This window comes from Aeromonas dhakensis, from assembly GCF_000820305.1.
GTDB classification, from domain to species: Bacteria; Pseudomonadota; Gammaproteobacteria; order Enterobacterales; family Aeromonadaceae; genus Aeromonas; species Aeromonas dhakensis.
Map to the genome: position 1 here is coordinate 1 of NZ_CDBH01000049.1, position 56488 is coordinate 56488.

The 56488-nt window shown below is 63.9% G+C and carries 53 protein-coding genes, 1 tRNA gene and 1 rRNA gene (1 of these 55 cut by a window edge); 34 read left to right on the plus strand and 21 right to left on the minus strand.

The genetic code is table 11. The features are described 5' to 3' along the window. Positions 1-22 precede the first annotated feature (22 nt). The 3 genes from rrf (at position 23) to BN1143_RS14440 (ending at position 1164) form a co-directional block, all read left to right on the plus strand. A 5S ribosomal RNA gene (gene rrf / locus BN1143_RS14430) occupies positions 23-137 on the plus strand. A gap of 95 nt (positions 138-232) precedes the next feature. Beyond that, positions 233-309 (plus strand) — tRNA-Asp (locus tag BN1143_RS14435). Positions 310-663: 354 nt separating this feature from the next. Next, entirely contained in the window at positions 664-1164 is a 501-nt protein-coding gene (locus BN1143_RS14440) for an NUDIX hydrolase (RefSeq protein ID WP_042051114.1), read from the plus strand. 29 nt (positions 1165-1193) lie between these two features. Here BN1143_RS14440 and BN1143_RS14445 read toward each other — a convergent pair whose 3' ends face one another. Together BN1143_RS14445 and BN1143_RS14450 are read right to left on the minus strand one after the other, a co-directional pair. After that, entirely contained in the window at positions 1194-2477 is a 1284-nt protein-coding gene (locus BN1143_RS14445; protein WP_042051115.1) for a HAMP domain-containing sensor histidine kinase, read from the minus strand. Continuing rightward, entirely contained in the window at positions 2474-3154 is a 681-nt protein-coding gene (locus BN1143_RS14450) for a response regulator transcription factor (RefSeq protein ID WP_010635066.1), read from the minus strand. Before BN1143_RS14450 ends, BN1143_RS14445 begins: the two co-directional genes overlap by 4 nt. 161 nt (positions 3155-3315) lie before the next feature. On the opposite strand from BN1143_RS14450, the gene BN1143_RS14455 reads away from it, so the two are divergent. Further along, positions 3316-4476, plus strand: coding sequence for an efflux RND transporter periplasmic adaptor subunit (locus BN1143_RS14455; RefSeq protein ID WP_042051117.1), 1161 nt, complete (start codon positions 3316-3318; stop codon positions 4474-4476). Positions 4477-4478: 2 nt separating this feature from the next. After that, positions 4479-6425 (plus strand): MacB family efflux pump subunit, encoded by a 1947-nt coding sequence (locus BN1143_RS14460; protein ID WP_082038565.1) that lies wholly within the window; start codon positions 4479-4481, stop codon positions 6423-6425. Between the two features lie 305 nt (positions 6426-6730). On the opposite strand, the gene BN1143_RS14465 is transcribed toward BN1143_RS14460, so the two are convergent. From BN1143_RS14465 to BN1143_RS14485, 5 genes are all read right to left on the minus strand, one after another. Beyond that, complete coding sequence (locus tag BN1143_RS14465) at positions 6731-7567, minus strand: transporter substrate-binding domain-containing protein (RefSeq protein WP_042051119.1); 837 nt, start codon at positions 7565-7567, stop codon at positions 6731-6733. After that, positions 7564-8325: an amino acid ABC transporter ATP-binding protein gene (locus tag BN1143_RS14470; RefSeq protein WP_042051120.1), complete on the minus strand. Its 762-nt coding sequence runs from the start codon at positions 8323-8325 to the stop codon at positions 7564-7566. Before BN1143_RS14470 ends, BN1143_RS14465 begins: the two co-directional genes overlap by 4 nt. Next, on the minus strand, positions 8322-8984 hold the full coding sequence (locus BN1143_RS14475) for an amino acid ABC transporter permease (protein WP_042051121.1): 663 nt from the start codon (positions 8982-8984) through the stop codon (positions 8322-8324). Before BN1143_RS14475 ends, BN1143_RS14470 begins: the two co-directional genes overlap by 4 nt. 174 nt (positions 8985-9158) lie before the next feature. Next, entirely contained in the window at positions 9159-9824 is a 666-nt protein-coding gene (locus tag BN1143_RS14480) for an amino acid ABC transporter permease (RefSeq protein WP_042051122.1), read from the minus strand. Continuing rightward, positions 9821-11032 carry a threonine synthase gene (locus BN1143_RS14485; protein WP_042051123.1) on the minus strand — a complete coding sequence of 404 codons (1212 nt, stop codon included), beginning with the start codon at positions 11030-11032 and terminating at the stop codon, positions 9821-9823. Before BN1143_RS14485 ends, BN1143_RS14480 begins: the two co-directional genes overlap by 4 nt. A gap of 235 nt (positions 11033-11267) precedes the next feature. Here BN1143_RS14485 and BN1143_RS14490 point away from each other — a divergent pair, with 235 nt between their 5' ends. From BN1143_RS14490 to BN1143_RS14505, 4 genes are all read left to right on the plus strand, one after another. Beyond that, positions 11268-13415, plus strand: coding sequence for a prolyl oligopeptidase family serine peptidase (locus tag BN1143_RS14490; protein ID WP_042051124.1), 2148 nt, complete (start codon positions 11268-11270; stop codon positions 13413-13415). Positions 13416-13604: 189 nt separating this feature from the next. After that, positions 13605-15761 carry an AsmA family protein gene (locus BN1143_RS14495; RefSeq protein WP_042051125.1) on the plus strand — a complete coding sequence of 719 codons (2157 nt, stop codon included), beginning with the start codon at positions 13605-13607 and terminating at the stop codon, positions 15759-15761. Positions 15762-15913: 152 nt separating this feature from the next. Beyond that, positions 15914-16450, plus strand: a complete 537-nt coding sequence (locus tag BN1143_RS14500) for a GNAT family N-acetyltransferase (RefSeq protein ID WP_024943199.1) — start codon at positions 15914-15916, stop codon at positions 16448-16450. Positions 16451-16505: 55 nt separating this feature from the next. Continuing rightward, positions 16506-17240: an SDR family oxidoreductase gene (locus tag BN1143_RS14505; protein WP_024943200.1), complete on the plus strand. Its 735-nt coding sequence runs from the start codon at positions 16506-16508 to the stop codon at positions 17238-17240. Between the two features lie 50 nt (positions 17241-17290). On the opposite strand, the gene glnE is transcribed toward BN1143_RS14505, so the two are convergent. From glnE to BN1143_RS14520, 3 genes are all read right to left on the minus strand, one after another. Next, the gene (gene glnE, locus BN1143_RS14510; protein ID WP_042051126.1) at positions 17291-20164 is read right to left on the minus strand and encodes a bifunctional [glutamate--ammonia ligase]-adenylyl-L-tyrosine phosphorylase/[glutamate--ammonia-ligase] adenylyltransferase; all 2874 of its coding nucleotides are present in this window, start codon (positions 20162-20164) and stop codon (positions 17291-17293) included. A 130-nt stretch (positions 20165-20294) separates the two neighbouring features. Then, complete coding sequence (locus BN1143_RS14515) at positions 20295-20735, minus strand: GNAT family N-acetyltransferase (protein WP_042051127.1); 441 nt, start codon at positions 20733-20735, stop codon at positions 20295-20297. A gap of 77 nt (positions 20736-20812) precedes the next feature. Then, positions 20813-22063 carry a methyl-accepting chemotaxis protein gene (locus tag BN1143_RS14520; protein WP_005309321.1) on the minus strand — a complete coding sequence of 417 codons (1251 nt, stop codon included), beginning with the start codon at positions 22061-22063 and terminating at the stop codon, positions 20813-20815. Positions 22064-22094: 31 nt separating this feature from the next. On the opposite strand from BN1143_RS14520, the gene BN1143_RS14525 reads away from it, so the two are divergent. The 11 genes from BN1143_RS14525 to BN1143_RS14575 all read left to right on the plus strand — a co-directional run bounded on the left by BN1143_RS14525 (position 22095) and on the right by BN1143_RS14575 (position 36132). Further along, on the plus strand, positions 22095-22916 hold the full coding sequence (locus BN1143_RS14525) for a potassium channel family protein (RefSeq protein WP_017764773.1): 822 nt from the start codon (positions 22095-22097) through the stop codon (positions 22914-22916). A gap of 152 nt (positions 22917-23068) precedes the next feature. Further along, positions 23069-23674: a TIGR04211 family SH3 domain-containing protein gene (locus tag BN1143_RS14530; protein WP_005309324.1), complete on the plus strand. Its 606-nt coding sequence runs from the start codon at positions 23069-23071 to the stop codon at positions 23672-23674. A 269-nt stretch (positions 23675-23943) separates the two neighbouring features. Beyond that, on the plus strand, positions 23944-27108 hold the full coding sequence (gene putA / locus BN1143_RS14535; protein ID WP_042051128.1) for a bifunctional proline dehydrogenase/L-glutamate gamma-semialdehyde dehydrogenase PutA: 3165 nt from the start codon (positions 23944-23946) through the stop codon (positions 27106-27108). Between the two features lie 200 nt (positions 27109-27308). Continuing rightward, on the plus strand, positions 27309-28088 hold the full coding sequence (nudC, locus tag BN1143_RS14540) for an NAD(+) diphosphatase (RefSeq protein WP_042051129.1): 780 nt from the start codon (positions 27309-27311) through the stop codon (positions 28086-28088). 155 nt (positions 28089-28243) lie between these two features. Beyond that, positions 28244-29311: a uroporphyrinogen decarboxylase gene (gene hemE / locus BN1143_RS14545; RefSeq protein WP_042051130.1), complete on the plus strand. Its 1068-nt coding sequence runs from the start codon at positions 28244-28246 to the stop codon at positions 29309-29311. A 179-nt stretch (positions 29312-29490) separates the two neighbouring features. Beyond that, the gene (locus tag BN1143_RS14550; protein WP_042051131.1) at positions 29491-30420 is read left to right on the plus strand and encodes an ROK family protein; all 930 of its coding nucleotides are present in this window, start codon (positions 29491-29493) and stop codon (positions 30418-30420) included. Positions 30421-30469: 49 nt separating this feature from the next. Continuing rightward, positions 30470-31480 (plus strand): erythrose-4-phosphate dehydrogenase, encoded by a 1011-nt coding sequence (gene epd / locus BN1143_RS14555; protein WP_010635047.1) that lies wholly within the window; start codon positions 30470-30472, stop codon positions 31478-31480. 62 nt (positions 31481-31542) lie between these two features. Further along, positions 31543-32706, plus strand: a complete 1164-nt coding sequence (locus BN1143_RS14560; protein ID WP_011704731.1) for a phosphoglycerate kinase — start codon at positions 31543-31545, stop codon at positions 32704-32706. Between the two features lie 115 nt (positions 32707-32821). Continuing rightward, positions 32822-33901: a class II fructose-bisphosphate aldolase gene (gene fbaA / locus BN1143_RS14565; protein WP_005309342.1), complete on the plus strand. Its 1080-nt coding sequence runs from the start codon at positions 32822-32824 to the stop codon at positions 33899-33901. A 159-nt stretch (positions 33902-34060) separates the two neighbouring features. Further along, the gene (locus tag BN1143_RS14570) at positions 34061-35362 is read left to right on the plus strand and encodes an NAD(P)/FAD-dependent oxidoreductase (protein WP_042051132.1); all 1302 of its coding nucleotides are present in this window, start codon (positions 34061-34063) and stop codon (positions 35360-35362) included. A gap of 320 nt (positions 35363-35682) precedes the next feature. Next, on the plus strand, positions 35683-36132 hold the full coding sequence (locus BN1143_RS14575) for a hypothetical protein (protein ID WP_042051133.1): 450 nt from the start codon (positions 35683-35685) through the stop codon (positions 36130-36132). Positions 36133-36162: 30 nt separating this feature from the next. Here BN1143_RS14575 and BN1143_RS14580 read toward each other — a convergent pair whose 3' ends face one another. From BN1143_RS14580 to cutA, 4 genes are all read right to left on the minus strand, one after another. After that, positions 36163-36576, minus strand: coding sequence for a hypothetical protein (locus BN1143_RS14580; protein ID WP_005309347.1), 414 nt, complete (start codon positions 36574-36576; stop codon positions 36163-36165). 82 nt (positions 36577-36658) lie between these two features. After that, positions 36659-37159, minus strand: a complete 501-nt coding sequence (locus BN1143_RS14585; RefSeq protein ID WP_042051134.1) for a GNAT family N-acetyltransferase — start codon at positions 37157-37159, stop codon at positions 36659-36661. After that, on the minus strand, positions 37149-38930 hold the full coding sequence (locus BN1143_RS14590) for a protein-disulfide reductase DsbD (protein WP_042051135.1): 1782 nt from the start codon (positions 38928-38930) through the stop codon (positions 37149-37151). The genes BN1143_RS14585 and BN1143_RS14590 overlap by 11 nt, the downstream gene beginning before the upstream one ends. Beyond that, a complete protein-coding gene (gene cutA, locus BN1143_RS14595) occupies positions 38927-39244 on the minus strand; it encodes a divalent-cation tolerance protein CutA (protein ID WP_019839857.1) in 318 nt (105 codons plus the stop codon). The genes BN1143_RS14590 and cutA overlap by 4 nt, the downstream gene beginning before the upstream one ends. 193 nt (positions 39245-39437) lie before the next feature. On the opposite strand from cutA, the gene BN1143_RS14600 reads away from it, so the two are divergent. Continuing rightward, positions 39438-39776 (plus strand): hypothetical protein, encoded by a 339-nt coding sequence (locus tag BN1143_RS14600; protein WP_019839856.1) that lies wholly within the window; start codon positions 39438-39440, stop codon positions 39774-39776. A gap of 95 nt (positions 39777-39871) precedes the next feature. Here BN1143_RS14600 and BN1143_RS14605 read toward each other — a convergent pair whose 3' ends face one another. Beyond that, positions 39872-40309, minus strand: coding sequence for a PACE efflux transporter (locus tag BN1143_RS14605; RefSeq protein WP_005309357.1), 438 nt, complete (start codon positions 40307-40309; stop codon positions 39872-39874). A gap of 124 nt (positions 40310-40433) precedes the next feature. Here BN1143_RS14605 and BN1143_RS14610 point away from each other — a divergent pair, with 124 nt between their 5' ends. Further along, entirely contained in the window at positions 40434-41312 is an 879-nt protein-coding gene (locus BN1143_RS14610) for a LysR family transcriptional regulator (protein WP_010635038.1), read from the plus strand. 18 nt (positions 41313-41330) lie between these two features. Here BN1143_RS14610 and ygfZ read toward each other — a convergent pair whose 3' ends face one another. Continuing rightward, positions 41331-42236, minus strand: a complete 906-nt coding sequence (ygfZ, locus tag BN1143_RS14615) for a tRNA-modifying protein YgfZ (protein ID WP_042051136.1) — start codon at positions 42234-42236, stop codon at positions 41331-41333. A gap of 113 nt (positions 42237-42349) precedes the next feature. Between ygfZ and BN1143_RS14620 the strand changes: the two genes are divergently transcribed. Both BN1143_RS14620 and BN1143_RS14625 read left to right on the plus strand, forming a co-directional pair. Then, positions 42350-42619 (plus strand): FAD assembly factor SdhE, encoded by a 270-nt coding sequence (locus BN1143_RS14620; protein ID WP_005309363.1) that lies wholly within the window; start codon positions 42350-42352, stop codon positions 42617-42619. Between the two features lie 19 nt (positions 42620-42638). Then, positions 42639-43016 carry a protein YgfX gene (locus tag BN1143_RS14625; protein WP_042051137.1) on the plus strand — a complete coding sequence of 126 codons (378 nt, stop codon included), beginning with the start codon at positions 42639-42641 and terminating at the stop codon, positions 43014-43016. Between the two features lie 193 nt (positions 43017-43209). On the opposite strand, the gene nadB is transcribed toward BN1143_RS14625, so the two are convergent. Further along, a complete protein-coding gene (gene nadB / locus BN1143_RS14630; RefSeq protein ID WP_042051138.1) occupies positions 43210-44817 on the minus strand; it encodes an L-aspartate oxidase in 1608 nt (535 codons plus the stop codon). A gap of 182 nt (positions 44818-44999) precedes the next feature. Here nadB and rpoE point away from each other — a divergent pair, with 182 nt between their 5' ends. The 10 genes from rpoE to pdxJ all read left to right on the plus strand — a co-directional run bounded on the left by rpoE (position 45000) and on the right by pdxJ (position 53772). Then, positions 45000-45581, plus strand: coding sequence for an RNA polymerase sigma factor RpoE (gene rpoE, locus BN1143_RS14635; RefSeq protein WP_005309371.1), 582 nt, complete (start codon positions 45000-45002; stop codon positions 45579-45581). A 22-nt stretch (positions 45582-45603) separates the two neighbouring features. Beyond that, positions 45604-46203 carry an RseA family anti-sigma factor gene (locus BN1143_RS14640; RefSeq protein WP_041203163.1) on the plus strand — a complete coding sequence of 200 codons (600 nt, stop codon included), beginning with the start codon at positions 45604-45606 and terminating at the stop codon, positions 46201-46203. An 18-nt stretch (positions 46204-46221) separates the two neighbouring features. Further along, positions 46222-47202, plus strand: coding sequence for a MucB/RseB C-terminal domain-containing protein (locus BN1143_RS14645; RefSeq protein ID WP_042051139.1), 981 nt, complete (start codon positions 46222-46224; stop codon positions 47200-47202). A 93-nt stretch (positions 47203-47295) separates the two neighbouring features. Further along, on the plus strand, positions 47296-47757 hold the full coding sequence (locus BN1143_RS14650; RefSeq protein WP_042051140.1) for a SoxR reducing system RseC family protein: 462 nt from the start codon (positions 47296-47298) through the stop codon (positions 47755-47757). A 118-nt stretch (positions 47758-47875) separates the two neighbouring features. After that, positions 47876-49669 (plus strand): translation elongation factor 4, encoded by a 1794-nt coding sequence (lepA, locus tag BN1143_RS14655; protein ID WP_005309379.1) that lies wholly within the window; start codon positions 47876-47878, stop codon positions 49667-49669. A 3-nt stretch (positions 49670-49672) separates the two neighbouring features. Next, positions 49673-50596, plus strand: coding sequence for a signal peptidase I (gene lepB / locus BN1143_RS14660; RefSeq protein ID WP_005309381.1), 924 nt, complete (start codon positions 49673-49675; stop codon positions 50594-50596). Then, positions 50597-51268, plus strand: a complete 672-nt coding sequence (gene rnc / locus BN1143_RS14665; protein WP_011704749.1) for a ribonuclease III — start codon at positions 50597-50599, stop codon at positions 51266-51268. Beyond that, on the plus strand, positions 51265-52164 hold the full coding sequence (gene era, locus BN1143_RS14670) for a GTPase Era (protein ID WP_005309385.1): 900 nt from the start codon (positions 51265-51267) through the stop codon (positions 52162-52164). Before rnc ends, era begins: the two co-directional genes overlap by 4 nt. Further along, a complete protein-coding gene (gene recO / locus BN1143_RS14675) occupies positions 52165-52872 on the plus strand; it encodes a DNA repair protein RecO (RefSeq protein ID WP_010635031.1) in 708 nt (235 codons plus the stop codon). 162 nt (positions 52873-53034) lie between these two features. Continuing rightward, positions 53035-53772: a pyridoxine 5'-phosphate synthase gene (gene pdxJ / locus BN1143_RS14680; RefSeq protein ID WP_042051141.1), complete on the plus strand. Its 738-nt coding sequence runs from the start codon at positions 53035-53037 to the stop codon at positions 53770-53772. Positions 53773-53897: 125 nt separating this feature from the next. Here pdxJ and BN1143_RS14685 read toward each other — a convergent pair whose 3' ends face one another. The 4 genes in view from BN1143_RS14685 to agaE are tightly spaced (at most 46 nt apart) and all read right to left on the minus strand, a layout consistent with a single transcriptional unit that may run on beyond the window. After that, positions 53898-54752, minus strand: coding sequence for a tagatose bisphosphate family class II aldolase (locus tag BN1143_RS14685; RefSeq protein WP_042051142.1), 855 nt, complete (start codon positions 54750-54752; stop codon positions 53898-53900). Continuing rightward, a complete protein-coding gene (nagA, locus tag BN1143_RS14690; RefSeq protein WP_042051143.1) occupies positions 54743-55942 on the minus strand; it encodes an N-acetylglucosamine-6-phosphate deacetylase in 1200 nt (399 codons plus the stop codon). Before nagA ends, BN1143_RS14685 begins: the two co-directional genes overlap by 10 nt. Beyond that, positions 55943-56377 carry a PTS galactosamine/N-acetylgalactosamine transporter subunit IIA gene (gene agaF, locus BN1143_RS14695; RefSeq protein ID WP_042051144.1) on the minus strand — a complete coding sequence of 145 codons (435 nt, stop codon included), beginning with the start codon at positions 56375-56377 and terminating at the stop codon, positions 55943-55945. A 46-nt stretch (positions 56378-56423) separates the two neighbouring features. After that, a protein-coding gene (gene agaE, locus BN1143_RS14700; RefSeq protein WP_082038568.1) for a PTS N-acetylgalactosamine transporter subunit IID crosses the window boundary here: on the minus strand, positions 56424-56488 show its final stretch. Its footprint extends 814 nt past the window's final position; only the last 65 of its 879 coding nucleotides appear in the window; its start codon lies beyond the right edge, outside the window; it ends in the stop codon at positions 56424-56426.

Sequence of the window (56488 nt, forward strand, 5' to 3'; positions counted from 1 at the left end):
TTTTTCAGATTGAAGATTTTTGCCTGGCGGCAATAGCGCAGTGGAACCACCTGACCCCATGCCGAACTCAGAAGTGAAACGCTGTAGCGCCGATGGTAGTGTGGCATTCGCCATGCGAGAGTAGGACACTGCCAGGCACCCAATTAAACAGCGCCGTGCACATCACGACGTTGGCCGAGAGGATGACACCTCGTTGAAGCGGCAGACAATTTAGCGAAAGCTAACCGAATGCGGAGCGGTAGTTCAGTCGGTTAGAATACCGGCCTGTCACGCCGGGGGTCGCGGGTTCGAGTCCCGTCCGCTCCGCCACTAAATTGAAAGGCCTTCCCTGACGGGAAGGCCTTTTTGCTATCTGGCTTTTGCAAACGGGATGAGGAAACAAGAGACAACCGCCAGGGCTGCGACTTGCCACTGGCAACTTGGTCCCTGTCTGTTGTCCTTTGTGCTTGAGCCGGACTCTGTCCGTCTCCCCGTCCGCTCCGCCACTAAAAGAAGCCCAGTCGAAAGACTGGGTTTCTTTGGTTTGCTTCCCTCTGTATTACCTCTCCTCCCTCTTTTATATCCTGCTGATTTATCACGTCATGGGCGTTGTGCCTCAAGGCTTTCCATCAGGGATGGGGTTCGTCATACAATGCGCCTTTGGTGTCAGATGAGAGTCCCCCTATGTTTTGTCCGCGTTGTGGTTCCGGAACGCTGCAACAACGCAGCGAGAAAGAGTTTGCCTGTGGCTGTGGTTTTCACTATTTCCAGAATGTGGCGTCGGCCGTGATGGTGGCACTGTGCTGGCAGGACGAGCTGCTGGTCGCGGTGCGGGCCCGGGATCCCGGTAAGGGGTTGCTGGATCTGCCGGGCGGCTTCGTCGATCCCGGCGAATCGCTGGAGGAAGCCTTGGTGAGGGAGCTCAAGGAGGAGCTGGGGCTGAACCTGACGGGGGAGAGGCCGCGTTATCTTGGCTCCTATGCCAACGTCTATCCCTATGACGATGTGGTCTATCACACCTGCGATACCGTTTTTCTGCTGGAGTTGGTGCACAAGCCTTTGGTGGTGGCGGCCGATGATGTGGCCGCCTGCGAGTGGCGCAAGCTGGCCGGCATTGCCCCTGCCGAGTTTGCCTTTCGCTCAACCGGCAATGCCATCAGTCAATTGCAGCGGCTGCGGGGCTAACCGATAGCTGTAATGACAGAGCGGGGTAGCTAGCCCGGCAAGTGGAGGGTGACGATCAGGCCGCCCTCTTCGCCGTTTCTGGCGTCGACCCGCCCGCCCTGGGCCTGGATGGCCTTGCGGGTGATGGCAAGGCCCAGCCCATAGCCCTTGCCTGCGGCGGGGGAGCCGATCCGCACGAAGGGATCGAAGATGCTGGAGAGCTTGCTCTCATCCACCCCCATCCCCTGATCCGCCACCTCGATGACGAACTCGCAGCCCTGGTGCATCAGGGTCAGGTGGATGCACTGGCCTGCTTGCGAGAAGCGCAGGGCATTGCGAAGCACGTTGTCGAGGGCCCGGCGGATCAGCTCCGCCTGTCCGCAGACCGTGTACTCCCGGGTTTCATCCACCCAGGTTTTTATCTCGACCCCAATGTGCTGCGCCTCGTAGCGGGCATCGCTCACCACGGCGTCGACCAGTCCCTGCAGATCGTAATACTCCTCGCCATCCCGCTCGCCATGGCCGGCACGGGTGAGGGTCAGCAGCTCGCCGATCATCTTGTCCATGCGCTGGGTCTCGAGCTGGATCCGCTCGAGGGATCCCTCGATCCTGGCCGGATCCTGCTGGGCAAGACCGATGGCCAGCTGCAACCTGGCAAGGGGGGATCGCAGCTCGTGGGAGACGTCGTGCAGCAGCTGCTCGCGGCTCTCCACCAGCAGTTGCAGCCGTTCGGCCATGGCATCGAAGTCGCGGGCCGCATCGCTGATCTCGTCGTGGCGCCGCCGCATGGCGGGGTAGAGGCGCACTGCCAGATCTCCCTGGGCGAGGCGTGCGAACCCCTGTCGGAAGCGGTTCATGGGACGGGTCAGGTGCCAGGCGAGCAGGGCACTGAAGAAGAGGCCGCCAAGCCCGCCGATCCACCACATGGGGGGCGGCATGTTGAGCCAGTTGCGATGGGGCTGGGGCGGGGCCAGCAACTGCTGCAGGCCGCCGCCGTCGTAGTCGAGCCGATAGCGCTGGCCATCGGCTCCCAGCAGGATGCGGCCGCTCAGCGTCGTGGCTGGCTCTGTTGCGACCGGTTCAAGCTGTAGCAGCCTTCGCTCCTGGGCCGGCCAGCTGGCCTGCAGGGCTGCGACTGCAGCCGGTCCCTGTCGCTGCAACAGGCTGGCGGCCGCCTCCAGCTGGCGTTCGGCCAGCTGGCTTGCCATCCGCTGCTCAGGCGGTCCCTCATGGCGATAGAGGCTGAAGGCCACCCACAGCAGCTGGCTCATCATGATGATGGTGAACCAGAAGCCGAACAGGATCTTCCAGAACAGGCGCCCCTTGAGGATCATGCCAGCCGGTATCCTATGCTGCGCACCGTCTCGATGCCGACGGCTTCCCCCGCCAGGGCCTGCAGCTTCTGGCGGATGTTGCAGATGTGCACGTCGACGCTGCGATCATAGGGCTCGCGTGGGCGGCCCAGTCCATGCAGGGAGAGCTCATCCTTGCTGACCACCCGCTCCGGCGAGCGCAGCAGCAGCTCCAGCAGGTTGAACTCGGTGGCGGTCAGCTCCAGCGGCTGCGTTTGCCAGTGGCACTGACGGCTGGCGGGGGAGAGCACCAGCTCGCCAAGGCGCAGGCCCTGCTCTTTGCCCGGATGGGCGGGGGCCGGCTCGACCCGGCGCAGCACGGCCCTCAGCCTGGCCACCAGCTCCCTCGGGTAGCAGGGCTTGGGCACATAGTCATCGGCCCCCATCTCGAGCCCGATCACCCGATCGATGTTGTCCCCCTTGGCGGTGAGCATGATGACGGGGATCCGGCTGTCGCGGCGGATCTGGCGCAGCACCTCGCTGCCGTTCAAGTCGGGCAGCATGATGTCGAGCACCACGGCGGCATAGTTGCCGGAGAGGGCGTGCTGCACGCCGCTCTTGCCGGTCAGCACATGGGTGGTGGCAAAGCCTTCGCCACCCAGGTATTCGCTCAGCATGGTGCCAAGTTCCAGATCATCGTCCACCAGCAGGATCTTCATCGCTCTTCTCCGTCTCGGGTTGGCGCCATTTTCCCGTGTCCGTCTCCGCCTGACAGCTGCTTTTACGCAATCCTTACACTGCCCTGCAAGAGGCTTAACCGGACATTGGAGTAGATTGCCCGGGTCTGCTTCACCCTCTGTTTTAGCCAAGGATATCCGCGATGCCCCCTATCCGTCTTCTCGTTGTTCGCCTGCTGCTGCCCGCCCTGGTGCTGGTCGGCGCCGGCTGGCTGTGGCTGCCCTCCACGGCGGCGCCGGCAGCCGCCTATATCACGGCTTCGGTCGAGCGGCGGGATCTGGAGCAGAGCGTGCTGGCCGACGGCACCCTGCAGGCCCAGAAGCTGGTGAGTGTGGGGGCCCAGGTGTCGGGGCAGATCAAGGCGCTGCACGTGGCACTGGGGGACGAGGTGAAGCAGGGCGATCTGCTGGTCGAGATCGACGATCTCACCCAGCAGAACGCCCTCAAGGATGCCGAAGCTGCTCTCGACAACGTGCAGGCCCAGCTGGCCTCGCGCCGGGCAACTTTGCGCAACAACCAGCTGGCCTTCGAGCGCCAGCGCAAGGTGCTGGCTCGAGGATTGGGCAGTCAGGCCGACTACGACAGCGCGGAGGCGACCCTGACGGCCACCCGTGCCGACATCCGGGCGTTGACGGCGCAGGCGGTGCAGGCCCGCATCGCGGTCGACACCGCCAAAGTGAATCTGGGTTACACCCGCATCGTCTCCCCCATGGCGGGCACCATAGTGGCGATCCCGGTGGAACAGGGGCAGACGGTCAACGCGGTGCAGAGTACCCCGACCATGGTCAAGGTGGCGCGACTCGACACCATGACGGTGGAGGCGCAGATCTCGGAGGCGGACGTGATCAGGGTGAAGGCCGGCCTGCCCAGCTATTTCACCGTGCTGGGAGCGCCCAAGCAGCGCTACCAGGCCAGCTTGCGTGCCATCGAGCCCGCCCCCGACACCATCAACGACGACACGACCAGCAGCAGTTCGACCAGTACGGCCGTCTACTACAACGGCCTGTTCGAGGTGGAAAATCCGCAGCGGGCCCTGCGCATCGGCATGACGGCCCAGGTGCACATTGTGCTGGCGACTGAACGCAACGCCCTGGTGATCCCGGCCATCGCTCTGAGCGAGGGGCGGGTACAGGTGGTGGATGAGGGCGGTCGCCCGCAATGGCGGCAGGTGAAGGTCGGCCTCAACAACAAGGTGGATGCCCAGATCCTGGACGGGCTGGCGGAGGGGGAGGCCGTGGTGGTGAGCCAGCTGACGGCCCAGCACCAGCAGAGCGGGCGGATGGGTCCGCCCATGGGGATGTGATGATGAGAGAACCACTGCTGCAACTGAGCGGCATCCGCCGCCATTTTGGCGACGGGGAGCGGCGCGTCGAGGTGCTCAAGGGCATCGACCTGACCATAACGCGGGGGGAGATGGTGGCCATCGTCGGCGCCTCCGGCTCCGGCAAGTCGACCCTGCTCAATATTCTGGGCTGCCTCGATCAGCCGAGCGAGGGTGACTACCGGGTGGCCGGACGGGAGACGAGCCGGCTGACCGCCGATGCGCTGGCGACCCTGCGCCGCGAGCACTTCGGCTTCATCTTTCAGCGCTACCACCTGCTGGGGGATCTCAGTGCCCGCGACAACGTGGCGCTGCCCGCCCTCTATGCCGGGTTGGCCGGCGATGCGCGCAAGGCGCGGGCCGAGAGCCTGCTGCAGCGACTCGGGCTAGGCAGCCGGCTCGACTACAAGCCGAGCCAGCTCTCCGGCGGTCAGCAGCAGCGGGTCAGCATTGCCCGCGCCCTCATCAACGGCGGTCAGGTGATCCTGGCGGACGAGCCGACCGGCGCCCTCGACAGCCAGAGCGGGGCCGAGGTGCTCGGCATATTGAATGGGCTGCACCGCGAGGGGCATACGCTGGTGATCGTGACCCACGACATGGCGATCGCCGAGCAGGCCGAGCGGATCATCGAGCTGAAAGATGGCGAGGTGGTGGCCGACCGTCGTCGCGAGCCGGCACAGCCGCTTCCCGCGCACATTGCGTCCCGGGTCGGCGAAGGGGCACGCGGCGGTCTGGCCGGGCGGCTCGGCGCCGCCTTCAAGATGGCGCTGCTGGCCATGCAGGCCCAGCGCATGCGCACCTTCCTCACCATGCTCGGCATCATCATCGGTATCGCCGCCGTGGTGTCTGTGGTGGCGCTCGGGCGCGGATCCCAGCAGCAGGTGCTGGCCAACATCAATGCCATGGGCACCAGCACTCTGGAGATCTTCCCCGGCAGCGGCTTCGGCGATCGGCGGGCCGAGGCGGTCCAGACCCTCAGGGTGGAGGACGCCGACGCTCTCGCCGGGCTCGGTTATGTGCACAGCGTGACCCCCAGCCTGGCCACCAGCGTCACCCTGCGCCGGGGCAGTCAGGCGGTACTAGGTTCGGTGAACGGGGTGGGGGAGCAGTTCTTCCAGGTGCGCGGCTATCGACTGCTGCAAGGCATGCTGTTCGATGCCACCAGCGTGGCCGACATGGCGCAGGAGGTGGTGATCGACGAAAACAGCCTGGCGCGCCTGTTTGCCGCGGGGGAGTCGCCGCTCGGTCAGGTGATCCTGCTGGGTAGCCTGCCGTGCCGGGTGATCGGGGTGGTGGCCCGCAACCAGAGCGGCTTTGGCAGCGACGAGAACCTCAACGTCTGGATCCCCCACACCACGGCCATGACGCGGATGCTGGGCCAGAGCCACCTGCGCAGCATCAGCGTGCGGGTGCAGGATGAGGTGGCGCTGGCCGCCGCCGAGGATGGTATCACCCGCCTGCTGCGTGAGCGGCACGGCAGTCAGGATTTCTTCGTGCTCAACACCGACAGCATCCGTCAGGCGATCACCAGCACCAATGCCACCCTGACCCTGCTGATCGCCATGATTGCGCTCATCTCCCTGGTGGTGGGCGGTATCGGGGTGATGAACATCATGCTGGTGTCGGTGAGTGAGCGCACCCGCGAGATCGGCGTGCGGATGGCGGTGGGGGCCAGAACCGGCGACATACTGCAGCAGTTCTTGATCGAGGCGGTGCTGGTCTGCCTGCTGGGCGGGGCGGCCGGGGTGCTGCTCTCCCTGCTGGTCGGCGTCTTGTTCGAGCACTTCAGCAGCCAGTTTACCCTGAGCTACTCCCTGGACGCCGTGCTGATGGCTTTCTTCTGCTCGAGCCTCATCGGCGTGCTGTTCGGCTTCTTCCCGGCGCGGCGGGCGGCGCGGATGGACCCCATCCACGCCCTGGAGCGGGAGTAGGCACCCTCTTCGGCGCCCGCTGCGCCACCCCATTCGCCGGCGTTGCCGAGGGCTCATCCCGCCCCCGGCGGTGCGGCGAATTGGCCGGACGGCATCCCGTGCCAGTCCGGCAGCCTGAACCGTGTCATCGACGTGACACAGCCTGCTCTGCGCGGGTTTTCAACCGGGCCTCTGGCCCGGTTCTTTTTCCCATGCGAAAAAAAGGCGCCACCCGAGGGGAGCGCCTGAAAGGTCAAACCTTGCGGTTTGCGGACCAACGGAACCAAGACTTCACACACATCACACTCTCAGCTCTTCTGGCAGGCTCAGCCCTGCCACTTGCCTCCTTCCACTATCACGTCGTTCGGGTCGGTATCGGCGCTTAAGTGATCGCGCACATACTGGTCGTAGAGTTTCAGCAGGTACTGCTCTTCCCCCAGCTTGGCGAGACGGTCGTTGACCCAGTCACGCAGCTCGATATTGCCCTTCTTCACCGCCGGCGCGATGGGGTCTTCCGAGCCCAGCTTCTCGGGCAGCACCCGATAGCCCGGGTTCTCCTTGGCCCAGCTGAAGAGCACTAGGTTGTCCTGGGCATAGGCGTCGCCACGGCCCTGGGCCAGCGCCTGCAGGGATTCGGTGTTCTTCTCGAACTTGAGCACCTTCCACTCCGGGTGGTTGCGGGTCAGCCAGATGTCGGCCGTGGTGCCGGTGGTGACGATCAGGGTCTTGTCCGCGAGATCGTCCAGCCCCTTGGCGGCGCTCTTCTCCGGCACCAGCACCTGTACCGCCACTCGCAGGTTCGGGTTGGTGAAGTCCACCACCTGCCGCCGCTCCGGCGTCACCGTCATGTTGGCGAGGATGAGATCCACCTTGTCGCTCTGTAGGAAGGGGATGCGGCTGGCGGGCTCCACCGCCACGAACTCGACCTTGTTCTCGTTCCCCAGCAGATCCTTGGCGAAACGGCGGCCGAGGTCGGTGTCAAAGCCGACGTAGTTGCCCTTCTCGTCCACATAGCCGAAGGGGGGCTTGTCGGTGAAGACGCCGACGATGAGCTTGTCACGGGCCTTGATCTTGTCGAGGGAACCGTCCGCCGCATGGGCGGCGCCGCTGGCGAGACCCAGTCCCAACAAGGCACTGAACAGAACCGAGGTAATTTTCTTCATGCTGACTCCTTTCGTTTGCTGACAGTTGTATAAGAAAACTTGGCGAGGAACTGGCGGGCACGCTGGCTGCGCGGGTGCTCGAAAAATTGATGGGGGGCGGCCTGCTCCAGGATGTGGCCGCCATCCATGAAGACGATGCGATCCGCCACCGCCTGGGCGAACGCCAGCTCGTGGGTGACGATGAGCAGGGTCATGCCGCTGCCGGCGAGATCGCGGATCACCTCCAGCACCTCCTGCACCATCTCGGGATCCAGCGCAGCGGTCACCTCGTCAAACAGCATCACCTGCGGGTTCATGCACAGGGCCCGCACGATGGCGATGCGCTGCTGCTGGCCGCCGGAGAGCTGGCGCGGATAGTCATGGCGCCGCTCCCACAGGCCGATGCGGGTCAGCAGCTGTTCCGCCTGCAGCAGGGCCTCCTGCCGCTCTCGTTTTTGCACTTGAAGGGGGCCGAGCAGCACGTTCTCCAGCACCGTCAGGTTGGGGAAGAGGTGATAGCTCTGGAACACCATGCCGATGCGCTGGCGCAGCCGCTGCCAGTCGGTGCTGGCATCCAGCAGCTCTCCGTCGAAGCGAATGTCGCCCCCCTGAATGGGTTCGAGCCCGTTGAGAGTGCGCAGCAAGGTGCTCTTGCCGCAGCCGCTCGGCCCCAGGATGACGATCACTTCCCCGGCGTGCACCGTGAGGCTGACCTCGTCCAGTACCCGGTTTTGGCCGAATTGTTTGCTGACAGCATTGAGCTCAAGCAGAGGTGTCATACCGCATTACCCCATTGTTGCTCCAGCCGGCGCGAGACGAGCGAGAGCGGATAGCAGACCAGAAAAAAGAACAGGAACAGCAGAGCGTAGATGAGCAGCGAGCCATAGGTGCGCTCGATGATCTGCTGGCCCACCTTGATCACCTCCACCACCCCGATCAGCACCGCCAGCGAGCTGGTCTTGATGATGCGGGTGTAGATGTTGATGGTCGGCGGCGTCAGCCGTTGCAGCGCCTGGGGCAGCAGCACGTGGCGATAGAGCTGCCAGCGGGAGAGCCCGAGCGCCAGGCCGGCCTCCTGCTGACCACGGGCGAGGGAGTTGAGGCCGCCGCGCACCACCTCTCCCACCTCGCTGGCGCCCCACAGGGCCAGCACCAGCACGGCGCACCAGAAGGCCGGGATATCCAGGCCAAAGAAGATCGGCAGCCCGAAGAAGAAGAGGTAGAGCCAGACCAGCACGGGCACCACCCGAAACAGCTCCAGATAGACTCGCAACACTACCCGCGTCAGCCTTCCCCCTTGCTGGGCCAGCACGCCGTAACCGACCCCGCCCAGGGTGGCGAACAGGATGGCGAGCAGCGATATGGCGAGGGTCTGGCCCGCGCCCACCGCCAGCAGTGGCAGCGCCTGCGTCAGCTGCTCAGTGACCGGACTGGCCATAGCGAGCCCTCCTTTTCTGTGCCTTGGTGACGAGTGACGGCGGCAGCAGGAAGATAAGTGCCCACATCGGGCTCCGCGATTCAATGACCGAACTGACCATATTGATCCCTCCTTTCCTCTGCATCGGTGGTGAGTGACCGCGGTAGCAGGACGATCGCTGCCTGCATCAGCGATTCAGTGACCAAACTGACCATGTTGCAGCCTCCTTTCAACGACGCGCAGGGCAAGGGACAGCGGCAGAAAGATCAGCACGCACATCAAGGTCAGCACCGCCAGCATCTCGTAGGTCTTGTAGTAGAGGGCGATGTAGTTCTTGGTGGTGTAGAGCAGCTCTGGCACCGCCACCGCCGAGGCCACGGTCGTCTCCTTGAGCAGAAAGATGAAGTTGGCGAACAGCGCCGGCAGGCTGGCGAGCCAGGCCTGGGGCAGCTGGACGTGGCGCAGCAGTTGCCAGCGGGAGAGGCCGATGGCTCGCCCCGCCTCCAGCTGGCTGGGGGGGACCGCCTGAATGCCCGCCCGCAGCGATTCGGTCAGGTAGCCGCCGCCGAGGAAGGTCATGGCGATCACCGCGGTGGCAAAGCCCGACAGCGACAGGCCGAGCGCCGGCAGCCCGAAGTAGAGAAAGAACAGCTGGATCAAGAGCGGCGTGTTGCGGGCCAGCTCCACATAGGCGCGGATCACCCCGTTCAGCCAAGGCTTGTGCAGGCTCAGCAGGGTCACATTGAGCAGCGCCACGGCGAGCGAGGTGAGGATCACGATGGCGCCGAGCTGCAAGGTGACCCAGACCGATTGGCCGAACGCCGGCAGGGTGGTGAGAACAAAGGACCAGTCGACGCTCATGCCGGGATCCTCCCGTCGCGGCGCAGCCGCTGGGGCACGACCGTGATGGCATCCGGGTACTTGATGCCGGCGCCGGTGTTGAGCACCACCACCCGCTCGCCCCCCTGGATCCAGCCTGCTTCCCGCAGCTGGCGGGCGGCGGCGAAGGCGGCCGCCCCTTCCGGGCAGACGAAGCAGCCCTCCTGAGAGGCGAGCTGACGCAGCTCGCGCTGGATGGCGGCATCTTCCACCGCGACGGCGCAACCCTCGGTGCGATAGAGGGCATCCAGCACCAGAAAATCCCCCAGCGCCTTGGGCACGTTGATGCCGAACGCCAGGGTCTGGGAGTCGGGCCAGAAGCGCGACTCGCGCTCTCCCTGCTGCCAGGCCTGGACGATGGGGGCGCAGCCGCTCGCCTGCACCGCCACCAGGCGCGGCAGCGGCCCCTGCACCCAGCCCAGCTCCTGCAATTCCCGCAGCGCCTTGTAGATGCCGATGAGGCCGACCCCGCCGCCGGTGGGGTAGAGGATGACGTCCGGCAGGGTCCAGCCGAGCTGCTCGGCGATTTCAAACCCCATGGTCTTCTTGCCCTCGATGCGATAGGGCTCCTTGAGGGTGGAGGCATCAAACAGCCCCTGCTCGGCCACCGCCTCGGCCACCTGGCGACCGGCGTCGCTGATGAGGCCGTCCACCAGATAGAGGCGGGCACCGGCCAGGGCGCTCTCCAGCCGGGTGATGGCGGGGGCCGCCTGCGGCTGGACTATGGTGCTGCGCAAGCCGGCGCGGGCGCCGTAGAGTGCCCAGGCCGCGCCGGCGTTGCCGTTGGTGGGCATGGCGAAGTGGGTGATGCCGAGTTCGCGGGCGCGGGAGACGCCAACTGCGGCGCCGCGGGCCTTGAAGGAGCCGGTGGGGGTGAGGCTCTCATCTTTCATCCAGAGATCCGGAATGCCGACCTGCTTGCCGAGGCGCGGCAGCGGCAACAGCGGGGTGAAGCCTTCCCCCAGGGTGACCACCTGGGCGGGGTCGCGTACCGGCAGCAGCTCGTGGTAGCGCCACAGGCTGGCGGGACGCCCCAGCAGGGCGGCCGGATGCCAGGCCTGTTTCAGGGCCTCGAGGTCGTAGCTGGCCAGCAAGGGGGCGCCGACCGGGCTCAGCTGCTGGGGCTGATCGGCATCCACCATCTCGCCGGTCTTGCTGCAACGCAGATGTGATAGGTAGCTGTACGGCATGCTTTATCCTGAATGAGTCGAGATGGTCAGTCGCTTATTCCATCCTGTGACCCAAGTGCCGGATAACAAACAAAATAAACTGGCAAACCTAAGCGAAAAAATTCATATGACTCCGATTGGTCAGGGTTGTGGCGGTTGCCCGCTCATGTCGCCTGGTCACCTGCTGGGGGGTTGGGCCGTTCGGCACTCTTTGCTAACCTGCCCGCTTCACCCGAAATCGCAGGGAGCCGCATCGATGCGAGCCATTGTCAGCCTGCTGACCCTGTCACTGCTCTGTGCGTGCAGCGGCCAGCCAACCAGAGAGGATGCCATGTCAGGGAAAGCGCGCCTTCACTACCCCGTCACCCGTGAGGGTGAGCAGGTGGATCACTACTTCGGCCAGGCCGTGGCCGACCCCTATCGCTGGCTGGAGGATGATCGCAGCCCCGAGACCGAGGCCTGGGTCAAGGCCCAGAACCGGGTGACTCAGGGTTATCTGGCACAGATCCCGTATCGCGCCGCCATCAAGGAGAAGCTGGCCGCTTCCTGGAACTACGCCAAGGAGGGGGCGCCGTTTCGCGAGGGGCGCTACCACTACTTCTTCAAGAACGACGGACTGCAGAACCAGAACGTGCTGTGGCGCCAGCAGGCGGGCAAGCCGGCCGAGGTGTTCCTCGATCCCAATACCCTCAGCCCCGACGGAACCACGGCACTGGATCAGCTGAGCTTCTCCCGTGATGGCCGCATCCTGGCCTACTCCTTGTCGCTGGCGGGCAGCGACTGGCGCGAGATCCACCTGATGGACGTGGAGAGCAAGCAGCCGCTGGAGGCGCCCCTCAAGGATGTGAAGTTCAGCGGCATCAGCTGGCTCGGCAACGAGGGCTTCTTCTACTCGAGCTACGACAAGCCCGACGGCAGCGAGCTGTCGGCCAGGACCGATCAGCACAAGGTCTATTTCCACCGGCTCGGCACGGCGCAGCAGGATGACCGGCTGGTGTTCGGCGCCATCCCGGCCCAGCACCACCGCTACGTGGGGGCGACCGTCACCGAGGATGACCGCTTCCTGCTCATCTCGGCGGCGAACTCCACCTCCGGCAACCGCCTCTATGTGAAGGATCTGAGCCAGGAGAACGCGCCGCTGCTGACGGTGCAGGGAGAGCTGGATGCGGACGTGAGCCTGGTGGACAACCAGGGCAGCACCCTTTACCTGCTGACCAACAGGGACGCCCCCAACCGCCGGCTGGTGACGGTGGATGCCGCCAACCCGGGGCCGGCCCGCTGGCGCGACCTTATCCCCGAGCGTCAGCAGGTGCTGACGGTGCACAGCGGCAGCGGCTATCTGTTTGCCGAGTACATGGTGGATGCCACCGCCCGGGTCGAGCAGTTCGACTACGAGGGCAAGCGGGTGCGCGAGGTGGCGCTGCCCGGCCTTGGCAGCGTCAGCGGCTTCAACGGCAAGCACGATGATCCTGCCCTCTACTTCGGTTTCGAGAACTATGCCCAGCCGCCCACACTCTACCGGTTCGAGCCCAAGAGCGGCGCCATCAGCCTCTATCGCGCCTCGGCGGCGCCGTTCAAGCCAGAGGATTACGTCTCCGAGCAGCGCTTCTACCAGAGCAAGGACGGCACCCGGGTGCCGCTCATCATCAGCTACCGCAAGGGGCTGAAACTCGATGGCAGCAATCCGACCATCCTCTACGGCTATGGCGGTTTTGACGTGAGCCTGACCCCGAGCTTCAGCGTGTCGGTGGCCAACTGGCTGGATCTGGGGGGCGTCTATGCGGTGGCCAACCTGCGTGGGGGCGGCGAGTACGGCCAGGCCTGGCACCTGGCGGGCACCCAGCAGAACAAACAGAACGTGTTCGACGACTTCATCGCGGCGGCCGAGTACCTCAAGGCCGAGGGCTACACCCGCACCGACCGGCTGGCGATCCGCGGTGGCTCCAACGGCGGTCTGCTGGTGGGGGCCGTGATGACCCAGCGGCCGGATCTGATGAGGGTCGCCCTGCCGGCGGTGGGGGTGCTCGACATGCTGCGCTACCACACCTTCACCGCCGGTGCGGGCTGGGCCTATGACTACGGCACCAGCGCCGACAGCGAGGCGATGTTCGACTACCTGAAGGGCTACTCGCCGCTGCACAATGTCCGACCCGGGGTCAGCTACCCCTCGACTATGGTGACCACGGCGGACCACGACGATCGGGTGGTGCCGGCCCACTCCTTCAAGTTTGCCGCCACCCTGCAGGCCGACGATGCCGGCCCCCATCCCCAGCTCATTCGCATCGAGACCAATGCCGGGCACGGGGCGGGTACGCCGGTGGCCAAGCTGATTGAGCAGAGTGCGGACATCTATGCCTTCACCCTGTACGAGATGGGCTACCGGGAGCTGCCGCGTCAACCTTGATCCGGGCGAGACGGGCGTCAGCCATCCACTATCATCAGGGCCCTGCGGGGCCCTTTTTATTGCCGCGCGTTTGAACACCGACCTGCGACCATCCCTGTCTCGCCGCTGGCTTGTTTTGGCAGACGGGCCCCATCTGTTATCCCCCCGGTGGTATAGTCAGTCACAAGATCCGCATTCAAGGAGTCCATCGTGAAGAAGATCATCTACATCCTGCTGGGGTTGGCGCTGGCGGCCGTGGTGGCCATCACCGCCCTGGTGTCCCTCATCGACCCCAATCAGTTCAAGCCTCAGCTGGTGGATCAGGTGCGCAAGAGCACCGGCCGCGAGCTGGTGATGGAGGGGGCGATCGGCTGGCGCTTCTGGCCAAGCCTTGGCCTCTCTCTCGAGAAGGTGGCGCTGCGCAACCCCGCCGGCTTTGCCGAGCCCGACCTGGTGCGCTTCGAGCGCGGGGAGGCCTCGGTGGGCCTGCTGCCGCTGCTCTCCCACAAGCTTGAGATAGGCAAGGTGACCCTGAGTGGCGCCCACCTGTTTATCCAGACCAAGGCTGACGGCAGCTCCAACCTGAGCGATCTCATCAAGACGACCAAACAGGGGGCTGATGCCTCGCCAGCGGGCGAGAGTCAGCCGGCTGCCCCGGCCGCCAGTGACAAGCAGCCCTGGCAGATCAGCCTGCAAGGGGTGGAGCTGCAACAGGCCAGCGCCCTGCTGCAGGACGATCGCAACGGCACCGTCTCCCGCCTCGAACAGCTGGACCTGAACCTGGGTCAGCTGGTGGTGGATCAGTGGGTGCCGGTGACCCTGGCCGCCAAGGGGGCCCAGGGGGAGCTGGCTTTTGATCTCAAGGGGCAGGCCCAGCTCAAGCTGGCCCAGGATGAGAGCCGCAGCGAGCTCAAGGAGCTCAGCCTGGAGGGGAGCCTGAAGGATCCGGTGCAGCGGCTCGACGCCTTCTCCCTCAAGGCCGACCGGCTGGCGCTGGGGGAGTGGAGCAGCCTCACGCTCAGTTTGCAGGGCGCCCAGGGGGCGGCGGACAAGCCGACCCTGGCCGGCACCCTGGAGGGCACCCTCAAGGCGCGCCTCGACGAGAACCGGCAACTGCTGGAGGTGTCGGATGCCGTGCTGGCCGCCAAGCTCAGCGGTGATGCCCTGCCACGCCCGCAACTGCAGGTGAAGCTGGCGGGTTTTGCCCGAGCCGAGCTCGACAAGCAGAACGTGACCCTGACCAACCTGGTGATGGGGGTGGATGACGCCCTGCTGAGCGGCAACGGCAGCGTGCAGCTGGGCGCCGTGCCCAGGGTGGAATTCGACCTCAAGGGGGAGAAGCTGGATCTCGACGGCTGGCTCGGTCAACCGGCCAAGGCTGCGCCCGCCGCGGCCAGTTCGGGCGCTGTAGTACCGGCCGGGACGACGGCGCAGGCCGCCGCACCCGCCGCCAAGGCGCTCTCCACGGCCGAACCGGATCTGACCGCCCTCAAGTCGGTGGATCTGGCCGGCCGGTTGCAGCTGGGCAGTGTGCGGTTGAAGGGGCTGGATCTGAGCGCCGTCGACCTGCAGCTCGCCCTGGCCGGTGGCCAGCTCACCCTCAAGCAGTTCAGCGCCGGCGTGGCCGGTGGCAAGGTGACCGCCAGTGGCGTGCTCGATGCGCGGCAAAAGCCGGCTCGCTATCAGGCCCACAAGCGGGTACAGGGGGTCGATGTGCGGCCGCTGCTGCAGACCCTGGCCCAGACCGATCTGCTGGAAGGCAAGGGGGATCTCGAGGTCGAGGTGCAGGGGGCCGGCCTCTCCGAACTGGCGCTGCGCAGCCGGATGCAGGGCAAGGTTAACCTCAAGCTGAGCGATGGCGCCCTGCACGGCATCAACCTGGCGGAGATGATCCGCGAGGCGCGGGCCACCCTGACCGGCAAGGGGGGGGATCAGGTGAAGGAGGCGCGCAAGACCGACTTCAGCGCCCTCACCGCCAGCTTCCGGATTGCCGACGGGGTCGCCCAGAGCGACGACATCCAGCTGTTCGCCCCCGCTCTGCGGGTGAAGGGGCAGGGCCAGACCGCCCTGGTGCCGGAGACCCTCGATTTCCTGTTCCTCACCTCCGTGGTGGAGAGCAGCAAGGGGCAGGGGGGCAAGGATGTGGACGAGCTCAAGGACATCACCATACCGGTACGTATCGGTGGCCACTGGCAGGCGCCGAGCTACCGGCTCGACGTGAAGGCACTGCTCAGCAACAACAAGCTGCTGGAGGAGAAGGCCCGCAAGGAGGCCGAGCGTGGTCTCAAGAAGCTGCTGGGTGACAAGGCCGACAACGAAGGGGTGAAGGGGGTGGCCGATCAGCTGCTCAAGGGCCTGTTCAAATAGCCTAGCCCTGTTGTTTTATCGCCATGCAGAGCCCGCCCCGTGCGGGCTCTGTGCGTTTTGGCCGGGAGGCGGGGACGCGCCGGTAGTGAAAGAGAGGGGTGTTTGGGCCGGACAAAGATGGTATCACTGTGGTTTTACCAAGGAGCAGATGAATGAGTCGAAGTGAAATCGCAAGAGAGATATCCCATCCGGACTGGCCACTGGTCTGGCAGATCTACGGCAGCAGCTTTCCCCGCTACGAACAGCGCCAGCCGCAGCATCAGCAACGCAAGATGGGAGACTCCCGCTTTCACTGTCAGCTCTTCTATCAGGGCGAGCAGCTGCTCGGCTTTATCTTCTGGTGGGACTGCGGCGAGCAGATCTACATCGAGCATCTGGCCATCAACCCGGTCCTGCGCGGCCAGAACCACGGCTCACGCCTGCTTGCCGCCTTCTGCGAGACGGCGGGGCGCCCCGTCATCCTGGAGATAGATCCGCCAGAGGACGAGATTTCCCTTCGCCGGCTGCGCTTCTATCAGTCGCTGGGCTTTTGCCTGAGCGATCATGACCACGTGCACCCGCCCTATCAGCCTGATTGCGAGGGACATGCGCTGCGGGTGCTGAGCTATCCGGCCCCGCTCGACAAGGAAGATTATCTGCGTTTCAACAAGGTGCTGGTGGAGACAGTGATGGATCACGGCCCGGCCTGACACGGCTGCCATCCATCTCGCAGTGCCACCGTGCGCGACATGACCAGGAGGGTCCATGAACAAACGAGTGCTGATCACCGGCGGCGGCAGAGGCATTGGCGCCGCCACCGCCCGCCATCTGGCGGGGCAGGGTTATCATCTGTGCCTCAACTATCGCCATGACAAGGCCAGTGCCGAGGCGCTGGTGGCCGAGATCCTGGCCTCCCATCCGGTCCGCTGCATCGCGGTGCAGGCGGATGTCGGGGTGGAGGCCGAGGTGGTGCGTCTGTTCGAGGAGATGGACGCGCGGCTTGGCCCCGTCACCCATCTGGTCAACAACGCCGGCAGGTTGCAGCCGCAGATGCGGGTGCTGGAAATGAGTGCCGAGCGCATCAACCAGACCCTGACCACCAATGTTACCAGCTGCTTTCTCTGCTGCCGCGAGGCGGTGCGCCGGATGACGGCGGGGGGCGCCATCGTCAATGTCTCCTCGGCCGCCGCCCGGCTGGGCTCGGCGGGGGAGTATGTGGACTATGCCGCCGCCAAGGGGGCCGTCGACGTGCTGACCAAGGGGCTGTCGCTGGAGGTGGCGCCCCTGGGGATCCGGGTCAACGGGGTGCGTCCGGGTTTCATCTACACCGAGATGCACGCCGACGGCGGCGAACCCGGTCGGGTCGACCGGGTTAAGGGGCAGATCCCGCTGCAACGGGGCGGTCAGCCGATCGAAGTGGCTGCCGCCATCGCCTGGCTGCTCTCTGACGAGGCTTCCTACGTCACCGGCACCTTTATCGACGTGGCCGGCGGGCGCTGACCCCGACCGGATGATAGATACAACAAGGGGCGCCTCGGCGCCCCTGCTGTTTACTCCCCCAGCAGCTGTTGCCAGACCGCCAGCACATGGCCTCGTTCGGTCAGCAACTGGTCGTCCCCCACCTTGCGGGAGACTTCCGAGAGGTTGAGGCGATGGCCGAGGTTGCGGATCTCCAGATAGGCGTGCTTGAGCCCCTCCGCCTGCTCCAGGGTCAGCACTCCCGCCAGCACGCACTCGTCGAAGATGCGCACGTTATCGGACCAGCGGGTGAGCGCCTCGGGTTCACCGCAGGCATGGGCCAGCACCAGGTACTGGGCGATAAACTCGATGTCCACCATGCCGCCGGGGGACTGCTTGAGATCGAACTCGCCGGCGCCCGCTTTGAGCAGGTGATCCCGCATCTTGTGGCGCATCTCGCGCACCTCGCGGGCCAGGGTCGGCAGCGCCCGCTCCTTGGCCAGCACGGCGCGGCGGATGCGGGCAAACTCGGCGATCACCGCCTCATCGCCATAAATCGGACGGGCCCGCACCAGCGCCTGATGCTCCCAGGTCCACGCCTCGTTTTGCTGGTACTGCTCATAGGCCGACAGCGACGACACCAGCAGGCCGGAATCGCCGGAGGGACGCAGCCGCATGTCGATCTCGTAGAGAATGCCGGACGGGGTGCGGGTGCTGAACAGGTGCAGGATCCGCTGGGCCAGGCGCAGGTAGAACTGGCGGCTGTCGATGGGCTTGCGCCCGTCGGTGTAGCTGTTGGGGTCGCCACCGTGCAGGAACACCAGGTCGAGATCCGAGCCGTAGCCGAGCTCGATGCCGCCCAGCTTGCCGTAGGCCACCACCGCAAAGCCGCGCTGGCCGCTCACCGCCACCTCGGGCGGCACCCCGTAGCGCTCGCTCATCTGGGCCCAGGCCTGATTGACCACCTCCTCGGTGATCGCCTCCGCCAGCCAGGTGAGGTGGTCGCTCACCTTCATCAGCGGCAGGGCGCCGGCGATATCGGCCGCCACGATGCGCAGCAGCTGCACCTGCTTGAACTGGCGCAGCGCCTCCATCTGCTGCTCCACGTCCTCTTCGGGGATGCGCAGCAGGAACTGGCGTAGCTGGGGCTTGTACTGATCGAGCGGGGTGGGGTGATAGAGGTGCTGGGGATCGAGCAGCTCGTCCAGCAGGATGGGGTAGCGGGCCAGCTGTTCGCTCACCAGATGACTGGCGTCGCACAGCCGCACCAGCTGGCGCAGGGCGCCCGGGTTCTCCGCCAGCAGCTGCAGATAGGCGCTGCGGGTGAAGATGCGGGTCAGCAGCTCGCACACCCGTTCGAACAGGCGGGCAGGTTGCTCGCTGGCGACCACCAGTCGCAGCAGCTCCGGCATCAGCCAGTCCAGCGCGATGCGCCCCTGCGGGCCAACCTGACGGCGCTTGTACTCCTCCTTGAAACGCAGCAAGGCGGCGCAGAGCGGGGCGGGCTCGGCCACCCCCTGCGCGGTCAGCAGTTTTTCCAGCTCGGCGGCGTCGAGCTCGGTGCGCCACAGATCGAGCCAGAGCTGCTCCAGATGGGCGGGGGCTTCCTTTTCTTCCCCCACCACGGCGGCGAACTCCTGATGGACGGCCGCCATCTCCTCATCCAGATGAGCCATGAAGGCATCCCAGTCGGTAAAACCGAGGGCGGCGACGAGCCGCTGGCGATCCCGTTCCTCGGTGGGCAGGGTCTGGGTCTGCTGATCGCCGATCTCCTGCAAGATGTTCTCGACCCGGCGCAGGAAGCGATAGGCCGTCAGCAGGCGGTCGCAGTGGTCGGCTTCGAGGGCGCCGCACCGGGCGATGGCGGCCAGCGCCTCCGGCAGGTGGCGCACCCGCAGCGCTGGTTCACGACCGCCACGAATAAGCTGCAGCGCCTGGGCGATAAACTCCACCTCGCGAATGCCGCCAGCCCCCAGCTTGATGTTGCCCTCCAGCCCCTTGCGACGCACCTCGGCGGCAATCATCGCCTTCATCTGGCGCAGGCCGTCGATGACGCCAAAGTCGATATAGCGGCGAAACACGAAGGGACGCAGCATCTCGGCCAGCTCGACCGCATGCTCGCACTGGGGCCCCAGCACCCGCGCCTTGACCATGGCGTAGCGCTCCCAGTTGCGACCGTGGTGCTGGTAGTAATCCTCCATGGCGGCAAACGAGATGGCGAGCGGCCCCGCGTCGCCAAAGGGGCGTAAGCGCATATCAACCCGAAACACCTGGCCGTCGACCGTGCTCTGGTGCAGGGCGTTGATGATGCGTTGGCCCAGCTTGATGAAGAATTGCTGGTTGGCGAGCTCGCGCCGCCCACCGACCGTGTAGCCGTTCTCGGGGAAGGTGAAGATAAGGTCGATGTCGGAGGAGAAGTTGAGCTCGCCGCCCCCCAGCTTGCCCATGCCGAGAATGAGCAGCGGCTGCGGGTTGCCGTTGCCATCCATCGGGGTGCCCAGCTCGTTGCACTGCTTGGCGTAGAGCCAGTCGCGGGCGGAGCAGATGAGGGCATCCGCCAGCCTGGTGAGGTGGATAAAGCTCTCTTCCACCTCGGCATGACCCAGCAGTTCGCGCCAGGCGATCACCAGCATGCGGCTGCGGCGGAACTGGCGCAGGATGCGCTTGAGCGCCTCCTCGTCATCCACCTCGGCCAGCAGGGCGGCCAGATCGCGTTGGTAGGCAGGCCAGCGCTCGGCCTGATCCAGATCTTCTGAGGCGAGCAGCTCGGTCAGTAACTCCGGCTGTTTGAAGAGAGAGTCGGCGACAAAATCGGAGAGGCCGAGCAGGGTCAGCAGAGTCTGGCGCACCGGCTCGGGTTGCGTGCCGTAGTCGGGGGCCAGTTCAGTCAGCCGTTGCCAGTGGCGCTGGGCCAGCTCCTGCAGCAGGGGGGAGAAGGCGGAGAAAGAGGGAGAGTGCTGGGCCACGGTTGCCGTCCTTGTGATTAACGAAACTGCCGGATAAAAAGCTGGCTGCCAATCTAGCACTGTCGGGCCCCCGCGTCACAGCGCAGGGGCGAGAAGCATGATCCGGCGGGAATTATCGGCAGCCGACCATTCAGGTGCGCTGGTAGATATCGGGGTGGTAGATCTCCATCAGGCTGCCGGGGCTTGCGGGCGGCACGAAGCCGAAACCGGCGTAGAGGCTGTGGGCATCGGAGGTGGCGAGGGAGAGGCGACGCAATCCCTGCAGCTCGGGATGGTCGAGTATGGCCGCCACCAGCGCCTTGCTGTAGCCGCGGCCGCGATGCTCTGGCAGCACGAACACGTCGGCCAGATAGCCGAAGGTGGCGCGGTCTGTGATGACCCGGGCGAAGGCGACCTGTTGGCCGCCAAGGTAGCCGCCAAAGCAGAGCGAATGGTTGATGGCCCGCTGCAGGGTGGCAAGGGGAATGCCGCGACACCAGTAGGCCTCTTCAGACAAGAAGCGGTGGATCAGCGGCAGGTCGAGCCGCCCCTGGTCGGCGCTGATTTCAAGCGCAAGTTCTGTGGTCTGCATCCTGGCTCCTTGCCGCGATGAAAAAAGAAAGGCCCCTCGTGGGGGCCTTCCAGTCTAACCAGATTGTTGCGTGAAAGTCAGGCCAGCTTGAAGGCCTGAATATGAGTATCCAGGGTCTGGCTGTGGCGCTCCACCAGTTCGGAAGCCTCCTGCAGCTCGCGCAGCACCACCACGGAGCCCTCCACCACCTGCTTGACCTGCTCCAGGTTGCCGCTCATCTCCTCGGCCACCGAGCTCTGCTGCTCGGAGGCGGCGGCGATCTGGCGGTTCATGTCGGCCACCCCCTGTACCCGTTGCACTATGGTGGCGAGCTGGTCGCCGGCCTGGGTCACCTGCTCCACCCCCTTGTCGGCCTGCTGCACGCTCTGGGCCATCAGCTCGGCCGCCTGGCGGGCGTTGCCCTGCAGCTGCTCGATCATCTTCTGGATCTCGACGGTGGCGGCCTGGGCCCGGTTGGCCAGCTCCCGTACCTCGGAGGCGACCACCGCGAAGCCACGGCCCGCCTCACCGGCGCGGGCGGCTTCGATGGCGGCGTTCAGCGCCAGCAGGTTGGTCTGCTCCGAGATGCCGCGAATGGTGTCCACGACAGAGCCTATCTGATCGACCCCCTGTTCCACCTGGTTGACCACGGTGGAGGAGCGTTGAATGTTGCCGGAGAGGGTGTCGATGGTGTTGACGGTGGCGGCCACGCAGCGGCTCCCCTCTTCCGCCAGCTGGCTGGTCTCGGCGGTGGCGTGGGAGGCCTGCTCCGCATGGGCGGCCACCTCGCGGATGGCGCCCACCATCTGGCTCATGGCGCTGGCCAGCTGCTCAATCTGGGTGAACTCCTCGCTGATGGCCTCGTTGGCCTCCTCCATGCAAAGGGTCACCTGGGAGGCGATGTCGTTGAGCTCCTTGCAGGCGACGCGCTGGGTGCCGAACACCTCCTTGAGGTTCTCCTGGGAGTGGGCCACCGCCTTGGCGATGTCGCCGAATTCGTCACGGGACTTGAGCAGCACCCGGTGGCTCAGATCCTTGCGGGCGAAGCGTTCCAGCAGGCCCACCAGATAGTGCACCTGCTTGACCATCAGGCGCGAGCCGGTCAGCAGCAGTACCACGAAGACCAGCCCCATGATGGCGGTCTCCATCAGCCCGGTCCAGAGCAGGCTGTTGGCGATGGTGTCTGCCTTGTCGGGGGCGATCCCTTCGCTGAGCAGGGTGGTTTCCAGATTGCTGGCGTCGAACCAGAGCTTGATCAGCAGCAGCACAGTACTGAACACCATGAGCAGTACCACTTTGGGTACCAGCCGGATATTGCTCATTCGCCTCTCCAGCGGGTTTAACTGCATAATATTTCTCCTTTTAATGACCGGTTTTCCTTTGTCCTCAGGACTATCGGCATTATCTTCCTTTTTATTAATTCGCACCGTGCCTAAAGTGGGAAAATGTATGCGCCATCACTTAACTCATCTACGCGCCATGGATCTGTTGATGGCGTTTCTGTCGGTGATCTCGGTTGTGCTGGTCACGGCCCGCTGGTGGGGTCATCAAACCCTGGCCCCCCAGACCCTGCAGCTCTTCTATGACGTCGACAGCCTGATCTGCTACTTCTTCCTCGGTCACTTCGCCTATGGCTGGATCCGGGCCCCCGACCGGATGGCCTTCTTCAAGGCCAACTGGTTCTATCTGCCGGGCAGTCTGCCCATGGTGGAGCAGTTGCGCTGGGCCCGGCTCATCCAGTTGTGGCGGATCTACCAGCTGCTGCGGGATCAGCCGGATCTGCTGGCCATGTTTCGCCGCGAGCGCAACGAGACCACCCTCTCCGGCATCCTGTTTCTGTTCTTCCTGCTGCTGGGGGTGGGATCAGGGGTGATGTACTGGGTCGAGTCGGGCCAGCCCGGCAGCCAGATCCAGACTCCCTACGATGCCTTCTGGTGGACGCTGGTGACCCTCTCCACCGTGGGGTATGGCGATCTGGTGCCCAAGACGGAGGAGGGACGCTTCGTCGCCAGCCTGCTGATCCTGTTCGGGGTCGGTCTGTTCGGTGCCATCAGCGGTTTCATGGCCAGCCTGTTCCTGCAGCCGGGACGGGGGGATGTGGAGCTGGAGAAGTGGCGCCATCACCAGAGCGCACAGCAGGATCTGCTGCTGCAGGAGCTGCGTGCCCTGCGGGCCGAAGTGAAGGCACTGAAACAGAAATAGGCAGCGGCGTCCGGAATGGTCGCGTCGCGATAGAGACAAGTTGAGAGCCACCTCTCAGCTCGGGGGGGAGCCCTTTTCTTTGCTTGTCCTTTGACCCGCCGGCGGCTTAACATTCGCCAGTCACCTAACCAAACGAAGAGAACCGATCGACCATGCGCGCCCTTCTCGGGATCCTGATCTGCTTGTGTGCCCAACAGGCACTGGCCGATACCCGCTATGTTTCAGACAACATCTTTACCTTTATTCACAATGGTCCGGGCACCCAGTACCGGATCCTTGGCAGCGTCAAGGCGGGTGAGCCGCTGGACGTCAAGGCAGTGAACAACGAGGCCGGTTTTACCCAGGTGGTGGACGGTCGTGGCCGTGAGGGCTGGATCAAGAGCAGCGAGTTGCAGGGCGAGATCAGCCTGCGCGAGCGGCTGCCCCAGGTACAGAAAGAGCTGGAAGAGGCCAAGGCCCGCCTGCTGAACCTCAACGGTGACAACGAGAAACGCTTCGCCGAGAAGGATGGCAAGATCGCCGAGCAGAGCAAGGAGATCGCCACCCTCAAGGCCCAGCTGGCCAGCCAGGGCGAGGAGATGGGCAACCTCAAGGAACAGAACGACGCCCTGACCCAGAGCTACGACAACCAGGAGCACGACATGCAGATGGACTGGTTCATCCGCGGTGGTGCCATGGTGGGTGGCGGCATCCTGCTCGGCATCCTGCTGCCCATGCTGCCCCGTCGTCGCAGCCGCGGTGATCGCTGGATGAACTGACAACCGCTGTCGGCAGCAGCGTGAAGGGTCGCCATGGCGACCCTTCTTTTTTGCCTTGCGAAAAATTGTATACAAAATAAGGCGATGAATTTTGCCTGGTAGGCATATGGCGCCGATATAGTGCTCCATATGAGCCAATCAGCGATCTTTGTTAATAACAGGCAACAATTTCATTTCATCTATGGGTTGATATTGTATACATTATCGGCGTTTCGGCGGCACGACCGCCTTCGTCGATATCAGCCCTAGGGCGTACAGGAAGACCCCATATGTTCAAAGCTACCCAAGTGCTTGCCGCTGACTACATTCCCTCCGATCTGGCCGCCCTGCGCGAAGCCATCACCCAGAACTACGTGGTGGATGAAAATGCCTATCTGGCCGAACTGTCGGCCATGCTGCCGGGGGATGGCGCCTCGCTGGAACGGGTGACCCAGCGTGCCCGTACCCTGGTGACCAAGGTGCGCAAGGAGAGCGGCTCCGGCGATGGCATCGACGCCTTCCTGCAGGAGTACAGCCTGGATACCCAGGAGGGGATCATCCTGATGTGCCTGGCGGAGGCGCTGCTGCGCATTCCCGATGCCGAAACCGCCGATGCCCTGATCAAGGACAAGCTCTCCGGCGCCAACTGGTCGTCCCATTTTCGCAAGAGCGACTCCACCCTGGTGAACGCCTCCACCTGGGGGCTGATGCTGACCGGCAAGATCATCAAGCTCGACAAGAAGCTGGACGGCAACCCGGCCAACCTGCTGGGCCGCATGGTCAACAAGCTGGGGGAGCCCGTGGTGCGCTCCGCCATGTACGCCGCCATGAAGATCATGGGCAAGCAGTTCGTGCTGGGGCGCGACATGAAGGAAGCCCTCAAGGCGAGCCGCAAGTCCCGCGAGAAGGGTTACACCCACACCTACGACATGCTGGGGGAGTCCGCCTTGACCCTGGCCGATGCCGACAAGTATTTCGGTGACTACCAGCGCGCCATCGAGGCGGTGGGCGGCGAGCGCATCAGCGACGGCGGCCCGGCCCCCTCCATCTCCATCAAGCTGTCGGCTCTGCATCCGCGCTATGACGTGGCCAACCGCGAGCGGGTGCTCGGCGAGATGTGCGAGCGGCTGGTGGGACTGGTGCGTCTGGCCCGCGACAAGGACGTGGCCATCAGCATCGATGCCGAAGAGATGGACCGCCTCGAGCTCTCCCTGGACTTGTTCGAGCAGCTTTATCGCTCCGATGCCAACCGCGGCTGGGGCAAGCTCGGCATGGTGGTGCAGGCCTACTCCAAGCGCGCCCTGCCGGTACTCTGCTGGCTCACCGCGCTGGCCCGCGAGCAGGGGGATATCATTCCGGTGCGGCTGGTAAAGGGCGCCTACTGGGACAGCGAGCTGAAATATGCCCAGCAGGCCGGCCTGCCAGGCTATCCGCTGTTTACCCGCAAGGCGGGCACCGACATCTCCTACCTCGCCTGCGCCCGCTATCTGCTGAGCGAGCCGACCCGCGGCTTCATCTCGCCCCAGTTCGCCACCCACAACGCCAACACAGTGGTCAGCATTCTGGAGATGGCCGGCGATCGCCAGTTCGAATTCCAGCGCCTGCACGGCATGGGGGAGGAGCTGCACAACGCGGTGCTGAACGAGCAGCCCGGCCTGCACTGCCGCATCTATGCGCCGGTGGGTGCCCACAAGGATCTGCTGCCCTACCTGGTGCGCCGCCTGCTGGAGAACGGGGCCAACACCTCCTTCGTCCACAAGCTGGTGGACCCCAATACCCCGGTCGACTCCCTGGCCGAGCACCCGCTGCGCACCCTCAAGCGCTACTCCAGCCTGGCCAACGATCGCATTCCGCAGCCGGTGAATCTGTTCAGCGACCGCAAGAACTCCAGCGGCGTCAACATGAACATTGTCTCCATCCAGCGCCCCTTCTTCGCCAAGTTGAAAGAGCTGGAGAGCAAGCAGTGGCTGGCGGGCCCCATCGTCGATGGCGAGACCCTCAAGCGCAACGAGGCCCGCGTGGTGCTGAGCCCGCAGGATGTGAGCCTGACCGTCGGCAAGATCCACTGGGCCGACGAGCAGGCGGTGGAGCAGGCGCTGGCCTCGGCCCATGCCGCCTTCCCGCGCTGGCGCGAGACCCCGGTGAGCGAGCGTGCCGCCGCCCTTGAGAAACTGGCGGATCTGCTGGAAGCGAACCGCGAGCAGTTTATCTCCCTCTGTACCCGCGAGGCGGGCAAGCTGCTGCAGGATGGCATCGACGAGGTGCGCGAGGCGGTGGACTTCTGCCGCTACTACGCGGTGCAGGCCCGTGGCCTGATGGGGCAGGCGACCCTGCTGCCCGGTTACACCGGCGAGATGAACGAGCTGTTCCTGCAGGGCCGCGGCGTGTTTGTCTGCATCAGCCCGTGGAACTTCCCGCTGGCGATTTTCCTGGGCCAGGTCGCCGCGGCACTGGCCACCGGCAACACAGTCATCGCCAAGCCGGCCGAGCAGACCGGCCTCATCGCCCACCTGGCGGTGACCCTGGCCCATCAGGCCGGCATTCCCGGTGACGTGCTGCAACTGCTGCCGGGTGACGGCGCCACCGTGGGTGCCAAGCTGACGGCGGATGCCCGCATCGGCGGCGTCTGCTTCACCGGCTCCACCGAGACCGCCAAGCTCATCAACATGACCCTGGCCCAGCGCGATGGCGCCATCCTGCCGCTTATCGCCGAGACCGGTGGCCAGAACGCTATGATCGTCGACTCCACCGCCCTGCCGGAGCAGGTGGTGCGCGACGTGGTGAGCGCCGCCTTCCAGAGCGCCGGCCAGCGCTGCTCCGCCCTGCGGGTGCTCTACCTGCAAGAAGAGATCGCGCCGCGGGTGCTGGAGATCCTCACCGGTGCCCTGCAGGAGCTCAAAGTGGGCAACCCGGCCGAGCACAACACCGACGTCGGCCCGGTCATCGACGCCGAGGCCAAGGCCGGGCTGGATGCACACCTGGTGCACATGATCCCGCGTGCCCGCCTGATCGCGCAGGCGCCGATGCCGGCGGTGACCCTGGGGGGCCACTTCGTGCAGCCGACCGCGCTGGAGATCGGCTCCATCCGCGAGCTGACCCGCGAGCAGTTCGGCCCCATCCTGCACGTGGTGCGCTACGCCGCCCGGGATCTGGACAAGGTGATCGCGGATATCAACGGCACCGGTTACGGCCTGACGCTGGGGATCCACAGCCGCAACGAATCCCATGCCGAGGAGCTGGCGAGCCGCATCAATGTGGGCAACGTCTACATCAACCGCAACCAGATCGGCGCCATGGTCGGGGTGCAGCCGTTCGGCGGGCAGGGCCTCTCCGGCACTGGTCCCAAGGCGGGCGGCCCTCATTACCTGAGCCGTTTCATTACCGAGAAGACCCGCACCATCAACACCACGGCGGTGGGCGGCAACGCCTCCCTGCTGGCGATGGGCGACGCCTGAACGACCGAGACCGACATCAGGCCGCCTGCGGGCGGCCTTTTTCATGGGCATTCTCATGAGTATTGAAAAGCCGCCATCTTGGGGTCGCCACCCGGCTTGCCGCGCCTTAATATGGTGGCCGGTTGTCGCTTTCATCCGTCACCGCCGCCCAGTCCCGGGCGCGCATCCCGACCGACGTCACAACAAAGAGTGCTGCATCTATGCCATTAACCGAACAGGCCCGCTGGTTCGTGCTGGGGGGCGATCACCTCGTCCTGCTGGATGACCAGGGGCGCATTCCACAAGGCCCCCGCGCCTGTCTGCCCAGCCACTTGCAGCATGCCGCCTTTGAGCGCTTTGACGAGTGGGACGGGCTGCCCTGCCTGCTGCTGGATCTGGGGGAAGAGGCAGACCTCGCACCCCTGACCCCCCTGCGCCAGCTGATGGTGGCCGGGGATGAAGAGGGCTTTCGCCTGGCCGGCCGCGCCTGGCAACTCGCCACCTTTCGCCGTACCCACCGTTTCTGCGGCGAGTGCGGCGCCCCCATGAGCCCGAAGGCGGGGGAGTGGGCGCAAGGGTGCCGCCATGGCCACCTGGTCTATCCACGCATCTCCCCCTGCATCATCGTGGCGGTGCGCAAGGGGCCCGCCATCTTGCTGGCGGCTCACCGCCGTCACTATCAAGCCGACGATCCCATGTATACGGTGCTGGCGGGTTTTGTGGAGGCGGGGGAGAACCTGGAGCAATGTGTGGCGCGGGAGGTGTTCGAGGAGAGCGGCATTCGGGTGACCAACGTGCGTTACGTGGCGAGCCAGCCCTGGCCGTTTCCCCACAGCTTGATGATGGGCTTCACCGCCGATTATGAGAGCGGCGAGATCCGGGTGCAGGACGAAGAGCTGGTGGCGGCCGATTTCTTCGAGGCCGACGGGCTGCCACGGCTGCCACCTCACGGCACCATAGCGCGGCGACTTATCGCGCTTTGCCTCGACGACCAGGCCTGAGGGATGCAATGAAGGATGCAAAGAGGGGCGCTTGTTTGCGCCCCTTCACATCTTTGCACTCCAACGGCGGCGGCAGGCGTTTGAGCCGCCCCCCGCCGCGCACAAAGTGGTATCATATCCGCCATTTTATGCTGGATATGAACTCAGGAACTGGGATGAAAGAGCTGAAGAACGATCGTTACCTGCGTGCCCTGCTGCGCCAGGAAGTGGACATGACCCCGGTATGGATGATGCGCCAGGCTGGCCGCTATCTGCCGGAATACAAGGCCACGCGCGCCCAGGCGGGGGACTTCATGTCCCTGTGCCGCAACGCCGAGCTGGCTTGTGAGGTCACCCTGCAGCCACTGCGCCGCTATCCGCTCGATGCCGCTATCCTCTTCTCCGACATTCTCACCGTACCCGACGCCATGGGGCTGGGTCTCTATTTCGAGCAGGGTGAAGGCCCGCGCTTCGAGCGTCCGATCACCTCCATGGCCGACGTGCAGGCGCTGCCGGTGCCGGATCCGGAAGACGAACTCGGCTACGTGATGAACGCGGTGCGTACCATCCGCCGTGAGCTCAAGGGCGAAGTGCCGCTCATCGGCTTTTCCGGCAGCCCCTGGACCCTGGCCACCTACATGGTGGAGGGGGGCAGCTCCAAGGCGTTCACCAAGATCAAGCAGATGATGTATGCCGAGCCGCAGACCCTGCACCTGCTGCTCGACAAGCTGGCCGACAGCGTGATTGCCTATCTCAACGCCCAGATCAAGGCGGGTGCCCAGGCAGTCATGGTGTTTGACACCTGGGGCGGCGTGCTCACCCCGCGCGATTACCGCGACTTCTCCCTGCAATACATGCACAAGATTGTCGACGGCCTCATCCGCGAGCACGACGGTCGCCGCGTGCCGGTCACCCTGTTCACCAAGAACGGTGGTCAGTGGCTGGAGCAGATCGCCGCCACCGGTTGTGATGCGCTGGGTCTGGACTGGACCACCGACATCGCCGACGCCAAGCGCCGGGTCGGCGACAAGGTGGCGCTGCAGGGCAACATGGACCCCTCCATGCTCTACGCCAGCCCGGTCCGCATCCGTGAAGAGGTCGCCTCCATCCTGGCCGGTTTCGGTCACGGCAATGGCCATGTCTTCAACCTGGGTCACGGCATCCATCAGGATGTGAACCCGGAGCATGCCGGCGTGTTCGTCAACGCGGTACACGAGCTGTCCGCCCAGTACCACGGCCGCTGAGCGCCGCCGACAACACAATGAACAACGGGGCCTGCGGGCCCCGTTTTGCTGCCTGCGGCGGGGGCTGCATCCTGACCGCCGCTCGGGTTACACTGCAACCCGGTAGAGGGCGGTCGACTTCAGGCGGGCACGGCAGTGCACCCCGGAGCTGGCGCCCTGCGGTCATGGCTGGAGGCAGGATGAGCAACAGGTTGTTGGATTGGGGTATCGACCTTGGCGGTACCAAGTGCGAGTGCGTGGTACTGGAAGGGGACGAGGTGTTGCTGCGCCATCGCATTCCCACCGAGCGTGCCGGCGGTTATGACCACATGATCGGCCAGATCGCCAAGCTGGTGGCAGAGTGCGCCGACAAGCTCGGCCAGCGGCCGACCCTCATCGGCATGGGGACTCCGGGGGCGCGGGATCCGCAAACCGGCCTGATGAAGAACTGCAACACCACCGAGCTCAACGGCAGGCCGTTCAAGGAAGATCTGGAACGCCGGCTCGGCGTGCCCGTGCTGATCGCCAACGATGCCAACTGCTTCGCGCTGGCGGAAACCCATCTGGGGGCGGTGCGCCAGCACCACCCCTCTGCACGCGTGGTATTCGGCATCATCATGGGCACCGGGGTCGGCTCCGGCATCGTCATCAACGGCCGCATCCTCAACGGTCATCACGGCATCGCCGGCGAGTGGGGCCACAACGTGCTCTCCCCCGACGGCCCCGAGTGCTACTGCGGCAAGCGCGGCTGCGTCGAGACCTTCATCAGCGGCCCGGCGCTGGAGGCCTGGTACGAAGCCAAGGCCAAGCGCCGCCTCCCGCTGGCCAAGATCGCGGCGGCGACGGCTCACGACCACGTGGCCAAGCTCACCATCGACCGGCTGCATCTGCTGTTTGGCCAGGCGCTGGCCAACGTGGTCAACATCCTGGATCCGGATGTGATCGTCATCGGCGGCGGGGTCGGCAACGTTCAGAGCCTCTATCGCGCCGGACGGGAGACTATTTTGCCCTTCCTCTTTAATCCCCGCTTCGCCACCCCCATTATTGCTCCAGCCCTGGGGGACAGCGCCGGGGTATTCGGGGCGGCATTGCTGGCCCGCGGTGAATTTCAGGATGCCCTGCTGTCGTGAGTCAGCCATCCGCTTGTCCCTTTGTCCATGCTGAGGACCCGGAATTTTCATGATCAAGATTGCCATCAACGGGTACGGGCGGATCGGCCGCAACGTGCTGCGGGCCCTCTACGAGAGTGGCCGCGACAAGAACATCAAGATAGTGGCCATCAACGAGTTGGCTGCCCCCGAAGCCATGGTACACCTGACCCGCTTCGATACCAGTCACGGTCGCTTCCACCATCCGGTGCAGCTGGCCGGCAACAGCATGCTGGTGGGGGAGGATCTCATCTCCCTGTTTGCCGAGCGGGATCCGTCGCGCTTGCCGTGGCGGGCGCTGGGGGTGGACGTGGTGCTGGACTGTACCGGGGTGTTCGGCTCGCGGGCCGATGCCGAGCTGCATCTGGCGGCGGGGGCGGGCAAGGTGTTGTTCTCCCATCCGGCCGAGGCGGATGTGGACGCCACCATCGTCTACGGGGTCAACCATCAGGTGTTGACCGGGCGCGAGCGGATCGTCTCGAACGCCTCCTGCACCACCAACTGCGTGGTCCCCGTCATAGAAACATTGCATCGAGAATTCGAGATAAATTGTGGTACTATTACGACAATTCATTCGGCCATGCATGATCAGCAAGTCATCGATGCCTACCACAGCGACTTGCGCCGAACCCGCGCCGCCAGCCAGTCCATCATCCCGGTGGATACCAAGCTGGCCAAGGGGTTGGAGCGGATCCTCCCCCACTTCGCCGGCAAGTTCGAGGCGATCGCGGTACGGGTACCGACCATCAATGTAACGGCAATGGATCTCAGTATTACTGTTCGTAAAAAAGTGACGGTTACTGACGTAAATCAAGCCCTGCAACGGGCATCCAGAGGTACATTAAGCGGTATTCTGGATTACACGGAAGAGCCGCTGGTCTCCGTAGACTTTAATCATGATGCTCACTCCTGCATCATTGATGGTACCCAGACCCGGGTTAGCGATGCCAACCTCGTCAAGATGTTGATGTGGTGTGATAACGAATGGGGCTTCGCCAACCGCATGCTGGATACCACCCGGGCCATGATGGCCGCAGGCTGAGAGCCTGCACCGGGCGCAAGGTTACTGTTTTTAACATTACCTGAAAATATAGAGGACTGAATATGTCTGTTATCAAGATGACTGACCTGGATCTGGCGGGCAAACGCGTTCTGATCCGTGCTGACCTGAACGTGCCGGTAAAAGACGGCAAGGTCACCTCCGATGCACGTATCGTTGCGACTCTGCCGACCATCAAGCTGGCTCTGGAAAAGGGCGCCAAGCTGATGATCACCTCCCACCTGGGTCGTCCGACCGAGGGTGAATACAACGAAGAATTCTCCCTGGCTCCGGTTGTCAACTATCTGAAAGACGCACTGTCCTGCCCGGTTCGTCTGGCCAAAGACTACCTGGATGGCGTAGAAGTCGCCGCCGGTGAGCTGGTTGTGCTGGAAAACTGCCGCTTCAACAAAGGCGAGAAGAAGAACACCGAAGAGCTGGCCAAAAAATACGCCGCCCTGTGTGACGTCTTTGTAATGGATGCGTTCGGTACTGCTCACCGTGCCGAAGGTTCCACCTACGGTGTGGCACAGTTCGCACCGGTTGCCTGTGCCGGCCCGCTGCTGGCTGGTGAACTGGAAGCCCTGGGCAAAGCCATGCTGAAGCCCGAGCGCCCGATGGTTGCCATCGTTGGCGGCTCCAAGGTCTCCACCAAGCTGACCGTACTGGAATCCCTTTCCAAGATCGCTGACCAGCTGGTGGTCGGTGGTGGCATCGCCAACACCTTCATCGCTGCTGCCGGTCACAACGTCGGCAAGTCCCTGTGCGAGCACGACCTGATCGACACCGCCAAGAAGCTGGCTGCCGAAACCAACATCCCGGTGACCACCGACGTGGTTGTGGGTGCCGAGTTCTCCGAGTCCACCCCGGCCACCATCAAGTCCGTTGCTGACGTGACCGACGGCGACATGATCTTCGACATCGGCCCTGACTCTGCCAAGGCCCTGGCCGACATCATCATGAATGCCAAGACCATCCTGTGGAACGGCCCGGTCGGCGTGTTCGAGTTCGACCAGTTCGCTGAAGGCACCAAGGTGATCGCCGAAGCCATCGCTGCTTCTCCGGCCTTCTCCATCGCTGGCGGTGGTGACACCCTGGCTGCCATCGACAAGTTCGGCATCGCCGACAAGGTCTCCTACATCTCCACCGGCGGCGGCGCCTTCCTGGAGTTCGTGGAAGGCAAGGTACTGCCGGCTGTTGCGATTCTGGAACAGCGCGCCAAAGCCTAATTGACCCGAGACGGGGGGCAAAAGCCTCCCGTTTCGTTTATCATGTGGCCGCTGTGCCGGTTCATGATGAACCCCCCATTTTTTATTAACGGCATACGAGACAGGACGATTAAACATGTCTAAGAAAATTTTCGACTTCGTAAAACCGGGCGTGATCACTGGTGATGACGTTCAGAAAGTGTTCGCCATCGCGAAAGAGAACGGCTTCGCTCTGCCGGCAGTCAACTGCGTCGGTACCGACTCCGTGAACGCCGTGCTGGAAGCTGCCGCCAAGGTGAAAGCGCCGGTTATCGTTCAGTTCTCCAACGGTGGTGCTGCATTCACCGCTGGTAAGGGTCTGAAGCTGGAAGGTCAGCAGGCTGCCATCATCGGTGCCATCTCCGGTGCCAAGCACGTTCACGCCGTTGCCGAAGCTTACGGTGTACCTGTGATCCTGCACACCGACCACGCTGCCAAGAAGCTGCTGCCGTGGATCGACGGTCTGCTGGAAGCGGGCGAGAAGCACTTCGCTGAAACCGGCAAGCCGCTGTTCTCCTCCCACATGCTGGATCTGTCCGAAGAGTCTCTGGAAGAGAACATCGACATCTGCTGCGAGTACCTGACCCGCATGGCCAAGATGAACATGACTCTGGAACTGGAACTGGGTTGCACCGGCGGCGAAGAAGACGGCGTCGACAACAGCCACATGGATCAGTCCGCTCTGTACACCCAGCCGGAAGACGTGGCCTACGCCTACGAGCGTCTGTCCAAGATCAGCCCGCGTTTCACCATCGCTGCCTCCTTCGGCAACGTGCACGGTGTCTACAAGCCGGGTAACGTCAAGCTGACCCCGTCCATCCTGGACGCTTCCCAGAAGTACGTGTCCGAGAAGTTCGGCATCCCGGCCAAGTCTCTGGACTTCGTATTCCACGGTGGCTCAGGTTCCACTCTGGAAGAGATCCGCGAGTCTATCTCCTACGGCGTAGTGAAGATGAACATCGACACCGACACCCAGTGGGCGACCTGGGAAGGCATCCTGGACTTCTACAAGACCAACGAAGCCTACCTGCAAGGTCAGCTGGGCAACCCGGAAGGCGCCGACAAGCCGAACAAGAAGTTCTACGATCCGCGCGTATGGCTGCGTGCCGGTCAGACTTCCATGATCAAGCGTCTGGAACAGGCTTTCTCCGACCTGAACGCCATCAACGTACTGTAATTCGTTACAGCACCTTGATTGCATGAAAAGGCGTCCTTTGGGGCGCCTTTTGCATTTCTGTGATCCCGGCGGGCTGGATTGGCGGCGGGGGCCTGCGTATTATCGATGACAGGCCGTTTATTTTAGTAAACGCAACGGGACCAGGGCAGGATGCTGAACATGCAGGGAAAGCACAACACACATCAGGAACACGTGGCCTCCTATTACGCGGCCACCCGCAATGACAATCAGCAGTGGCCAGAGCTCAGCGGGGAGTGCAATGCCGAGGTCTGCATCATCGGCGGCGGCTTCACCGGTCTCAATACCGCCATCAATCTGGCCGAGGCTGGCTACAAGGTGGTGCTGCTGGAAGCCAACCGTATCGGCTGGGGCGCCTCCGGGCGCAACGGTGGTCAGCTCATTCGCGGTATCGGTCACGACACCAGCCAGTTCGCCCGCTGGATTGGTGAAGAGGGTGTGCGCGAGCTGGATCTGATGGGGCTGGCGGCGGTCGAGCTGGTGCGCGAGCGAGTCGAGCGCTTCAACATCGATTGTGACCTGCGCTGGGGTTACTGCGATCTGGCCACCCGCCAGCGCCATCTGGCCGGGTTTGCAGAGGAGGCGGCGCACCTGGCGAGCCTCGGCTACCGGCACGAGCTGAAACTGGTGGCGCGCGAAGATATGCATAGCGTGGTGGGATCGGATCGCTACATCGGCGGCATGATCGACATGGGCTCCGGCCACCTGCACCCTCTCAATCTGGCGCTGGGTGAGGCGCGAGCGGCGGCCAGCCTGGGAGTGGCGTTGTTTGAGCAATCCAGGGTGGTGCACATCGACTATGGCGAGCGGCTGCAGGTCACCACGGCCCATGGCCGGGTCAGCGCCGACTACCTGGTGATCGGCTGCAACGCCTATCTCAATGACCTCAACCCCGAGCTGGGGGGCAAGGTGCTGCCGGCGGGCTCCTACATCCTCGCCACCGAGGTGCTGGAGAAACGGCTGCGCCAGCGCCTGCTGCCGCAAAACATGGCGGTGTGCGATCAGAACGTGGCGCTCGACTACTACCGCCTCTCCGCCGACGGCCGCCTGCTGTTTGGCGGAGCCTGCAACTACTCGGGACGGGATCCTCGCGACATCAAAACCTTTATGCTGCCCAAGCTGCTGCGGGTGTTTCCCGAGCTGGCGGAGACCGCCATCGAGTTCCAGTGGGGCGGCATGATAGGCATAGGGGCCAACCGGCTGCCCCAGATCGGCCGCCTGGCGGATCATCCCAACGTCTTCTATGCCCAGGCCTATTCCGGCCACGGCCTCAACGCTACCCATATGGCGGGCAAGCTGGTAGCGGAGGCGATCAGGGGGGAGAGCCGGGGGCTGGATCTGTTTGGCCGCGTGCCGCACATGACCTTCCCCGGCGGCCCAGCGCTGCGTTCGCCCTTGCTGGCGCTCGGCATGCTCTGGTATCGCTTCAAGGATCTGTTCTAAGCGAGTCAGGGCTTGCCACGGCTCGGCAAGCGGTTGCCACCCCGTTTGCCGGCCAGCCGGATTTATCCTGCCGTTGCCTCGCTTTATAGTCGGAGTTGTCAAAAATCCATCATGCGCCAATTTCTTGTGCTGATCAGAGGAACACACCGGATTGGCGCGGGGTTTGCCATCTGTGAACGGGGTTCGAGCCGCTGAGGATCAGCGGCGGCCCTGCTCAGGAGATCAGGACAATGACAACAAACATAACAGCCGCGGGAAGCGTCGGCTCGCTGGCGCAACTGTTGGCAACGCGCAGCGACGAACGGCAGGAGAGACCAGAGATGCCGCCCCCGCCCCCCCCCGGTGCGAGCAACAAGATGGAGCAGGATCTCAAGTCGGTGCTGGCCGAGCTGGGCCTGTCGGGCAAGAGCGAGGAAGAGAGCGGTGAGAGTACCGAGAGTACCGCCGCCAGCGGTGGTTCACTCGATTCCTTCATGGCGAGCCTGATGGATGCCCTGCACGCTCAGCAGGAGGGGAGCAAGGCCATCGCCACTGGCAGCAGTGACAATCCCATGAAGCTGGATCTGCAGAGCCTGCTGGGTCAGCTGGATGGGGAAGGGGAGCCTGGCAGCGAGGTGAGCGCCCTGCAGAGTCAATTCTCCAGCCTGCTGGAGAGCAGCGGCAACGGCGGTAGCGGGGTGACTCTGAAGGATCTGTTGTCGGCCTTTGCCAGCAAGATCCCGAGCGACGCGCCCGACCGGAAGGGTTATATGGTGGATACCCAGGCCTGAGTCGGCCCGGGTTGCCTGGCCGGGGCCGCGTCAGTGAGCGGGCTCGGCCAGACGCCAGCCCTGCTCGGTCTTCATCATCCACACCTCGGCCTGCTGGGGCAGCACCTGGCCCGCCTCGAACTCGCCGTACTTGCGCTCCAGCTCCATCAGCCCCATCTCCTGCTGGAAGGGGCCGACCCTGTCATAGACCAGATCCTCGTCCTGCAGTACCTGCAACTGCTCCAGTCCCCGCTTGAAGTGGAGCTGGTAGCTCACCTTGACCAGATAGACCCCCTCCATGCGCTCTTCCTTGTCCAGGATGGCGAAGTCGCTGATCTCGAACAGATTGGCGTCGGTGTCTGCCTGCAACTTGGCGGTGACCTGGGTCCGGATTGCCTCTTCACCTGGACCTGCGTAACAGCCATAGAGCCAGAGGGCCAGCAGGGGGATGAACCACTTTTTCATCAAAACTCCGGACGAACGAGACGGGAAAGGGCAAATTTTGCCATGCTGCCGACCATATACAAGGGATTGCCAGAAAAATCAGTCAGTAAGGGGCGGGGTCGATGGTGCGCTCCAGCACGATCGCCTTGGCCCGGTAGCCGGCCAGCTCGCGGCGATAGCACTCGGTGAACCCTCGGCGCTGCCAGAAGGACAAGGCGACCTCATTGCTGGCAATGACCGACAGCCGCAGTCGGGTTGCGCCCCAAGCGCGAGCCAGCGTGCAGGCGTGCAGATAGAGCGCCTGACCGCGGCCGGCCCCCTGCCAGGGCTCGCCCACCAGCAGCAGCCCCAGATAGGCGGTGGTGGGCTCGGGATAGCCGCGCAGCAGATCGAGCACGGCGGTAAGCTCCCCCGCCTCCCAGCGCCCGATCACCTGTTTGGCAGAGAAGGGCAGCGTCGGCGGACAGGCCGTGAGCGCCTCCTCTGCTGCCTGGGCGCAGAGCGGTGCGTGACTTATCGCCGCCTGATAGGCCGGAGCCAGTTCGAACAGCCGCTGCAGGGCGGGCGCATCGCTTGCCTGCAGCTGACGCAGCTCAGTTGGCATCGCCAATCCTGTCCAGCTGACCGAGGAACTCGGCGGGCCCCATAAAGCCGGTCACCCGCTGGCCGCTCACTTCATTGCCGGCGCGGTCGAAGAAGATCAGGGTCGGCAGGCCCAGCACGTTGAGACCGTTGAGCAGTTCCACATCGGCATCGTCGTTGGCGGTGACGTCCGCCTGCAGCAGTACCATCTGGCCGAAGCGCTCGCGCACGGCGGGGTCACTGAAGGTCTTGTGTTCGAACTCCTTGCAGGCCACGCACCAGTCGGCATAGAGATCGAGCAGCACCGGCTTGCCGCGGGCGGCGGCCAGCTGGGTCTTGAGATCGTCCAGGGTCTTGATGCGGATGAAGGCCGGCGTCTCGGCCTGGGCGGCGACGCTGGCGCCCGGGGAGGGCAGCAGCAGATCCTTGCCCACCACCACGGCGCTGATCATCGCCAGCAGCAGCACGAAACCGCGCAGGCTGCGCCCCACCGAATGTTGCTGGTGCTGGTTGTGATGGTAGAGGTAGCCGCACAGCAGCAACCCCCAGCCGAGCCAGGCCAGGGTGGCGACCTGATCGCTCCACAGCCTGGAGAGCAGCAGGATGGGCACTGCCAGCAGCGCAAACCCGAACAGCTGCTTGATCACGTCCATCCAGGCGCCCGCCTTGGGCAGCAGCTTGCCGCCCGAGGTGCCGAGCAGCAGCAGCGGTAGCCCCATGCCGAGCGACAGGGCGTAGAGGGCCGCGCCGCCGAGCCAGAGATCGCCGCTCTGGGCCACGTAGATGAGGGCGCCGGAGAGGGGGGCCGTGGTGCAGGGGGAGCAGACCAGGCCGGAGATCATCCCCATGATGCCGACCCCGAGCACGGAGCCGCCCTGCTGGCGGTTGGAGAGACCGGAGAGGCGGGTCTGCAGGCTGCTCGGCAGCTGCAGGGTGTAGAGCCCGAACATGGAGAGGGCCAGCAGCACGAACATCACCGAGAGCCCAATCAGCACATAGGGGTGCTGCAGCGCCGCCTGGAATTTCAAGCCTGCCGACGCCACCACCAGCCCGAGCAGGGTGTAGGTGACCGCCATCCCCTGCACGTAGACGAAGGAGAGCAGGAAAGCGCGGCGGGTGGAGAGGCGATGGCCGGCCCCGGCGATGATCCCGGTCAGGATGGGATACATGGGGAAGACGCAGGGGGTGAAGGCGAGGCCGAGCCCCAGTGCGAAGAAGGCGGCGACGCTGAGCCAGAACCCCTGGTTGCCGAGGGCGGCCGCCAGCTGATCCTGCTGACTGCTGGCCGGTGTGGGCTGGTCAGGTTGCTCGCTCTGCTGGGCGGTGAGCGGCTGGATGCTGATCAGCTTGTCGGTGGGGGGATAGCAGAGGCCGTCGGTACAGCCCTGATAGCTGACCTTGAGACTGGCCTGCTGGCCCGCCTCGGTCAGGGTGACGGGGATCTGCACCTCCCGGTAATAGACCTGGGTCTTGCCGAAGAAGTCGTCTTCATGATCGGTGCCGGCGGGCAGCACCGGCTCCTCGAAGGTGAGGTTCTCGCCCTGGAAGCTGAAGCGGTGGCGGTAGAGGTAGTAGTCGTCGGCGATGCGCAGGCGCAGCAGCAGCCGGTTGCCCTGCTGTTCGCTCTCGAGGACGAACGCCTCGTCCACTTTCAGAAATTTGGGCTGGGCGCTGGCCTCGATGCCGAGGGCACTCAGCAGATCCGTGCTGCTGGCCCGGGCCGGCAGTGAGCCCAGCCCGGCCAGCAGGGCGCAGAGCAACAGCAGGGGAGAGAGCAGGCGAGACGGCGTCATGAGGTTTCCTGTTTTATCCAGTCGAGATAGGGCTGGTGGCCCTGGCTTGTCGGCAGCGCCAGGATCTCCGGCACCTCATAGGGGTGATGAGCAAGGATGCACTGGCGCAGCGGCTCGAACAGGGCCGCTTGCGACTTGATGATGAGCTGGATCTCCGTGGCCCGCTCGATCCGGCCCTGCCAGCGATAGACGGAGGTGAGGCCGGGCAGCTGGTTGATGCAGGCCGCCAGCCGCCGGTCGAGCAGTTGTTCGCAGATGAGGTCGGCACTGGCCTCATCCGGGCAGGTGCAAAGCACCAGAATGGCGTCAGTCATGGTGAAATTTCTCGTCCGTACCGGGCGGCAAGGCGCCCGCAAACCAGTGGCTACTATACCTAGCGACGGGTCAAATAGCATCTGGCGCACTTTGCGGCTGCGACATGAAAATAAGTGGGGGGCATGAGATAGACGCTGTCAGAGCGACAAGGCAGAATGAGCGGGCTTGTTCCCATTCGACGTAAGGAAATGTATGACCCAACAGAATGAGCAGCAGAGAAACCGCATGTTGAGCCTGTTGCGCGAAGGTGAGCGCCGTATGTTGGTGCAACTGGCCGGTCTGCTGCGTACCAGTGCCGATGAAATCAATGCCGAGCTGGAAAAAGAGGAGTTGCTGGAGACCCTGGAGCAACCGGTCACGGTGGAGTATCTCAACGGTGTGGTGCAACACCATCTGTTCGAGCGCCTGCACAAGGGTGACATGGTGGCGGCCCAGCGTCTGCTGACCCAGTACCAGAGCGACCTTGAGGCCATGCTGACCCAGGAGGCCGAGGCAGAGGCCCAGACCGAAGAGCTGAAGGCACAAGCCTGAAGGCCGCGGCAGGCCCGCCGGGCTTGTCCTCCCCCAGCACCATCATGCCTCTTGCATGATGGTGCCTCGTTTTTCCCACCGTTTTTTGCCGTCGTTCAACCCAGTGCGTTCTGCTGCCACTGACCCGGGATCGGGTACACCTTGTCGTAACTCCAGTTGTAGACGAAGGCGTAGACCAGATAGAAGGTCACGAAGCCGATGTTGAGCGCCAGCGCCGCCAGCAGGGCGAGATCCAGCCACCAGGCGATGACCGGCAGGGTGAGCGCCATGAAGCCCCCTTCAAAGCCGAACGCATGGACCACGCGCTGCCACAAGGTCTTGTGCGGGTGACCCTGGTACTTGAGCAGCAGCTTGTCGAAGCCGATATTGTAGACATAGTTCCAGACGGTGGCCAGTACCGAGAACAGGACGGCCAGCGGCCCCATGTGGCTGAGCTCGATGCCTGTGATCCAGCTGGCCAGGGGGGCTGCGATGAGCAGACCTATCACTTCAAAGCCGATGGCGTGGCGGATACGGTCATTGCGGGTACGCATAAATTCCTCTCTTTAAACAGCTATGTTGACTGACTGGTTGGCAATCTATCCCTATTTGTTGATAGTTTCACGTTGGTATCCATCGCTAAAATAGATGGATGACCGCATTTGCAGGAGCAGGACGATGAACCCATCGCTGGAACAACTCAGGGTATTGCTGGCCGCCGCGCAGGCAGGCTCCTTCTCGGCGGCCGCGCGCCAGCTGGGCAAGGCGCAGTCGGTAGTCAGTACCGCCATCGCCAATCTGGAGATAGATCTGGGGCTGGAGCTGTTCGATCGCAGCGGCCGCTATCCGGTGCTGACCGAGGCGGGCGTGCGCATCAGCCAGGAGGCAGGCATCTTGCTGGCCCAGAGCGCCCGCTTGCAGGCCATCGCCGGCGAGCTGGCCAGCGGCGTCGAGTCGCGCCTGACCCTGGCCATCGATGATGACTCCCATCTGCCCTGGCTCGGCGCCGTGTTGGAGGAGTTCGCCACCCACTACCCGACGGTTGAGCTGGAGCTGCTGTTTCCGCTGATGGAGGATCTCACCGAGATGCTGATCAGCGGCCGCGCCCAGCTCGGCATCAGCTATCAGAAGGAGCACCCGCAGCAGGAGATCGTGGCCCGCTCGCTGGGAGGCGTCGCCATGCCACTGGTGGTCTCCCCCGAACATCCGCTGGCCCACAAGGCGCCGCTGCGGGAGAGCGATCTGCAGGGGGCTCGCCAGCTGCTGGTGACAGGGCGACGGGAGGGGACGGAGCGCCATCGCTTTCGCCTGTCGGCGCAGGTGTGGTGGGTAGAGGGGGATCTCGGGATCCTGGAGCTGGTGAAACTGGGGCTGGGGTGGGCGGCAGTGCCCGATTTTCTGCTGCACCGGCCGCTGGCTCGGGGCGAGGTGGTGGTGCTCAAGCCGGACTTCATCACCCAGCCCGAGCTGGCGCTGGAGCTGCAGTGGCATCGCGCCCGCCCGCTCGGGCAGGCGGGGCGCTGGCTGAAGGAGGCTCTGCTGGCGCGGGTGCGCTAGCAGGACGCTTTGCTTCGTTTACTCGGTCAGCTGATAGGGGAGGGGCTGCAGGGTCAGGCTTGAGCCTTCTTCCTGCTTGAGCCGGAAACGGGCGTCGGCCTCGGTGTCCTTGGGCAGCACGGCGGTGAGCCACAGCTCGCCATCCTGCTGCCAGGCGTTGAGCACCATGCCGCTGCGGCGCCAGTTGTCACCGAGCTGGATCTCCAGGGTGTCGCCGCTGGTAACCGGGGTAGTGGCAGTGCCGCTCAGCACGAACAGGGCGCGGTTGTTGGCGCCGCGATACTTGGCGCGGGCCACCGTCTCCTGCCCCATGTAGCAGCCCTTGGTGAAGCTGATGCCATCGAGCGCCTGCAGGTTGAGCATCTGGGGAATGTACTCACCCTGATGAACCGCCTCCAGATGGGGGATGCCGGCCTTGATCTCCAGTCCCCACCAGAGCGACTCGGGGCCGCTGGGCAGGGCCAGCGCCAGCGGCTGTTCGCTGACCAGCAGCCAGCGATCGGCTTCGATCCGCACCGCCATGCCACCCTCGATGAGGCCGCTCTGCTGCAGGTCGTATTGCCCCGCGATCCAGCCATCGGCTCCCTGACCGGCCACGCCGACCGCCTGGCCGTGATTTTCGCTGATCTCGACCTTGGCAAAGATCGCGAACTTCTTGAGCTCGGGCAGCTGGCGAGCCAGCACCGACGGCTTGGTCAGCATCAGCAGGCGATCGCTCAGGCAGAGCAGGCGAAAATCGCTCCACAGCTTGCCCTTGGGATCGCAGTGACCGCCCAGGGTGTGCTGGCCCGGTTGCAGGGCGTTGACGTCACAGGTGACCTGACCCTGCAGGTATTTGGCGCGATCCGGGCCGCTCAGGCTGGTGATGGCCAGATCGGTCAGAGGGAACAGGGTTGGCTCGGCAGGAAGGATTGGCAGGCTCACGATGGCATTCCAGAGACAGAAAGTATGTGACCTGCATGGTAAAGACGTAAGGAATGTTTGTCAGCCGGAAAATCCAGCTGGTACCATCGCCGGGTCTTTGTAAGGAGAGTTCCATGTTGAGCCCAATTGAAAAATCCCGCCTGAAGTGGGCCTGCCGCCGTGGCATGCTCGAGCTGGATGTGATCTTTATGCCCTTCTTTGAGCACGAGTTCGATGGCTTGAGCGAGGCCGATCAGCAGACCTTCATCCGCCTGCTGGAGTGCGAGGATCCGGAGCTGTTCCGCTGGAGCATGGGCCACGGCGTGCCGGAAGACCCCGCCTTCGCCGCCATGATCCCGCTGATCCTGGAACGCAATCAGGCCCGTCACGATCGCCAGCGTTGATCCATCCGTACGGGTGTCGATGCCCGTCACCGTCTCCAGACAGCAGCGTCTGCTGCTGTTGTCGCTGTTTCTGCTGATCCTGTGGCCGCTGGCCGCCCTGATCCACGGCTGGCAGTGGGCACTGTTGCTGCCCTGCTGGGGTTTGGGGTTGTGGCGTGCCTGGCTCGACACGAGCCGGATGACCGGTGTGCTGGAGTGGGACGGGCAGTGGCTCAGCTGGCAGGGCAACCGCTATCAGCTGGGGGCGGGCAGCCGCATCTGGCCTGGCGTGCTCTGGCTGCAGCTGGTAGCGTTGGAGCGTCCCGCCAGCCGGCTCTGGCTGTTCAGCGATGCGCTGGCACCGGCCCACTACCGCACGCTGGCTCGCGCCATCCACTTCTCCCAGCAGACCCGCTAGCCTCTCTTCCCCATAAAACAGATGACCCCGCCGGAGCGAGGTCATCTTGGTGTTACTACTTGTTGCTTGCGGCAGAGGTTAGTCCCGCTCCGGCGTCAGCACGGTCGGCTTGGAGTCCGGCTGCATGTCCGGGTAGTCCGGGTTGCAGCAGTGCAGGCCTCGGGACCTTCAGGCTTATTGCTGAGCAAAAAGATCAATCCCGCTCTGGTGTCAGCACGGTCGGCTTGGAGTCCGGCTGTATGTCCGGGTAGTCCAGGTTGTAGTGCAGGCCGCGCGACTCCTTGCGCTGCAGGGCGCAGTTGACGATGAGCTCGGCCACCTGCAGCAGGTTGCGCAGCTCCAGCAGGTTGTTGGAGACCCGGAAGTTGGCGTAGTACTCCTGCACCTCCTGCTTGAGCAGGTCGATGCGGCGCTTGGCACGGGCCAGACGTTTGTTGGTACGCACTATCCCCACGTAGTCCCACATCATCAGCCGCAGCTCGTGCCAGTTGTGCTGGATCACCACCAGCTCATCCGAATCTTCCACCTTGCTCTCGTCCCACACCGGCAGACGGGGCGGCTCCACGCTCATCGGCAGCTTGGCCAGGATGTCGGCCCCCGCCTGATGGGCATAGACCACGCATTCGAGCAAGGAGTTGGAGGCCATCCGGTTGGCGCCGTGCAGCCCGGTGTAGGTCACCTCGCCGATGGCGTAGAGGCCAGGAATGTCGGTCTGGCCGTTGTTGTCGATCATCACGCCACCGCAGGTGTAGTGGGCGGCAGGGACGATGGGCATCGCCTCCTTGGTGATGTCGATGCCGACCGCGAGGCAGCGCTCATGGATGGTCGGGAAGTGCTTGATGATGAAATCGGCCGGCTTGTGGCTGATGTCCAGATACATGCAGTCGGCGCCGAGCCGCTTCATCTCGTGGTCGATAGCGCGGGCGACTATGTCTCGCGGTGCCAGCTCGGCCCGCTCGTCGAAGTCGGGCATGAAGCGGCTGCCGTCGGGGCGGCGCAGATAGGCCCCCTCGCCGCGCAGGGCTTCGGTCAGCAGGAAGTTGGGGTCATCGGGGTGGAACAGGCTGGTGGGGTGGAACTGGTTGAACTCCAGGTTCGCCACCCGGCAGCCGGCGCGCCACGCCATGGCGATGCCGTCACCGGAGCTGACGTCCGGGTTGGAGGTGTACTGGTACACCTTGGAGGCGCCACCGGTGGCCAGCGCCACGAAACGGGCGCGGATCACCTCGACCTGCTCGGCGTTGCGGTTCCAGACATAGGCGCCCAGTACCCGGTTGCCCGGCAGACCCAGCTTGCGGGTGGTGATGAGATCGACCGCGTTGAAGCGCTCCATCAGCTGGATGTTGGGGTGAGCCCGCACCTGGTCGATCAGGGTGAGCTGCACCGCCTTGCCGGTGGCATCGGCCGCGTGGAAGATGCGGCGATGGCTGTGGCCCCCTTCGCGGGTCAGGTGATAGTGGGACTCCCCTTCGGCGTCCTCCTCCTGATCGAAGGGGACTCCCTGCTGGATCAGCCACTGGATGGAGTCGCGGGCGTTGCGGGCGGTGAACTCCACCACGGCCGGGTCACACAACCCGGCCCCGGCGTTGAGCGTGTCGCTCACGTGGGATTCGATGCTGTCGGTCTCGTCGAACACGGCAGCGATGCCTCCTTGCGCATAGAAAGTGGCCCCTTCACTGATGGGCCCCTTGCTCAGAACCAGGACTTTGGCCTGGTCTGCCAATCGCAACGCGAGAGACAAACCGGCGGCACCGCTGCCAATGATCAGTACGTCGCAAAGGTATTCAACACTTGCTTTCATAAGTATCATTGGCCTGGATTAAGAACTGGCACCATGGTAGCCCAAGCGAGGGTGGTGATGCAGCCTGCGTCACATTTTTTTCAATGCAAGCGAACTTTCCCTGATTCCTCCTGTCTGAACTTGTGCGCTTAGGAAGGGCCGGAAAAGAAAAACGATAACCTGATGGGGGTTTTACGGCTCTGATGAGCGACCAGAATCTACTGGACGAACAGCTGGTTGAACGGGTCCAGCGTGGCGATAAAAATGCATTCAACCTGTTGGTAAAAAAATACCAGCACAAGGTGGTCAACCTGGTGGCTAGGTATGTCAACAATCCGGGCGATGTACCGGATGTGGCGCAGGAGGCTTTCATCAAGGCTTACCGCGCGCTGCCGACATTCCGTGGCGAGAGCGCCTTTTACACCTGGTTGTACCGGATTGCCGTGAACACGGCCAAGAATTATCTGACCTCTCAGGGGCGCAGGCCGCCCAGCAGTGACGTAGAGGCAGAAGAGGCAGAATACTATGGCGGTGGCGAAGCCTTGCAAGAGGTGGCCACCCCGGAAAACCTGACGCTGACCGACGAGATCAAGCGCACCGTGTTTTCTGCCATAGAAGCTTTGCCGGAAGACTTGAGGACAGCTATCACCCTTCGAGAACTGGAAGGGCTGAGCTACGAAGAGATTGCCGAAATCATGGATTGTCCGGTGGGTACGGTGAGATCCCGCATCTTCCGGGCGAGGGAAGCAATCGATAAAAAGCTGCAACCTCTGATCGAGAATTAACTGGGGAAAGACAGGTTAACTTATGGCAAATAAAGAGCAACTCTCGGCCCTGATGGACGGTGACTTGAGCGATGTTGAGGTTCTGAACGAGCTGGGAACGGATCCGGCTCTGCAAGAGACCTGGTCTCGTTACCACCTGATTGGTGATGCCATGCGGGGGGACCTGCCGGTCAATCTGCAACTGGATCTGAGCGACAGCATCATGGCTGCGCTGGAAGATGAGCCTACCATACTGGCGCCCAAGCCGGTGGAGAGCAAACCTGCCGCACCGCAGCCGGGTACCGCCAAGACCGCCACCATAGTGCCGTTCCTGCGCCGCGCCGGCCAGCAGGTAGGGCAATACGCCATCGCCGCCTCGGTCGCTGCCGCTGTCATCTTCGGGGTGCAGCAGTATCAGGGGCAGGACGGTGTGCCGACCAACCCGGTACTCAACACTATCCCCGTTGGTGGCAGTGCCTCGCCGGTGAGCGTGCACTATCCGCAGGACGGCAATCGTGCGACCCAGCGTCAGCAGGGGTTGAGCGAACAGCAGATGCAGGAGCAGCGCGAGCGCATCAACGCTTTCCTGCGCGACCACCAGTTGCAACAGCGTCTGCTGCAAGACAAGCAGATTCAGGAATAACGGATTAGGGATCAGAACGTGCGCCAGTCCAGCCGTATTTTGCTGGCCTCTCTCCTGTTGATCAGTGCCAAGGCCTCGGCCGACGACAAGTCGGCCGAGGCCTTGTTGCAGCAGATGCAGAGTGCCGTCTCGCAACAGAATTTCGAATTGTCCATGGTCAAGGCCCGGCAGGGGCGACTCGAGCCTATCCGCTTCAGCCACGGCGTGATCGATGGCAAGGAGGTGGCTCACCTCAGCTACCTCGATGGCAAGACCATCGAGTACCTGCAGCGCCAGGACGAGTACACCTTTTTTGAAAATACCCATGAACCCTACACCCTCAAGGGGGCGCGTTTCCCCGGCGTGTGGGTCACCCTGGTGAGAATGCCGTTGCCGCGGGTGCTGGAGAGTTATGATCCTGTGCTGGCCGGCCGCAGCCGGGCTGCCGGGCTGGTGGCACAGGTGGTAAGGCTGGTGCCCAAGGAGGCCGACAAGTACGGTTTCGTGCTCTGGATTGACGAGCAGAGCAGCCTGTTGCTGCGGGTGGACATGGTGGATCGGGAAGGCAACCTGGTGGAGCAGGTGTTGGGGGTGGATCTGGATCGGCTCCCTGCGCCGGCCCCCTGGCTGGTGAAGCTGGCCAGCAGCAAGCTGCCCCAGGCGCTGGCGCTGGAAGATGCCTATCCGGCGCCGCAGCAGCAGCTGAACTGGCACCTCACCTGGCTGCCTGAAGGCTTCAAGGTGCTCTCCCGGGATCGCCACCAGCTGGTGACTACCAGTTTGCCGGTGGATTACATGATGCTCTCCGACGGACTGGTGGATCTCTCGGTCTATGTGGCCCGGGTCGATCCCAAGCAGGCGGTGCGCCAGCAGCTGATCCGCCAGGGCGCCACCTCGCTGGTGAGCTTCGTCAATGACGTGGGGGTCGAGATAACCGTGGTCGGGGAAGTGCCGGCCGACACCGCCAAGCGGATTGCCGAATCGGTGCAGCCGCTGGCCCGCAACGAGGCCGTACAGTAAGCCGTCAGACGCGGCTGCTTGCCCAAGGCCGACAGTCGTGTTCAGATTGGGTCAATCTATCTTTCGTTATTGTGGAACCGTCTTGTGAGTGGAATGAGCGAAGAGCTGGCGACCGTGGTGGCCATTGATGGACAACATGCCTGGGTGGAGTGCGAACGGCGCTCCGCCTGCAGCGGTTGTCATCAACAGTCCAACTGCGGTACCGGCACGGTGGCCAAGGCGTTTCCATTGAAAGCGCAGCGACTGCGGGTGGCGCTCACCGCCGAGGTGAGCGTCGGCCAGCAGGTGAGGCTCGGCATTCCCCAGGTGAGCATCCTGCAGGGGGCCGCGCTGGTTTATGTGCTGCCACTGTTCTGTCTGCTGGCGGGGGCCCTGCTGGGGCAACTCTGGCTGGCACCCCTGCTCTCTGCGGGGGAGGGGGTAACCATCCTCTGCTGCCTGCTGGGGGGCCTCGTCGGTTTTTCACTGGTTCGTTACTTTTCCAACCGGCTCGATCAGGGGGCCTATGGTCCCCGCATGCTGGGTGTGGTCCTGCCCACCCGCCACCTCTCCTGACCGTGCAGGCCGCTATTTCTGGTGCTTCGTCGACTAAAGATTGGCCGTCGACCGGGTTATCCAGTAAAATCCTGCCTCCATATCCGGCCCTAACCTAATTTTGAGTGATTCTTGCTCGATGAAACACATTCGTAACTTTTCGATTATTGCGCACATCGACCACGGTAAATCGACCCTGTCGGACCGTCTGATCCAGACTTGTGGCGGCCTGTCCGACCGCGAGATGCAGGCTCAGGTGCTTGACTCCATGGAACTGGAGCGCGAGCGCGGCATTACCATCAAAGCACAGAGTGTGACCCTGAACTACCAGGCACAAGACGGTAACACCTACCAGCTGAACTTTATCGACACCCCGGGCCACGTGGACTTCTCCTACGAGGTCTCCCGCTCGTTGGCGGCCTGTGAAGGGGCACTGCTGGTGGTGGATGCCGGCCAGGGGGTTGAGGCACAGACTCTGGCCAACTGCTACACCGCCATGGAAATGGACCTGGAAGTGGTGCCGGTGCTGAACAAGATCGACCTGCCGGCCGCCGAGCCAGAGCGGGTTGCCGAAGAGATCGAGGACATCGTCGGCATCGACGCAGTCGACGCGGTGCGCTGCTCAGCCAAGACCGGCCTCGGCGTCGATCTGGTGCTGGAAGAGATAGTGGCCAAGATCCCGTCTCCGGAAGGGGATCCGGATGCCCCGCTGCAGGCGCTGATCATCGACTCCTGGTTTGACTCCTATCTGGGCGTCGTCTCTCTGGTGCGGATCAAGAACGGTTCGCTCAAGAAGAACGACAAGATCAAGGTGATGAGCACCGGCCAGACCTGGGGCGTCGATCGCATCGGTATCTTCACACCCAAGCAGGTGGATACCGACGGTCTGGGCTGCGGCGAGGTAGGTTGGGTCGTCTGCGGCATCAAGGACATCCACGGCGCGCCGGTGGGCGATACCCTGACCCTGGCCAAACACGGTGCCGAGAAGGCGCTGGCCGGCTTCAAGAAGGTGAAGCCGCAGGTTTATGCCGGTCTGTTCCCCATCTCCAGCGATGACTACGAGTCCTTCCGCGATGCACTGGAGAAGCTGTCGCTCAACGACGCCTCCCTGTTCTACGAGCCGGAGAGCTCCACTGCGCTGGGCTTCGGCTTCCGTTGCGGCTTCCTCGGCATGCTGCACATGGAGATCATCCAGGAGCGGCTGGAGCGTGAGTACGATCTGGATCTGATCACTACTGCGCCGACCGTGGTCTACCAGATCGAGCAGACCGACGGTACCACCATCCACATCGACAGCCCGGCCCAGATGCCCGCCATCACCAGCATCAAGGAGATGCGTGAGCCGATCGCCGAGTGTCACATCCTGTTGCCGCAGGAGTACATGGGCAACGTGATCACCCTCTGTATCGAGAAGCGTGGCGTGCAGACCAACATGGTCTACCACGGCAAGCAGGTGGCACTGACCTACGAGATCCCGATGGCGGAAGTGGTGCTCGATTTCTTCGACCGCCTCAAGTCCACCAGCCGCGGTTATGCCTCGCTGGACTATGGCTTCAAGCGTTTCGAAACCTCCGACATGGTCCGTCTGGATATCATGATCAACGGTGAGCGGGTCGACGCCCTGGCCATCATCACTCACAAGGAGAACGCCCAGTATCGCGGTCGCCAGGTGGTGGAGAAGATGCGCGAGCTGATCCCGCGCCAGATGTTCGACATCGCCATCCAGGCTGCCATCGGCAACCAGATCATCGCTCGCAGCACCGTCAAGGCCCTGCGCAAGGACGTGACCGCCAAGTGTTATGGTGGTGACGTGAGTCGTAAGAAGAAGCTGCTGAACAAGCAGAAAGAAGGCAAGAAACGGATGAAGTCTCTGGGCCGTGTCGACGTGCCGCAGGAAGCCTTCCTCGCAATTCTCCACGTCGGAAAGGATTAATAGATGGCAAGCACGTTTTCCCTGATCCTGGTGGTGGTCTGCGCGATCACCGGTGTTATCTGGTGTCTGGACAAGATGATCTGGTCCAAGCAGCGAGCCGCCAAGATTGCCGTGGCCCGTGCCCACGGCGGCGCCCATCTGGACGAGAAAACCCTGGCCAAGGTGGCCCCCGTGCCGGTCTGGATCGAACAGACCGCCGGGGTCTTCCCGGTCATCACCCTCGTACTGATCCTGCGCTCCTTCATCTTCGAACCGTTCCAGATCCCGTCTGGTTCCATGATGCCCACCCTGCTGGTGGGCGATTTCATCCTAGTGGAGAAGTTTGCCTACGGCCTCAAGGATCCGGTGACCAACACCAAGTTCCTCGAGACTGGTGAACCCAAGCGCGGCGATGTGGTGGTGTTCAAGTATCCGCTGGATACCCGGGTGGACTACATCAAGCGCGTAGTCGGCATGCCGGGGGATCGGGTCATCTATCGCAACAAGGAGCTGATGATCCGGCCCAAGTGCGAGGAGCAGGAAGGGAAAACGTGCCCGGGCTTCCAGAAGCTCGACGTCAAGTTTGAACAAAGGGGTGAATTTACCCAGATGGGGATCCCGCTTGACCGCTATACCGAGCAGCTGGGCGAGGTGTCTCACGAGACCCTGCGCAACCCGCTGATGCCCGATATGGTCGGCCGTTACTACCGCCAGCCCGGCACCTACCCCGATGAGTGGGTCGTACCGGAAGGTCAGTACTTCGTCATGGGTGACAACCGTGACAACAGTACCGACAGCCGCTTCTGGGGCTTCGTGCCCGAGCAGAACCTGGTGGGCAAGGCGGTCGCTATCTGGATAAGTTTTGAATTCGAGCGCGAAGAAGGCTCCCTGCTGCCGAGCTGGGTACCGACAGGGGTGCGCTTCAACCGCATTGGCGGAATCAAGTAAATGAATATCAAGATGAACAGACTGCAGTCCCGTCTCGGGCATGTCTTTCAGGATCAAGAACTGCTGACCCGGGCGCTGACTCACCGCAGCGCCGGCTCCCGTCACAACGAGCGACTGGAATTTCTGGGTGACTCCATTTTGAGTCTGGTGATTGCCGACGATCTGTTCCACCGCTTCCCGCAGGCGGCGGAAGGGGATCTCAGCCGGATGCGCGCCACCCTGGTACGCGAGAAGACCCTGGCCGAACTGGGCCGGGAGTTCGACCTCGGGGATCACCTGATCCTGGGGCCGGGCGAGCTGAAAAGCGGCGGTTTTCGCCGTGAATCCATTCTGGCCGACACGGTCGAGGCGGTGATCGGCGCCGTCTATCTGGATACCAATCTTGAGACGGTACGGACCCTGCTGCTGGGCTGGTATGCCAGTCGCCTGGACGAGATCAAGCCGGGCATAGAGCAGAAGGATCCCAAGACCCGTCTGCAAGAAATTCTGCAGGGAAGCCGCAAATCCCTGCCGACCTATACCGTGACCAACGTCAAGGGCGAAGCCCACAACCAGGAGTTCACCGTCCAGTGTGACGTGGAAGGCCTGGATGGTCCGCTGGTCGGGGTCGGCACCAGCCGTCGCAAGGCCGAACAGGCCGCGGCGCAGCAAGCATTGGAAAAACTGTCATGACAGATAGCACTTATTGCGGCTTTGTCGCCATCGTGGGCCGCCCCAACGTGGGCAAGTCCACCCTGCTCAACAAGCTGCTTGGCCAGAAGGTCAGCATCACCTCGAAGAAGCCCCAGACTACCCGTCACCGGATCCTGGGGATCGACACCGAGGAGAACTATCAAACCATCTACGTGGATACCCCTGGTCTGCACATTGAAGAGAAACGGGCCATCAACCGCCTGATGAACCGCGCCGCCACCAGTTCGCTGGGGGACGTGGCCATGGTGGTGTTCGTGGTCGACGGCACCCACTGGACCAAGGACGACGAGATGGTGCTGGGCAAACTGCGCAACCTCAAGTGTCCCGTGGTGCTGGCGGTCAACAAGATCGACAACGTCAAAGAGAAAGAGGATCTGCTGCCGCACCTGGAGTGGCTGGGCCAGCAGATGAACTTTTCCCATATCCTGCCCATCAGTGCCGAGAAGGGCACCAACGTGGAGAAGATCCGCGAGTGGGCCAAGGACCTGCTGCCGGAAAACGTCCACTTCTTCCCGGAAGATTACGTGACCGACCGCTCCTCCCGCTTCATGGCCTCCGAGATCATCCGCGAGAAGCTGATGCGCTTCACCGGTGAGGAGCTGCCCTACTCGGTGACGGTGGAGATCGAGCGCTTCAAGGTGGAAGAGAACGGTCTCTACCACATCCACGGCCTGATCCTGGTGGAGCGCGAAGGCCAGAAGAAGATGGTCATCGGCAACAAGGGCGAGAAGATCAAGACCATCGGCACCGAGGCCCGCATCGACATGGAACGGCTGTTCCAGAACAAGGTGCACCTCGAGCTGTGGGTCAAGGTCAAGTCCGGCTGGGCCGACGACGAGCGCGCCCTGCGCAGTCTCGGCTATGGCGACGACTGATTGCTGACCCCGGCTTTCGTCATCCACAGTCGGCCCTATCGGGAGACCAGCCAGCTGGTCGAGGTTTTCACCCAGGATAGTGGCCGTTTTACCCTGGTGGCTCGCGGTTCTCGCGGGCCACGCTCGCCTCTGAAGGGGCTGTTGCAACCCTTTACCCTGCTCACCATCGCCTGGCGTGGCAAGGGGGATCTCAAGAATCTCACCCAGGTCGAGTGCCCGGATCACTCCCTGCGCCTCGGTGGCGATCGCCTCTTCTATGGCCTCTATCTCAACGAGCTGGTCTACTACCTGCTGGAGGCGCACACCCCCTTCCCCGAGGTGTTCGATGCCTATGCCCGCGCCATCATGGCGCTGGCCGATGGCGAGACCCCGGAACTGCCGCTACGCCGCTTCGAGTTCCTGCTGTTGCAGGCGCTGGGTTATGCGGTGGACTTCGAGTACACGGCGGATGACGAGTCGCCAATTGAGCCAACCCTGCTCTACGGCTTCGAGCGGGAGTTGGGCTTTGTCGCTTGCGAGCGGGCGCCGGATCCCCGTACCCTGTTTCTCGGCGCCCACCTGCTGGCCTTTGCCGAGGGGCGCTTCGATACTCCCCCCCTGTTGCAGGCGGCCAAGCGTTTCAGCCGGCTGGCGCTGCAACCCTATCTGGGACGGCGTCAGTTGAAGAGCCGGGAGCTGTTTTTAAAACGCCGTAATAGCTTGGGTTAACCGCCCTGCGGCGTTACCCAACACGGCAAGAATGTTACCTAGGTCCGATTACGCTGCGCTAATCGAACTTACGAGCTGCCACACACGTGACATATGGATATCGGCGCTGACGCTAAGGCGCCAGCTGCACAGTTAACAGTGAAGAGCTTCAAGGAGTCGTCAATGAGCGAAATCTATCTGGGTGTGAACATCGATCACATCGCCACTCTGCGCAATGCCCGGGGCACCCAGTATCCGGATCCGGTACAGGCCGCCTTCGTGGCCGAGCAGGCCGGTGCCGATGGCATTACCGTGCACCTGCGGGAAGATCGCCGCCATATCACCGACCGTGACGTGGAGATCCTGCGCCAGACCATCCAGACCAGAATGAACCTGGAGATGGCCGTGACCGAGGAGATGATCGGCATCGCCTGCCGTATCAAGCCTCACTTCGTCTGTCTGGTGCCGGAGAAGCGCACCGAGGTGACCACAGAGGGGGGCCTGGACGTGGCCGGCCAGCTGGACAAGGTGACCGATGCGGTGACCCGTCTGGCCGCCGTCGGTGCCCAGGTGTCGCTCTTCATCGATGCCGACCCTATCCAGATCGATGCGGCCGCCGCGAGCGGTGCCCCCTTCATCGAGATCCACACCGGTCGCTACGCCGATGTCACCACGGATGCCGAACGCAACGCCGAGTTCAAGCGCATCGCCGCCGGTGCCTCCTATGCCGCTGGCAAGGGCTTGAAGGTCAATGCCGGCCACGGCCTGCACTACCACAACGTCAAGGCCATCGCCGCTATCCCCGAGCTCTATGAGCTCAACATCGGCCACGCCATCATCGGCCGCGCCGCCTTCGATGGCCTGGCCAAGGCGGTCAGCGACATGCGCTTGCTGATGCAGGAAGCCCGTCAGGGGATCTGATCTATCGGCAGGGGCTGGGCCCCGCGGCACGAAGAGAAAAGGGACGCCACGGCGTCCCTTTTTGTTGTGACCAAGCATGATGGAAAGGTCGGTGGCGGTCAGACTTGCACTGCCTTCTGCGATGTTCAGAGCTTGCCGTCGCTCATGCACATGCGGATCTTGGCGGCGACCACCTCCTCCATGGCGGCCATGGCGGGCACCAGATACTGGCGCGGGTCGCTGGCGTCGGGGTGGGAGGCCAGGAACGCTTTCATGGCGTCGGAGAAGGCGATCTTGAGTTCGGTGGCCACGTTGACCTTGCACACCCCGAGCTCGATGCAGCGGCGCACGTCCCGGTCGGGAATGCCGGAGGCGCCGTGCAGCACCAGCGGCACAGCTACCCTGGCCCGGATGGCAGCGAGGCGCTCGAAGTCCAGGCGCGGCTCCTCCTTGTAGAGGCCGTGGGCTGTGCCGATGGCGACGGCCAGGGAGTCGATGCCGGTGCGCGCCACGAACTCGGCCGCCTTGTCAGGGTCGGTCAGATGGGCGTTGGCGGCGTCCACTATGAGGTCATCCTCCTGGCCGCCTAGCTGGCCCAGTTCGGCCTCCACGCTCGCCCCCATGCGGTGGCAGAAGGTGACGACCCGCTGCACCTTGGCGACGTTCTCCTCGAACGGCAGGTGGGAGGCATCGATCATGGCGGAGTGGATGCCGGCCTCGACCTTGTAGTGGATATCCTGCTCATCCTCGTGGTGGTCCAGATGCAGTACCAGCGGGATGCGGTACTGATGGGCGGCCGAAGTGCAGATGGAGACCAGGTACTCGACCCCGGCGTGGCGGTAGGTACCCGGCGTGGCGGCCAGGATCACCGGGGAGCTCAGTTTGGCGGCAGTGCGGGCCACCACCTCGACGGTCTCCAGGTTGTGGATGTTGAAGGCGGGCACCGCATAGCCGCGGCGCTGGGCATCTTTAAGCATTTCGTGGGACGAGATCAGATACATGAGGACTCCTTGGCACCCTGGCGGGCACCAGCTTCAGGGAAAGAGAGCGGGGCAGGGGCGGGGAGGATCTCCCGGCCGGCCACCCAGATATGTTGTTGATTGAGCTCCGCGGTCAGGGCGAGCAGGTTGGCCTGCTTGCCGACGGCCAGCGAGCCGAGGCGATGTTCCATCCCCAGCATCCGGGCCGGTGCCAGCGAAGCCATACGGATGGCCTCCTCCAGGGGCACGCCGGCCAGCTGCACCATGTTGCGCACGGCGCCGAGCAGGGTGAGGGTGCTGCCCGCCAGGCCGCCGGTGTCGGTGCGCACCACCCCGTCCTTCATCTCCACCCGGTAGTCGCCGAGCAGGTAGTGACCGTCCGGCATGCCGGCGGCGCGCATGGCATCCGTGATGAGCAGCAGGCGATCCCTGGCGCAGCAGTGACAGAGTCTGAGCACGCTCGGATGGACGTGGTGGCCGTCGGCGATGAGCTCCAGCCAGGCATCGGGATGCACCAGGCCGGCGCCGACCATGCCGGGTTCTCTGTGGTGCAGGCCGCGCATGCCGTTGAAGCAGTGCACCAGCCCGGAGGCCCCCGCCGCCAGCGCCGCCATGGTAGTGTCGTGGTCGGCGGCGGAGTGGCCCAGCATCACCCGGATGCCGGCCTGCTTGAGATGACGGATGGCGGCCAGCGCCCCGGTTTTCTCGGGGGCGAGGGCGACCACCTTCAGGGTGCCTCGCGCCACCTGTTGCAGCCGGTCGAGCTCCGCCAGATCCAGCTCCCGGAACAGGGCCGGGTCATGGGCACCCTTGTTGTCCGGGGTGAAGTAGGGCCCCTCCAGATAGCTGCCGAGCAGTTGCGCGCCCGGCTGGGGGCTCGCCATGGCATCGGCGATGCGACCGAGGGTGCTGAGGATGGCGGGCAGCGGGGCTGTGACCGTGGTGGCGAGGAAGGCGCCCACCCCCTCTGCCGCCTTGGCAAGGGAGAGGCGGGCCAGGGCGTCGGCCGCCTCGTCCATCACGTCGACGCCGGCCCCGCCGTGGACATGGCCATCGATGAGGGTGGGCACCAGCAGCTCGACCTCCCGCACCGGGTCGTCGGCCGGGATGGGGTCGATGGCGGTGATGACGCCCCCTTCATGGGTCAGTACCTGGTGTGTCAGCCAGCCCTGCTCGGTCAGCAGACGGCGGGCGCGGATCCGCTCTGCCATCTAGATCCCCTCCTCGGCCAGCGTCTCGGCCCGCTCGCGCGCCAGCTCGTCCACCAGGCTGGTGAGGCCGCGATGGCCACAGCACAGCGCCTGTTCACGAAACTGGGACGGGGTCAGCTCGCCGCGCTCCATCACCATCTCCAGCAGCAGCTGCAGATTGGTGCCGGTGACCACCTCCCGCTCGGGCTGGCGCAGCGCCAGGGTGGAGGCGACCCGAAACGGGGTTCCCCCCAGCAGGTCGGTCAGAAAGACTACGCCATCCCCTCGTTCAACCTGAGTCAGGGCTGTTTCGCACTGATCCTGCAGCAGGGCCGTGGTGGAGGACTCGGGAAAGTCGATGGCGACCACCGCCTCCTGCTCGCCGAGGATCTGCAACATGGCCTGTTCCATGCCGCTGGCGAAGCCGCCGTGTCCGCAAATGATGATGCCCAACATAATCTGTTCCTTTACAGCAAAGGGCCGGCCTGGTGCCGGCACCGGATTAGAGGAAGCCTGCAAACTTGCCGACGATGCCGAGTACGACCGTGATGACGATGAGGCGCTGCG

Bases quoted from the DNA above. Each gene is read 5' to 3' on its own strand.
- BN1143_RS14455 (WP_042051117.1), top strand. From the start codon at position 3,316: ATGCCCCCTATCCGTCTTCTCGTTGTTCGCCTGCTGCTGCCCGCCCTG.
- fbaA (WP_005309342.1), top strand. From the start codon at position 32,822: ATGTCTAAGAAAATTTTCGACTTCGTAAAACCGGGCGTGATCACTGGT.
- BN1143_RS14490 (WP_042051124.1), top strand. From the start codon at position 11,268: ATGCGAGCCATTGTCAGCCTGCTGACCCTGTCACTGCTCTGTGCGTGC.
- epd (WP_010635047.1), top strand. From the start codon at position 30,470: ATGATCAAGATTGCCATCAACGGGTACGGGCGGATCGGCCGCAACGTG.
- hemE (WP_042051130.1), top strand. From the start codon at position 28,244: ATGAAAGAGCTGAAGAACGATCGTTACCTGCGTGCCCTGCTGCGCCAG.
- nadB (WP_042051138.1), bottom strand. From the start codon at position 44,817: ATGAAAGCAAGTGTTGAATACCTTTGCGACGTACTGATCATTGGCAGC.
- BN1143_RS14575 (WP_042051133.1), top strand. From the start codon at position 35,683: ATGCCGCCCCCGCCCCCCCCCGGTGCGAGCAACAAGATGGAGCAGGAT.
- BN1143_RS14640 (WP_041203163.1), top strand. From the start codon at position 45,604: ATGGCAAATAAAGAGCAACTCTCGGCCCTGATGGACGGTGACTTGAGC.
- lepA (WP_005309379.1), top strand. From the start codon at position 47,876: ATGAAACACATTCGTAACTTTTCGATTATTGCGCACATCGACCACGGT.
- putA (WP_042051128.1), top strand. From the start codon at position 23,944: ATGTTCAAAGCTACCCAAGTGCTTGCCGCTGACTACATTCCCTCCGAT.
- BN1143_RS14610 (WP_010635038.1), top strand. From the start codon at position 40,434: ATGAACCCATCGCTGGAACAACTCAGGGTATTGCTGGCCGCCGCGCAG.
- BN1143_RS14650 (WP_042051140.1), top strand. From the start codon at position 47,296: ATGAGCGAAGAGCTGGCGACCGTGGTGGCCATTGATGGACAACATGCC.
- nagA (WP_042051143.1), bottom strand. From the start codon at position 55,942: ATGGCAGAGCGGATCCGCGCCCGCCGTCTGCTGACCGAGCAGGGCTGG.
- BN1143_RS14465 (WP_042051119.1), bottom strand. From the start codon at position 7,567: ATGAAGAAAATTACCTCGGTTCTGTTCAGTGCCTTGTTGGGACTGGGT.
- BN1143_RS14440 (WP_042051114.1), top strand. From the start codon at position 664: ATGTTTTGTCCGCGTTGTGGTTCCGGAACGCTGCAACAACGCAGCGAG.
- BN1143_RS14500 (WP_024943199.1), top strand. From the start codon at position 15,914: ATGAGTCGAAGTGAAATCGCAAGAGAGATATCCCATCCGGACTGGCCA.
- BN1143_RS14520 (WP_005309321.1), bottom strand. From the start codon at position 22,063: ATGCAGTTAAACCCGCTGGAGAGGCGAATGAGCAATATCCGGCTGGTA.
- BN1143_RS14480 (WP_042051122.1), bottom strand. From the start codon at position 9,824: ATGAGCGTCGACTGGTCCTTTGTTCTCACCACCCTGCCGGCGTTCGGC.
- nudC (WP_042051129.1), top strand. From the start codon at position 27,309: ATGCCATTAACCGAACAGGCCCGCTGGTTCGTGCTGGGGGGCGATCAC.
- BN1143_RS14485 (WP_042051123.1), bottom strand. From the start codon at position 11,032: ATGCCGTACAGCTACCTATCACATCTGCGTTGCAGCAAGACCGGCGAG.
- BN1143_RS14550 (WP_042051131.1), top strand. From the start codon at position 29,491: ATGAGCAACAGGTTGTTGGATTGGGGTATCGACCTTGGCGGTACCAAG.
- BN1143_RS14580 (WP_005309347.1), bottom strand. From the start codon at position 36,576: ATGAAAAAGTGGTTCATCCCCCTGCTGGCCCTCTGGCTCTATGGCTGT.
- BN1143_RS14470 (WP_042051120.1), bottom strand. From the start codon at position 8,325: ATGACACCTCTGCTTGAGCTCAATGCTGTCAGCAAACAATTCGGCCAA.
- BN1143_RS14585 (WP_042051134.1), bottom strand. From the start codon at position 37,159: ATGCCAACTGAGCTGCGTCAGCTGCAGGCAAGCGATGCGCCCGCCCTG.
- BN1143_RS14560 (WP_011704731.1), top strand. From the start codon at position 31,543: ATGTCTGTTATCAAGATGACTGACCTGGATCTGGCGGGCAAACGCGTT.
- BN1143_RS14450 (WP_010635066.1), bottom strand. From the start codon at position 3,154: ATGAAGATCCTGCTGGTGGACGATGATCTGGAACTTGGCACCATGCTG.
- BN1143_RS14460 (WP_082038565.1), top strand. From the start codon at position 4,479: ATGAGAGAACCACTGCTGCAACTGAGCGGCATCCGCCGCCATTTTGGC.
- rnc (WP_011704749.1), top strand. From the start codon at position 50,597: ATGAATATCAAGATGAACAGACTGCAGTCCCGTCTCGGGCATGTCTTT.
- BN1143_RS14620 (WP_005309363.1), top strand. From the start codon at position 42,350: ATGTTGAGCCCAATTGAAAAATCCCGCCTGAAGTGGGCCTGCCGCCGT.
- cutA (WP_019839857.1), bottom strand. From the start codon at position 39,244: ATGACTGACGCCATTCTGGTGCTTTGCACCTGCCCGGATGAGGCCAGT.
- era (WP_005309385.1), top strand. From the start codon at position 51,265: ATGACAGATAGCACTTATTGCGGCTTTGTCGCCATCGTGGGCCGCCCC.
- BN1143_RS14530 (WP_005309324.1), top strand. From the start codon at position 23,069: ATGCGCGCCCTTCTCGGGATCCTGATCTGCTTGTGTGCCCAACAGGCA.
- BN1143_RS14685 (WP_042051142.1), bottom strand. From the start codon at position 54,752: ATGTATCTGATCTCGTCCCACGAAATGCTTAAAGATGCCCAGCGCCGC.
- agaF (WP_042051144.1), bottom strand. From the start codon at position 56,377: ATGTTGGGCATCATCATTTGCGGACACGGCGGCTTCGCCAGCGGCATG.
- pdxJ (WP_042051141.1), top strand. From the start codon at position 53,035: ATGAGCGAAATCTATCTGGGTGTGAACATCGATCACATCGCCACTCTG.
- BN1143_RS14515 (WP_042051127.1), bottom strand. From the start codon at position 20,735: ATGCAGACCACAGAACTTGCGCTTGAAATCAGCGCCGACCAGGGGCGG.
- rpoE (WP_005309371.1), top strand. From the start codon at position 45,000: ATGAGCGACCAGAATCTACTGGACGAACAGCTGGTTGAACGGGTCCAG.
- lepB (WP_005309381.1), top strand. From the start codon at position 49,673: ATGGCAAGCACGTTTTCCCTGATCCTGGTGGTGGTCTGCGCGATCACC.
- BN1143_RS14505 (WP_024943200.1), top strand. From the start codon at position 16,506: ATGAACAAACGAGTGCTGATCACCGGCGGCGGCAGAGGCATTGGCGCC.
- BN1143_RS14570 (WP_042051132.1), top strand. From the start codon at position 34,061: ATGCAGGGAAAGCACAACACACATCAGGAACACGTGGCCTCCTATTAC.
- BN1143_RS14625 (WP_042051137.1), top strand. From the start codon at position 42,639: ATGCCCGTCACCGTCTCCAGACAGCAGCGTCTGCTGCTGTTGTCGCTG.
- BN1143_RS14590 (WP_042051135.1), bottom strand. From the start codon at position 38,930: ATGACGCCGTCTCGCCTGCTCTCTCCCCTGCTGTTGCTCTGCGCCCTG.
- BN1143_RS14600 (WP_019839856.1), top strand. From the start codon at position 39,438: ATGACCCAACAGAATGAGCAGCAGAGAAACCGCATGTTGAGCCTGTTG.
- BN1143_RS14605 (WP_005309357.1), bottom strand. From the start codon at position 40,309: ATGCGTACCCGCAATGACCGTATCCGCCACGCCATCGGCTTTGAAGTG.
- BN1143_RS14445 (WP_042051115.1), bottom strand. From the start codon at position 2,477: ATGATCCTCAAGGGGCGCCTGTTCTGGAAGATCCTGTTCGGCTTCTGG.
- BN1143_RS14475 (WP_042051121.1), bottom strand. From the start codon at position 8,984: ATGGCCAGTCCGGTCACTGAGCAGCTGACGCAGGCGCTGCCACTGCTG.